This is a genomic window from Humibacter antri (assembly GCF_054777235.1).
The window spans coordinates 56,790-114,460 of record NZ_BAAHAW010000002.1; the positions used below are offsets into that span (position 1 = coordinate 56,790).

Below are 57,671 nucleotides of genomic sequence, written 5' to 3' on the forward strand. Positions count from 1 at the left end.
GTAGCCGACCACGACGTCAGTCAGTTCAAGCAGCGTCGTCATCGGGCTCTCCCAGGTAGGCGGAGATCACGCGAGGGTCGCTGCGCACCTCGGCAGGCGATCCGTCCGCGATCTTCTTTCCGAACTCCAGCACCACGATGCGGTCGCAGACGCCCATCACGAGCTTCATGTCGTGCTCGATGAGCAGCACCGTGTAGCCGTCGGCGCGAATGGTGCGGATCAGCTCCATCAGCTGTTCCTTCTCCGCCGGGTTGAAGCCGGCGGCCGGCTCATCCAGGCAGAGCACCTTCGGGTCCGTCGCCAGCGCCCGCGCAATCTCCAGTCTTCGCTGGCTGCCGTACGGCAGATGACGCGAGAGGGTGTCGGCGGCGTCCGCGATGCCGACGAACTCGAGCAGGGCGAGACCCCGCTCGACCGACGACTTCTCCTCGCGGTAGTGCCGCGGGCTCCGCACCAGGGCGCCGGGCACGCTCGTGCGGTGGCGGGCATCCAGTCCCACCACGACGTTCTCCAGCGCCGTCATCTCGCCGAACAGGCGGATGTTCTGGAATGTGCGCGCGAGGCCCGCCCTGGTGATCTTGTGCTGCTTCTTGCCCTTGATCGACACGCCCTCCATGAGAACGTCGCCGCTCGTGGGCCGGTAGACGCCCGTCATGGCGTTGAACGCCGTGGTCTTACCCGCCCCGTTAGGTCCGATCAGCCCGAGGATCTCGCCGCGGTTGATGTGAAATGTCACGTCGTCCAGGGCGGTCAGACCGCCGAACTTGACGGTGACGGCCTTCACTTCGACAAGCTTCTCGCCCACTTCGACGGCGATCTCGCGGTCGGGTGCCGCCGCCTCGGCGACCTCCGCATCCACACCGGCCTCGGCGAGCGTCGCCGCGTTCTCCCCCTCGTCGGGGACGTCGGCGTCGGCCTCCGGTGATGGATCGGGCCCGATGTCGCTCAGGTCGGCATCGTCGGGACCCGCGTTCGGCACCGGCTCGGGGAGTGCTCCGAGGTTCGGGTCGTGCTCGACGGGGACGCGTTCCGGTCGCTCGTTGCGCGACTGGTCGTTCTTCTCGTTCATTCGGCGCCTCCGTCCCTGGTGTCGGTGGGCACGACGCCCGTGGCCGGAGCGCGCTCTGGGCGGGAACGCCAGACGGCCGCCGCCTCCGATTCGTCGCCGGGCTTCGCGCCGTCTCCGGGTTTCGTGCGTGCCGCCTTGAGCTCTCTCACCCGGTCGGCAACCACGCGCGAGTACGTGAGCAGGTGGGACTTCGCCGCGATCAGACCCTGCGGGCGGAAGATCATCATGACGATCAGCAGTACGCCGAAGATGAGGTACTTCCAGTCGGCGATCGCGGTGAACCTCAGCGGGATGTACGCCACGATCGCCCCGCCCAGAATGGCACCGACCTTGTTGCCTGAGCCCCCGAGCACGACCGCTGCGACGAACAGGATCGACGTGGCCACATCGAACTTCTGGTTGTTGACGAAGCTCACCTGACCTGCGAAGAGCGCCCCGGAGAGGCCTCCGATGCCCGCGCCGATCGCGAACGCCCACAGCTTGAACTTGAACGTCGGAACGCCCATGATCTCGGCGGCGTCCTCGTCTTCGCGGATGGCGATCCAGGCGCGACCGACCCGGCTGCGCTCCAGATTGCCGACGAACATGAGGATGATCACGATCACCGTCACGGCCAGCCAGTACCACGGCGTACCGTTCGACGCCGAGAAGACCGCGTGACCCTGGGCATCCGTCCCCGGCGGGTGCCCGACCTCCTGGAAGCCCACCTGCCCGCGGGCAGCCGGGATGATCGTGGCGAGGATGCGGATGATCTCACCGAATCCGAGCGTCACGATCGCCAGATAGTCGCCGCGCAACCTCAGCGTGGGCAGGCCGAGCGCAACACCGAACACCATCGCGATGCCGATCGCGAGCGGCAGCGTCCACAGGTAGGGGATGTGGATGGCCGTGGAGTCCGGCGAGGTGAAGAACGCCGCCGTGTACGACCCGATCGCAAAGAACGCGATGTATCCGAGGTCGAGCAGGCCGGCGAATCCGATCACGACGTTCAGGCCGACCGCGACCAGCGCGTACACGGCCATCTGGAAGCACGAGATCGGGAAGTCGTTGCCCGGCTCCGTCGTGATCAGCCACGGGTTGGCGACCGGCAGGTAGTAGACAGCAGCGAGCACGATGGCGAGGAACAACCACTGTTGCCAGCGCGCCATGCGGTTCCATCGGCGGCGCCAGCCGCCCAGGAGCTGCCTGCGCGTGCCGAACGACTCGTCCGCGTCGAGCTTCTGCGTCGTGCGGGCGGAGGGCATGGGCGCACCGCCCCCGATGGCGCTCATGCGCGGCTCCTTCCGAGGGACTGTCCGAGCAGGCCGGACGGCCGCACCAGCAGCACGAGCACCAGCACGATGAACGCGACCACGTCGGTCCACTGCGAGTCACCGAGCAGCAGTTGGCCGTAGTTGCCGATCACGCCGATCAGCAGACCGCCGAGCAGCGCGCCCCGCACGTTGCCGATCCCGCCCAGCACCGCGGCGGCGAACGCCTTGATGCCGAGCACGAAACCGCCGTTGTAGATGACGCCGCTCGGCACCTTCATCACGTAGAACAGTGCGGCGGCACCGGCGAGGATGCCGCCGATCACGAACGTGGTGACGATGATGCGGTCCTTGTTGACGCCCATCAGCGTTGCCGTGTCGGGATCCTGTGCGACGGCACGGATTCCGCGACCCACCCGGGAGCGCCGGATGTACTGGTCGGTGGCCACCATCATGACCACGGCGGCGATGATGATCGTGAGCTGCTGACTGTCGATGATCGCGCCGAACACCTGGAACACGGGCGTCGGGATGAACATCGTCACAGCCGGCTCAGCGTTCGAACCGCGCACCAGGAAGATGATGTATTGGATCGAGAACGATGCACCGATCGCGGTGATCAGGAACGCCAGCCTCGACGCACCGCGCCGCCGCAACGGCCGGTAGGCGACACGCTCGATGATGAAGGCCGTCACGACCGAGAACACCATGCCGACGATCATCGCCAGCAGGAGGTTCGCGACGATCGCCCAGATCGAGAGGTTCGGCGGGTTCGGCCCGAAGCCGAGCGAGGTCAGCGTCGCGACGACGCCGTAACACCCCATGATGAACACCTCGGAGTGGGCGAAGTTGATGAGGTTCAGAACGCCGTAGACGAGTGTGTAGCCGAGAGCCACCAGCGCGTAGATGGCGCCGAAGGTGAGACCGTCGAATGTCGCGGGCCAGAAGTTCTGAACGAGTGAGTTGACGTCGAAGTTGATCCAGCTGTTGTCGGCGTGGATGGATGCCGGCAAAGCCGCCGGCAGGGCGAGGAGGGTGGCAAGCATGTGGTTCTTCCGGTGCCGTGTCGAATCCTGACAACGTCGTCGGGGTTCGACTGTTTCGGGTCAAGCACGGCCGCGCCGCGGGGCGGATTGGAAACACCCCACGACGCGGCCTTCACGTGAGCGGCTGGGCTAGCCGATCGCTCCGACCGACACGATCTTGCCGTTGTCGACCTTGTACCCGAACACCGCGGACTTCGCGAGCTCACCCGTGGAGTCCCACTTGAGGTGCTTGCTCAGGCCGTCGGCGTCGTAGCTGGTCACCCAGCTGAGCAGCTTCGAACGGTCGACGTTGCCCTTGTCGATTCCGGAGAGCAGAACCGTCGCCGAGTCATAACCCTCTACGGAGTAGGTACCCGGTGCCATGTTGAACGCCGACTGGTAGGCATCCGAGAAGCTCTTGATGAGCTCGCCGGGGATGCACGGGCACGTGAAGTAGGCGTTCTCGGACGCGTTGCCCGCGAGCTTGATGAACTGGTCGTCCTTCACGCCGTCCGGGCCGATGAAGACGCCCTTGAACCCCTTGTTCACCAGCTGCTGGTCGAACGGCGCACCTTCGGCGTAGTAGCCGGAGTAGAACACCGCGTCGGGCTTCGCGTTGATGATCTTGCTGACCGTGGCCGAGAAGTCCTTCTGGCCCGTTGTCACCTTGTCGGTGCCTGCGACAGAAGAGCCGAGCGCCTTCTGGATGGCCGTGGAGAGGCCGATGCCGTAGTCGGAGTCATCCTGAACGACGTAGACCTTCTTGGCCTTGAGCTTGTCGGTCGCGAACGTCGCCGCCGCGGGACCCTGCACGTTGTCGTTGCCCAGCGCCCGGAAGAACGTCTTCCAGCCGTTCTGCGTCAGCGTCGGGTTCGTGGCCGACGGTGTGATGTGCACGAGACCGGCCTGCTCGAAGATGCCGCCGGTCGCCTTCGACTCGCCCGAGAACGGAAGACCGACGACGCCGATGATGTCGGATTCATTGACAGCCTGAGTGACGACACCCGGTGCCTTGCCCGGGTCGCCCTCGGTGTCGAACTTCTTGAACTGCACCTGGCAGCCCGGGTTCGCCTTGTTGTGCTGGTCGATCGCCAGCTGAACACCGTTGAAGATGTTGATGCCGAGCTGAGCGTTCGGGCCCGTCTCCGCACCGATGTAGGCGAGCGTCAGGTTGCTGTCGCACTTCGCTTTGCCGTCGCCGGCGGGAAGCACAGCGTTCTTGGAGACGTCGATCGACGTCTGGATCGGCAGGTTGACCTTGCTGGTGGTGGAGGTGGATCCCCCGGTCGTCGACTGGTTCACACAGCCTGCGGTCAGGAGCGCGACCGCTGCTGCCGCGACCAGCGCTCCGATGATCCTCTTGGTTGCCATGGAAGTTGCCTTTCGGGTCCTGTGCCCGGGGTTGTCGGCCCCTTTGCACGGTTGCAATGTCCTGAACCGTAGACGAGTGTTCAGACCCCCCGCAACGGATTGGGCCAGTGTTGTGCCAAATCTTTACAAAGTGAACACATGATGTGGCGCAAGGGCACAGTTGCGCAGTCGTCGGCGCCGGCAGCACGTGCCCATCCGCCATGCAGCGACCGCGCAGCGCACACGCAGCGAAGCAGGGTCGGGGTTCGTGCTTCGGGCTCAAGCAGCCCCTCGGATCGGCCGGGTCCAGCCGTCAGTCGCGACTGCGGCGCTCGACGGACTCCAGCGATTCCGTCGGTCCAGCCGTCAGTCGTCGCGGGCCAAGCCAGCCGTCAGTAGTCGCGGCCGCACCGCTCGACCGGCTCCAGCGATTCCGTCGGTCCAGCCGTCGGTAGTCGCGGCTGCGCCGCTCGACCGACTCCTTCGGCTCGGCCGGGTCAGCCGTCAGTAGTCGCGGCTGCGCCGCTCGACCGACTCCCTCGGCTCGGCCAAGCGAGCAAGCTCGCTTGGCTCTCGCCTCAGTCGTCAGTGCACATACTCGAGGAGGTCCCGGCCGACCGCGCGCATGCCGTCCAGCACTCCGAGCCGCGCCGACAGTTCACTGTCGTCGAAGGATGTCGACACCACGTACGCCACGCCCGCACGCGGACCGCGCAGCACGCCGACCTCGCTGCGCACACCGGTATCAGTGCCCGTCTTGTTCATCAGCAGCAGGCCGTGGTCGGGGCCACGGTGTGCAAGCGGATCGAGCCCGAACGCGCTCGCCACCATCGAGAGGTCGTGATTGAGCGAGAGCCACCCGACGACGCGCTTGCTCGTGCCGGCATCCACGACCTCGCCCCTGGCGAGCGACGCGAACAGCCACGTGAGCTCCTTCGCGCTTCCCACCGAGAGCTGCGGGGCGTCATCCGGTCCCCGGTGATCGCGCACGAGATCGAGCATTGCGGTCTGGCGCAGCGCCAGCTGCTCGGTTCGCGCGCTCACCGACTCGAGCCCGACCCGGCGCAACAGCACGTTGGTGGCGAGGTTGTCACTGGCCGCACCGACGAGCGCGGCGAGGTCCGCCAGCGGGAGCGAGGGCGCGACCAGGTGCTGCCAGATGCCCGAGTCGCCTACGGCATCCGTCTGCAGCCGGTCCACGAGGCTGAGGGCGCTCGTGTCGCGAGCCTCGAGCCTCGCCGCCACCTCGATGAGCAGCAACACCTTGCCGATCGACGCGGTCGGCATGACCACGTGGTCGTCGACCGAGAACAGCACGGCGCCGGTCGTGAGATCGATGGCCCTCGCAGATACTTGCACACCGGCGAGCGCGAGCTCTCCGAGCGCCGCGAAGCCCTTGACGAAGCTGTCACCTGGCTCGCGTCCGCGGTGTTTGCCACGCCGCCAGCCCGCATGCCTGGATCGGCGTTCTGAGCCTTGGACGGGGGCGCTCACGGTCTTGTTCGGTCCTCGAAGCTTCGTGCTGCTGGGATGGATGCCGCGTCCCCCGTCGCGGCATTCGGGCGTGCTTACATCAAACCACGCCGCGGGCGCCTGAACCGCGCGTCACCAGATGCGCACGCGGTGCTCAGGGGCGAGCCACAGGGCGTCCGTCGGCTGCACGCCGAAGGCGTCGTAGAACGCGTCGATGTTGCGCACGATCTGGTTGCAGCGGAACTCGTTCGGCGAGTGCGGGTCGATCGCGAGCAGACGGATGACCTCCTCGTCGCGACCCTTCTGCTGCCACGCCTGCGCCCACGAGAGAAAGAACCGCTCGGCGCCGGTCAGGCCGTCGATCACGGGCGGTTCGGCACCGTTCAGCGACAGCAGGTACGACTTCCAGGCGATGCCGAGTCCGCCGAGGTCGCCGATGTTCTCGCCGATCGTGAGCGCGCCGTTCACGTGGTACTGCGGCACCTGGGCGGGAGCGAGCGCGTTGTACTGCGCGATCAAAGCCCTGGTGCGCTTCTCGAACGCGCGGCGGTCGTCGGTGGTCCACCAATCGGCGAGCTTGCCGTTTCCGTCGAACTTCGAACCCTGGTCGTCGAATCCGTGCCCGATCTCGTGGCCGATCACCGCGCCGATCGCACCGTAGTTGGAGGCGTCATCCCGGTTCGGATCGAAGAACGGGTACTGCAGCATGGCGGCCGGAAACACGATCTCGTTGAAGCCGGGGTTGTAATACGCGTTGATCGTCTGCGGCGTCATGAACCACTCGTCACGGTCGATCGGCTTGCCGATCTTGTCGAGCTCGCGCCGGAACTCGAACTCTGCAGCGCGCCGCACGTTGCCCATCAGATCGGTCGGATCGATCAGCAGGCTGGAGTAGTCCCGCCACTTGGCCGGATATCCGATCTTCGGCGTGAACTTCGAGAGCTTGTCGAGCGCCCGGTTGCGGGTCTTCTCGCCCATCCAGTCCAGCGTGCGGATCGACTGCCGGTAGGCGGCGACGAGATTGCCGACGAGGATGTCCATGCGCCGCTTCGACTCCGGCGGAAAGTTGCGCTCGACGTAGACGCGGCCGACGGCCTCGCCCATCGCACCCTCCACCAGCGACACGCCACGCTTCCACCGCTCGCGGATCTTCGGCGTGCCGGTGAGAGTGCGACCGTAGAAGTCGAAGTTCGCAGCGACGAAGTCGCCGCTCAGGTAGGAGGCGGCGTCGTGCAGCACCCGCCAGCGCAGCCAGTCGCGCCACTGAGACAGCCGCTGCTCACGCAGCAGCGATCCGAGTCCTGCGGTGAAGCTCGGCTGGCGCAACACCACCTCGTCGAAGGCGCGACTCGGGGCTCCGACCGCCTTCAGCCAGACGCCGAGGTCGACGCCGCTGGCCAGGGACGCCGCGTCCTTCCAGTTGTAGAGGTTGTACGTCTTCTCGCTGTCGCGACTGGCGACGTTGTCCCAGTGCGCCTTCGCGATGTCGGTCTCGAGGTCGAACACGTTCTGCGCACGGCGCGGCGCCTCGGAGACGCCCGCGAGTTCGAACATGCGCTGCACGTGCGCAAGGAACGCGGCGCGCACCGACGCGAACTTCGGTTCACGGTAGTAGCTCTCGTCGGGCAGTGAGATGCCGCTCTGCTCGACGAACACGAGGTAACGCTCGGGGTCACCGGGGTCGTTGTCGACGAACAGCTGGTAGAAGCCGCTCAGCCCGCTCTTCTCCAGTCGCCCGACGGCCTCGAGCAGACCGGGGATGGAGCGGATGTTGCCGGCCAGCGCCAGTCGCGACTCCACGGGCGAGACACCGAGCTTCTCGATGCGCTCGGTGTCCATGAAGCTGGTGAACAGGTCGCCGAACTTGCGCGCCTCCGTGCCCTCCTGGGCATGCTGCGACTCGTCGATGATCTCCCGTACGGCATTCTCCGACTCCTCGGCGAGGATCATGAAGGAGCCCCACCTGGCCTTGTCGGACGGAATGTCGGTGCGTGTCGTCCACTTGCCGTTCACGTGCCGGAACAGGTCGTCCTGGGGCCGGGTGCCAGCATCCAACTCGTCGGTCAGGATGCCGGAGGCGAGCACGGATGCCCCCTCGTCCGGCGTCTCGGCCGGCCTCTGCGCCGCGTCAGTCATGTCATCAAGACTAGGCGAGTGACGGAGGCTTGGCCGAACGTGCGGGGTCCTCCTATCGCCGCGACTGAGCCCACTCGTCGAGCAGCTCGGGCAGGCGCTTCCTGATGAACTTCAGAAAGTCCGTCATCTCGGCGATGCGCGCTCCGACGGCCGTATCGCGGCCGCCTGCCGCCTCGGGCATGCCCTCCGCGAGGTTGAACAGGGCGCTGTAGAAGCGCTCCTCCGACATGCCGGCCGAATACCACGGATTGTCGGGAAGCTCGTAGACATCGCGCCGGCTCCCCGGCTGGGAGACCCGGCGCACCATCGCAAGGCTCTGCAGGTAGCGAACGGCACCGGAGATCGCCGCGGCGCTCACGTCGAGTCGTTCGGAGAGCTCCGCAGCCGTCAACGCGGACTCCGCAACGGTCAGTGTGAAGAGCACTCGGCTCGGCATGCGCGGAAATCCTGCGGCTGTCAGGAGCGCGGCCCCGCGCTCCGCGTAGTCGGCCAGCTTCGCCTCGTCCCGTGCCACATGCACCTCCATCTCTCGATTGCGCTGGTTCGGGTCAGTTCGCGGACACGATGCCGCGACGGCGGAACGCCCAGGCTCCTGCGGCGACCAGGACGATGGCGATCACGGCCATGATCCACGTTCCGCTCCAGTCCGTGTTGCCGAGCGGGAGCGTTGGCGTGTGATCCGTCGGCGCGATCTGCCGAACCCAGTCCGGCATTCCGAGCAGGGCACCGAATTCGCCGAGCACCACGCCGATGCCGAACGCGGCCCAACCTACCGCGGCGGTCGCCCGTGGGAAGACGCCGAACACGAACGCGGTCACCCCCAGATACACGACGACGGCGGGCAACTGGGCGAGCGCCAGCACGATCGCGTCGCCGGCCAGCCGCTTGTCGATGCCGGAGAGCGCCCCGCCCATCACCGCACCCGCCAGGGCCAGGATGACCGCGGACGCCACCGCCGCGAGGATCACGAACGACAGGTACCAGCGCAACCTGCTCACGGGCGTCGCGAGCACGGTCTCGGCATTGGTGGCCGCCTCCTCCTGGCGCAGCCGGATGACCGTCTGCACGGCGGCACCCGCCACCAGAAGCCCGATCAACGCTGCCATCACGCCGAGGAACACCTCGAGCACCGATCCTGAGCCGCCTCCGATCTTCTTCAACGACGTCTCGATCTCGGGATTGGCGGCGACGGCATCGTTGAGCGTCTTGCCGAGCCCTGCGATCAGGAGCCCCCCGACGACTGCGGCGATCCCCCAGCCGATGATCGATCCGCGCTGGAGCCGCCACGCCAGTCCGAATGTTCCTCGAAGCGCGGCCGACGCCCACGCCCTGCCCCTCCGCGGCGCGACCAGACCAGAAGAGGTGTCGCGAATGGCCTGCAGCCAGAACGAGACCGCGATGAGAACAGCGGCGAGCGCGATGCTGAGCAATCCGATCCACCAGTAGTTCTGCGTGAACGGGCGGATGCGCAGCCCCCAGCCGACCGGTGTGAACCACACGGCGGGCGACGGCGTGACGTGCAGGTGGTCTGCGGATGCTTTGCCGCCGGCATCCGCCGCCGCATTCAGCACCCAGAACACCGCGATCGCAGCGATCGCCCAGCCGTTGGCCGCCCGCGACGTGGAGAAGATCTGTGCGGAGAGCAGGCCGATGCCGAAGAACGCGATGCCGGTGCTGGCCAGCGCCCAGCCGAAGACGAGCGACCCGTAACCGTCGAAGCCGGACAGCATCGCGACCAGGGCCGACAGCAGCCCCATCACGATGTTGAGCACGATCGCGTGCACGATCGTCGCCCAGGTGCTCGACACCCGCCCGGCGCGGGTGGCGACGATCAGGTCGCTCCGGCCCTGCTCCTCGTCGGCGCGGGTGTGCCGAACGGCCGTGAACGTGTTCATGAATGCGACCAGGAGCATCATGAACGCGCCGATCTCGGTCATGAAGAACGATCCGGCGGAGGCGCCGTCCGGTGCGCCGCGTACCGCCAGCAGCGTGGGATTCGCGGTGAGCACCGCGATCACACCGAGACGCAGCCGCAGCGTGCCGTAGGTGGACGCGAGCGCGGCCACGACGAACAGGATGCTGAGGGCTACCACGAGAACCCACGTCGTGCCGACGACGCGGTCCCGCCTGAGGCGGAACCGCACGAGAGTTCCGAGCGCGGTCATCGCACGGCCTCCAAAGAGCTGTCGGCCGCCGCGATCTCGTCACCGTAGTGCCTCAGGAACAGCTCCTCCAGCGACGGCGGTGTGACCGTCAGCGACTGCACGTCGAGCTGACCGAGCCTCGGAAGCACGGAGGCCACGGCCGCGCTGTCGGCCGTGAAGCGGATGCGACCGGACGCGACCCTCACGTCGTGCGCTGCCGGGATCGACTCGATCACGGCCGGGTCGATGCCGTCGGCGGCGAACGAGATCTCGGTGCGGGTGAGGTGACGCATGTCGGCGAGGGTGCCGGATTCGACCGCCTTGCCCGCGCGGATGATCGTCACGCCATCGCAGAGCGCCTCGACCTCGGAGAGGATGTGGCTGGAGAGCAGGATGCTCGCACCGTCGTCTTTCGCGATGCGCGCGACCTGCTCGGAGAACACCGCTTCCATCACCGGGTCGAGTCCACTGGTGGGCTCGTCGAGGATGTAGAGCTGCGCGGGGGTCGCGAACGCCGCGACGAGCGCCACCTTCTGCCGGTTGCCCTTCGAGTACGTGCGGGACTTCTTGCGCGGGTCTAGCTGGAACGCCTCGACCAGCCGGTCACGGCGCGCGAGGTAGTCGGTGGACTTCGTGTTCGTGCCCCGCAGGCGGGCGATGAGGTCGATGATCTCGCCGCCGCTCAGGTTGGGCCACAGGGCCACGTCGCCCGGCACGTACGCGATGCGCTCGTGCAGCCGGGCCGCCTTTCCCCACGGGTCTTCGCCGAACACCTGGACCGACCCGCCCGAGGCGTGGATCAGCCCGAGGAGCACGCGGATCGTCGTCGTCTTCCCCGCGCCGTTCGGCCCGAGGAATCCGTGCACCTCGCCTTCACCCACTGTGAGGTCGAGCCCGTCGAGAGCGTGGACCCGACCGAACCGCTTCTGCAGCCCGCGAGTCTCTATCACTGAGGTCATGAGCGTGACGCTACGCTAGTTTCACAAATTTGTGAAACTTCCTAACGGAATCCATACGGCCTCCAGTCGATCCGCCTCGTGCGCCTCACCACCACCTTCCACCCAAACCTCCGCCCCCGTACTCCACCCCCTCTTCCGCCCGTCCTCCACTCAAACCTCCACTCCGTCCTCCCCCGCCCGAAAACAGGCGGGAAAGCGGCTTCCGCGTGAAAACAGGCAGATCCTGCCTGTTCCCGACCGATTTGCCTGCGATCGACCGGCTCGCGGGCGCGGCCACAGGCGGGGCGCGGGCACGGCCGCCGAGCACGATCGCACGAACACCCGCGGCTACTGTCGAAGGATGCTCCAACGCGCCGCCGACCGCGAGATCCTGCGGCTCGCGGTGCCGGCGTTCGGCGCTCTCGTGGCCGAGCCGCTATTCCTTCTGGCGGACTCGGCACTCGTCGGGCACCTCGGCGCGACTCCGCTGGCCGCCCTCGGCATCGCCGGCGCCGTGCTGCAGACGATCGTCGGGCTCATGGTGTTCCTGGCCTACGGCACCACGCCCGCCGTCGCTCGTCGCCTCGGTGCGGGCCATGAGCGCGAGGCGCTCGAGGCCGGCATCGACGGCCTGTGGCTGGCCGCGGGCATCGGAGTCGTGCTCGCCGCTGCTGGAGCTCTCGCAACGCCCCAGCTCGTCGCGCTGTTCGGTGCGCAGCCGGATGTCGCTTGGCAGGCATCCGCATATCTCGCGGTGTCGATGGCGGGGCTTCCGGCCATGCTGATCGTCTACGCGGCGGCCGGGCTGCTGCGCGGACTGCAGGACACGCGCACGCCGCTCTCGGTGGCGTCTGGCGGGTTCGCGGCGAACATTGGCTTCAACGCCCTGTTCATCTACGGCGCCGGGCTCGGCGTGGTCGGGTCGGCCGTGGGAACGGTGATAGCGCAGTGGGGCATGGCTGTGCTCTACATCGCGGTGGCGGTGCGACACGGTCGCCGCGCCGGCGCGCGGCTCGGACCGCGAGTTGCAGGCATCCGCGGGCTCACCGGCCCGGGCTGGTGGCTGTTCTTGCGCACCGCGAGTCTGCGCGTGGCGATCATGCTGGCGGTGTTCCTGGCGACCGGCATCTCGTCGGATGCCCTCGCCGCCTGGCAGGTCACCATGGCGGTCTACAACGCGGTGGCCCTCGCGCTCGACGCGCTGGCCATCGCAGCGCAGGCACTGATCGGACGGTCGCTGGGCATGGGCGACGTGCAGGCGGTGCGTGCCGTGCTGCGCCGGTGTCTGTGGTGGGGCGTCGGCGGAGGGGCGGTGCTCGGTGCTCTGCTCGTCATCGCGAGCCCGGTGCTCGGCTGGGTGTTCACGAGCGACCCCGACGTGCTGCGGATGCTGCCGGTCCCGCTGGCGATTCTCGGTGCGACTACACCGCTGGGCGGCTACGTGTTCGTGCTCGACGGCGTGCTGATCGGCGCAGGGGATGCCCGTTACCTCGCGGCCACCGGCCTGGTCAACCTCCTGGTGTTCGTGCCGCTCGCGTGGGCGGCCGTCGCCCCTGGCGCCGGCGACGCGACCTCGTTGTCGTCGCTGACTCTCGCGTTCGTGCTCGGCTACCTCGGCGCCCGCGCCGTGACGCTCGGCGTGCGCGCCCACCGCGGCCGATGGATGGTGGTGGGTGCTGTGCGCGGTTGAGCGGGCGGGCGCTCGGGCAAGTATTGCCGGCACCAACCATGGGGCGCCACCGCTAGGGCACGCGCGCCGTCGTGTTCCCGACGCGCAGCACCGAGGTGAACGCGACGGGCTCCGCCTGCTCGCCCTCGAGCATCCGCACGATAGCGTGCCCCGCGGCGCGACCCTTCTCGTACGCGGGCTGCTCGAGCGTGGTCAGCTCGTAAGGCCACAACCCGTCGACGCGCACGCCGTCGAATCCGATCACGCTCAACTGATCGGGCACGACGATGCCGAACTCCTCGGCCGCACGGATCACGCCGACGGCGAGCAGGTCGCTCTGTGCGATGATCGCCGTCGGCCGTTCCCCATCGGGCAATGACAGCAGCTCGCGGGCGGCCCTGCGCCCCTCGTCGACATAACTGCCTGCCGCGGCGTAGGCGACGGCATCCGGAAATACCAGCCTGGCGCCCTCGAGCCTCTGCAGCGCCGTCGCGGACGAGCTGATGGCGAGCAGCTCGTCGGTGACGCGGCCTCGGTGATGCGTGACATCCAGCGGCAGCGTGATGATGGCGACGCGTTCGTGGCCGAGCTGCTGCAGATGGCGGGCACCGCGCTCAGTCGCATCTCGGTTGTCCTGCTCGATGACGAGGATGCCCTCAGCCGGGAACCCCTCGATCGCCACAACCGGCAGACCCCGGTTGCGCAGCGCCGAGATGCTGTCGGCGAGGCGCGGCGTGCATCCCATCAGCACGGCCGCGTCGATCGGAGCGTCTTCGACGGTGACCTGATGCGCGGGCTGCGTCGGCATGGACTTGACGCCGGCGAACTGCTGGGCCGGCCCTGCCGCGGCCAGGATGAGCAGCGCGGCGTCGATGTGCCCGATCTCCTCGGCGATGCCGTCGAACTGCGCGATCTGGATCGGATCGCGGAACGCCTCGCGCACCCGTTCCTCGATGACCACCCCGATGATGCCGGAGCGGCCGCGCCGCAGCGACCGCGCCCTCGGGTCGGGGCCCGCGTAGTGCATTTCGCGTGCGGCGGCGAGCACGCGATCCCTTGTGGCCTCGGCGACCGGGCCTGATCCGCTGAACGCGAGAGACGCCGTCGAGGCGGAGACGCCGGCCTTCGCAGCGACGTCGGCGAGGGTGGGCCGGGGCGAGTCGCGCACGGGACGCGCGGAGTCGCGCACGGGCTTCACGGAATCGTGGTCGGGCATCCCGCTCCCTTCTCCCGGCGGCTGCCGGCACGATACGCCATGGCCCCGCGCCGTGCGGTGCGCGGACCACGCGGATGCCGCCTCCTTGACGGGCCGGCATCCGATTCGCTAGCTTAGGCGAAGGACGGACTCGAATCGATTCGACCCGCCTGGGGCCCAGTCCTCGGCCAGACCTTCGTCTCGACCCTCTCCGTCGTCTTCATCTCCTCTCTTTCGCCGCGCGACCCTCACGCGGCGCCTCCCAGATCGAATCCCATGGCAACGCGCACCGACATCACCAGCTCCCGTCCCCGTGTCGCACCCGAGTTGCGGGCGTGGCGCAACGCGCTCTTCGTCATCTTCATCGTCAGCGGGCTCTTCCTCTCCAGCTGGGTGTCGCGGGTGCCTGGCGTGCGGGACTCGCTGCATCTGCAGACGGATGTCGTCGGCCTGATCCTGCTCGGCGTCTCGATCGGCGCGATCGTGGGTCTCGTCGTCGCCCCCCCTCTGCAGGCGCGCGTGGGCACCCGGCGGGGCATCGCCATCGTCGTCGTCGCCGCGTCGTTCGGCCTCGCCGTCGTCGGCCTCGGCGCCGCAGTGCTGAACTCGTTCCCGGTCGTCGTGCTCGGACTCGCGCTGCTCGGTCTGGGCAACGGGGCGGTCGACGTGATGATGAACGTCTCCGCCGCGGCCGTCGAAAAGCGCATCGGCCGCACGATCATGCCGTTCATGCACGCATGTTTCAGCATCGGCACCGTCGCTGGGGCAGGCATCGGCGCCGCATGCGCCGCGCTCGGCATCTCCGTCTTCTGGCACTTCGCCGTGATGGCCGTCATCTGCATCGCGGCAGGCGTCATCGCGGTGCGCTACATCCCGAACACGCAGGATGTCGTGGATCGGGATGCCGCAGCGCAGGCATCCCTCGACTCCTTCGACGATCCGGCGATCGCCGCCGCACCGCGCCGACGCACCTTCCGTGAGACCGTGAAGTCGCAGCTCACGGTGTGGGCTGACTGGCGGCTCGTGCTGATCGGGGTGGTCATGCTCGGCATGGCGTTCACCGAAGGATCGGCGAACGACTGGATCGCGCTCGCCTCCGTCGACGGCCACGGACTCGACAACGCAGGCGGCGCGCTCGTGCTCGACGTGTTCGTCGCGGCCATGACGGTCGGCCGCGTCGTCGGCGGGCCGGTCGTCGACCGCATCGGACGCGTGTGGGCGATCCGCGTCACGGCGGCGCTCGGCGTGGCCGGCCTGTTGCTGTTCATCCTCGCGCCCTCGCCATTGGCATACGTCGCCGGCGTCGTGCTGTGGGGCATGGGCGCCTCCCTCGGCTTCCCGCTGGGCATGTCCGCCGCCGCGGACGACGAACGGAACGCCACGGCGCGGGTCTCGGCCGTCGCGATGATCGGCTACCTCGCGTTCCTCGCGGGCCCGCCGGTGATCGGATTCCTCGGCCAGCAGTTCGGCATCCTGAACGCCTTGTACGTCGTGCTCGTGCTGCTCGTCGCCGCGTTCGTGTGCGCGCCCGCCCTGCGGCACCGCGAGCCTTCGATGCCATAGCCTCGACTGGTGCGGTTGGTTGTTGCCCGGTGCTCGGTGGACTATGCAGGGCGCCTCAGCGCACATCTTCCGCTGGCGACGCGGTTGCTCGTGCTCAAGGCCGACGGGAGCGTGCTGGTCCATTCCGACGGCGGGTCGTACAAGCCGCTCAACTGGATGAGCCCGCCGTGCACGCTCAGGGTTTCGGAGCCCGACGAAAGCCAAGCGGATGCCGGTGCCACCGAGATCTGGACGGTCACGCACTCCAAGACCTCCGACCGTCTCATCGTGAGCGTGCACGAGCTGCTGCACGACTCCGCTCATGAGCTCGGGATCGACCCGGGGCTGCAGAAGGACGGAGTCGAGGCGCATCTGCAGAAGCTGCTGGCCGAGCAGATCGATCGACTCGGCGACGGCCACACGCTCGTTCGCCGGGAGTACATGACGGCGATCGGGCCGGTGGACATCCTCGCGCGCGACGCCGAAGGACGCGCCGTCGCGGTCGAATTGAAGCGCCGCGGAGACATCGACGGCGTCGAACAGCTGACGCGTTACCTCGAGCTGATGAACCGGGATCCACTTCTCGCGCCCGTATCGGGTGTATTCGCCGCGCAGGAGATCAAACCGCAGGCGCGCACGCTCGCGGAGGATCGCGGCATCCGTTGCGTCGTTCTCGACTACGACGAGATGCGCGGCATCGACGACTCGCTCAGTCGACTGTTCTGAGACCAGACGGCTGTTCTGCGACCGACTCGGTCCGGCCGAGTCAGCTTTTCGCGCGGAGCGACGATTGCTGCAGCGGATATCGCCACAGCAATCGTCACCTTCGAGTCACGAATTCGCGCGGTATTCCTCGAGCAGTGCGGCCGGAATGCGACCGCGGTCGGAGACCTTATGCCCGTGTGAGCGCAGCCATTCACGGGCCGCGCCGAGATCTTCCTTCGAGTTGCGGGAGGAGCGACTGGAAGCGGAGGCCGAGCGACCGCCGTGGAACGACCGGCGGCCTGCGTCTTGGAAGCGTCGGAATGCGTCGCGAAGCTCACGCGCATTGGCATCATTGAGGTCGATCTCATAGGAGACGCCGTCGAGAGCGAAAAAGATGGTCTCTCCCTTTCCGTTTTCGATTTCCACGCCGTCGATGTCGTCTACCAGGACCACTGTGGTTTTCTTCGCCATGCGATAAACATACGCAATTGCATTGCCCGAGCGAAAGTCCGACACGTGAATAGCCGGTTGGCGAATGCGGTGTCGTGCATTATCGCCGACGGGGAAGGGCGCATTATCCGGGCCGTCGCGAATCGCTCGATGCGCGATTCCACTCGCGAACTCAGGCGAATTCGAATGTCAGGCCCCGGCCGGAGCACCGCAGCGGGCGTGCAGGCGGCGCTCGAGAAAAGGTCGTAGCATGGCCGGGCCATGAGTATCCCGACTTCGATCATGAGCGAACACACCCCCGAGATCACGCGAACGTGGTCTGCTGTGCTGTTCGACCTCGACGGCACCCTGACCGACTCCGCCCCCGGCATCACCCAGTCCCTGGCTGGGGCCCTCGAGGAGATCGGCCATCCGGTCGCCGACCCCGACTCCCTCACCGTGCATGTGGGTCCCCCGCTGCACGAGACGATGCGCGCCCTCGGTCTCGACGAACGCGAGGCGGAAGCCGCCACCGCGGCCTACCGCGCCCGCGCCGACTTCACGGACTTGCACGGCAACGCCGTCTTCCCCGGCATGCTCGGCCTGTTGCGCGCACTTCGTGACGCCGGCATCCCGATCGCCCTTGCGACGAGCAAGCCCGTTGGCCGCGCCACGCGCATACTCGAGCACTTCGGTCTGCTGGAGTACTTCGACGTGGTGGGTGGCTCTCCCGACACTGCACACAACAGCACGAAGGCGGACGTCATCCGCTGGGTTCGCGAGCAGCTCGCGGCCAACGGCCGCGACACGAGCAACCTCGTGATGGTCGGCGACCGCGGACACGACGTGCTCGGGGCCGAGGCGAACGACATCCCTTCGGTCATCGTGGAGTGGGGCTACGGCTCCCCGGTCGAGGCCGTCGGCGCGATGTCCGTCGTGCATTCGGCCGACCAGCTGCGCGAACTACTGCTGCGCTGATCGCGCCTCCGCGCGAACCATCGACTCGGCCGTCCGGTGTCCGGTCACTGGCCATTCGAACCCGTGGGCCGCTGTGGAATACAGGCATGTCGACGCAGAACAGGCACATCCTGCCTGTTTTCGCGTGGCAAGCGCCTTCCTGCCTGTTCTCGGGATGGGGGCACTGGGGCACTGGGGCACCTAGCGCGCGAGGCGTTCGACGATGCCGCCGTACAGGCGCGGCATCCGCACGGCGGCAGGCACGATGGCACGACGAAGCGGTGATCGCCCCGCCGCAACCAGGCCACGGGTGAGCACCCGGAAGTCTCGCGTGATCGCGCTCCAGCTGCGCTCGTAAGGCATCGGATCGTCGGCAGCGATCGCCGCCACCGCCGCCTTAGCCTGCGCGATGCCGAGGCGCAGACCCTCTCCGGTCAGCGCGTCGACGTACCCGGAAGCATCCCCGACCAGCAGGATGCGTCCCGCCGTTCGCGCACGGGTGCGCTGCAGCAGCGGCCCGGCGCCGCGCACCTGCCCGAGCTGCGCTCGCGAGTCGCCGCAGACATCCGCATGCAGCAGCTCGGCGAGTTCCGGCTCGTCGGCGAGCGCCGCCGCGAAGTCGGCACCCCGGCGGCCGAGAAGGGCGACGCCCACCAGCTCGGGACCGAGCGGCGTCACGTAGAACTCGCCGTTCGGTGTCCAGCGCACCTCGATGAGGTCGTTCCACGGCGCGATCGCGAAGTGCCTGCGCAGCCCGAATCGCCGAGCGGATGCCCGTTGCGGCCGCGACGCCAGCCCCGCCAGCTCGCGCACGCGGGAGTGCAGGCCATCCGCACCGACGAGGTGACCGGCCGTGAACGGGCCGAGGCCGGGTCCGGAGATCGTGACGTGCATGTCGTGCAGACCGACGGCATCCACTCGCGCTCGGATCACGCGGATGCCCCGCTCCGCGACTCGCGCGGCGATCGCCGCGTGCAGCGTCGTTCGCGCCACACCCCGGCCGGGCCCGCTCTGAAAGCGGTGCTCCGCGCGGGCGCGCCCCTGGATGTACGCCACCCCGCGCAGTTCGGCGCCCGGCGGCTCAACCCCGAGCTCGCTGAGCAGGCGCCAGGCGCCAGGCATGAGCCCCTCGCCGCACGCCTTGTCGATCGGCGTCTCCCGTGGCTCGATCACGATCGGCTCGAGGCCCGCCTCGGCGGCGAACAGCGCGGTAGCGAGCCCCACCGGGCCTCCGCCGACGATCGCCAGCTGCGCGTCGGGCGTCACCGGAGCACACTCCTCGATGGGAACGACCCGTCGCGACGCACGCTAGACGCCGTCCGGCATGACGTGCGCGTGCAGCTGCGCCAGCGCGCGCTCCTCCGCCGGAATGCGAAAGCCCCAGAGCAGCACCCCGTTCAGCACCGCGAACGCGATCGCCGTGATCCAGCCGGCGTAGACCAAGGGCAGCGCAATGCCGTCGAGGACGACGGCCAGGTAGTTCGGATGCCGCAGCCACCGGTAAGGCCCTTCCCGCACGGCTCCCGCTCCAGGTATCACGATGACGCGCACGCTCCACTGCCTGCCGAGCGTGGCGATGCACCACCAGCGCAGCGCGTTCGCGACCACGAGCAGTACGAGCATCGGATACCCCAGCCAGGGCAGGAATGCTCCCGCGAGCCACGCCTCGAGCAGACATCCGATCAGCAGTGCGATGTGCAGTGCGATCATCGGCGGCAGCTGTGCACGGGCGACCTCGCGGCCGCCATGGGCGAGCGACCAGCGGGCGTTGCGTGCAGAGACGACAAGCTCGGCGAGCCGCTCCAGTCCGACCAGGAGCACGAGCGCCAAGTACCAGCTCACGCGCCGATCCCGGTGTACGACGCGGACACCGTGCTCGGTTCGTCCACCGCCCAGTGCAGCAGCACCAGTTCCGCGGTGACCCCGGGGCCGAGCGCGAAGAGCAAGCCTGTCTCACCCGGAACCGGGTTCCGCAACGTCTCGGCCAGAATGCCCAGCACGGCGGCCGATGACTGATTGCCGGCCGCCGCGAGCGCCCGCCAACTCGGCTCGAGCGCGGCATCCGCGAGCCCCAGCGCCTGTGCGAACGCCTCCAGCACCTTCGGTCCGCCCGGATGCGCCAGCCACGTCGTCACATCGGCGACCGTCAACCCGTGCCCACCGAGCAGCGCGTGCACGTCGTTCGCGAAGTGGCGGCCGATCACCTCAGGCACGCCGGCGCTGAGGACGATGCGGAATCCCGTGCCGCCTATGTCCCACCCGATCACGTCTTCGGTCTGCGGATACAGGCTGCTGCGCGTGCCCACGACGTCGGGGCCGGGCAGCCCGCGGTCGCGAGCGAAGTCGTCCCCCACCACGACGACGGCAGCGGCACCGTCGCCGAACAGTCCGCTGGCCACGATGTTCGCCATAGAGTCGTCGCCGTGCTGCACTGTCAACGAGCACAACTCGACCGAGACGAGCACGGCGACGTCGTGCGGATGCCCGACCAGGTAGTCGTGCACCCTCGCGAGGCCTGCGGCCCCAGCGACACACCCGAGCCCGAACGACGGCAACCGCTTCACATCGGGGCGCATCCCCACCCTGGTCGCGAGTTGCGCGTCGATGGACGGCGCGGCGACTCCCGTCACCGACGTGAACAGCACGAAGTCCACCTCGTCGGCGCGGATGCCCGCAGCGGCGAGGGCATCCGTCGTCGCCCGCTCCGCCAGATCGGTGCCCGCCGCGATGAAGAGGTCGTTCGCCTCGTGGAACGAGTCGAGAGTCGCGTACTGATCGAGCTCCATCACGAGGTTGCGAGTCTGCACCCCCGCCGAAGCATGGATGCGGCGCAGCAGCGCTGCGCGCGAGGGATCGTGGGTGAGCAGAGGTTCGAGTACCCGGGTGATCTCCGCCTGAGAGTAGCGGTGGGCGGGCACGGCAGGCGCTGCCGCCACGATACGGGACACAGGGGCAAGCTACCACCGGGGTCCGGCACGGTCGGGGGCTTGCGGCAGACCCCCAGCGACCATCCGCTGGTAGAGCCCGCCGAAACCTGCGTCGCCGTGCGGCGGTTTCGACGAGCTCGACCGGCGGGAGAACGCCCTCAGTCGCGCTTCGGAAGCTGCTGCAGGGTCCAGCGGTTGCCGTCAGGGTCGCTGAACGTGACGAAGCGGCCCCAGGACTGCTCGTCGACCTCCCCGGCGTCGACGCCGTTCTTCAGCAGGTGTTCGCGCGCGGCGTCCGCGTCGGCGATCACGATCTGCACACTGCGCTGGCTGCCGACCGGCATGTCGGTGAGGCCCTTGCCGAATGCGATCGAACAGGCCGAGCCCTGCGGCGTGATCTGCACGAACCGGATCTCGTCGCTGACCGTCACGTCATAGTCGACCTGCCAGCCGAGCTGGTCGCCGTAGAAGTGCTTGGCACGGTCGACGTCGGAGACGGGCACGAAGACGAGCTCGATCTTCCAGTCCATGGTCGGTTCCCTTCTGTTGCGGCCGGAGCATCCGGCCTTCCGTGATGGTGATGGATGCAACGCTATTCGCCGATCAGGTCAATTTCTGTCCTGAATGCGAGAAGAATGCCGATATGGCCGCCACCGCATCCCGCGTGCTCGAACTGCTCTCTCTGCTGCAGACGCATCGGCAGTGGCAGGGGCCCGAGCTCGCGGATCGACTGGCCGTCACCGAGCGCACGCTGCGACGCGACATCGAGCGACTGCGCGACCTGGGTTATCGCGTCGACGCCGTGCGCGGCGCCGCAGGCGGATACCGCCTGGAGGCCGGGACCCGACTTCCGCCGCTGCTGCTCACCGAAGACGAGGCGGTCACCATCGCCGTCGGCCTGCGCTCGGCCGCCGCTCAGGGACTCGTCGACGGCGAGCACACGACCCTGAGCGCCATGGCCAAGTTCGAGCAACTGCTGCCACCCGCACTGCGCACCAGAACGGATGCCCTCGCGGCCGCCCTGCGCACCTCATCGTCGGGAGGCGTACCGGTCTCGGCCGGCCGGATCGGCACCCTCGCGCTCGCCTGCCGCGACGCCGAACGCATCCGATTCGCCTACCAGGCGGGCGACGGCAGCGAGTCCATCCGTAGCGTTGAGCCGCATGCCGTCGTGTCGCAGGGCCGCAGCTGGTTCCTGTTGGCATGGGACCGCGACCGCGAAGACTGGCGCACCTTTCGCCTCGACCGCATCGAGAACATCTTCGGCACGCGGGTGCGCTTCGAACCGCGCCCCGTTCCCGGCGGCGACGCGGCCGAGTACGTGCGCGCCGGCATCCGTTCTGTGCGGGCTCCGCTGCGGCTCGACGTCGTGCTGCACGCACGCATCGAGGATGTCCGGGCCCGGCTCGGCGGCTGGGGAGCCGGCCTCCTCGACGAGGGTGCCGACCGCTGCGTCTGGCCGCTGTCGGGCGAGTCCATCGCGCACCTCGTCGCCACGCTCGCCTGGGTGCCCTCCGATCTCGAGTTCGAGCTGCGGGGCGACCGCGCACTGCTGATGCGCGTCATGACAGCGGCGACGCGCCCAGCGACGGCGGCGCGCGCGGAGCTCGAAGCGGGGCCCTCGGTATAGTGCCAGCATGACCGACGCAGCAGGTTCGCAGGCCGAAGGCGCGGCATCCTCCCTTCCGCTGGTCGTCGGCGTCGTGGCCGATGTACCCGATGTCGTCATCACCGAGGCGGCGGCGCTGGCCGCTCAACTCGGCACTCCCATCGTGTTCGCCACGGTCGAGCCGCTGCGCTACTCGATCAGTACGCTGCCCGACGGTTCCGTGCTCTCGATGCCGCTGGATCCCGACGTGGCCGACACGCAGGAGGAGACGTTCGATCCCGACCTCGTCGCCCGCATCCATTCGCTGGTTCCGGATGCACACCTCGAGTTCGTCGCCCGCGCGGGTGACCCGGCGATCGAGCTCGCCCGACTGGCCGAGGAGCGAGAAGCGCGCGCGATCGCCGTCGGCACCCGCAAGCCCGGATTCCGTGCCAGCCTCGAGGAGTTCCTGGCCGGATCGATCGCCGTGAGCCTTGCGCACAACCAGGCCCGCCCGGTGATCGTGATCCCCGTGGCGCACACCGTCGAGGGCCACGACCCGGCTCGGCACGCGCCGTCGTCCGACGCTTCGTGACCACCGGACTTCGCCGACCGCACGTGCTGATCGCCGTGGCATCGTGACCTCCGGGCAGGAGGGCGCGAACGCGCGGAGGCCCCGCCCGCTGCACCTGAATCCGCTGGCGATGCTCGTCGTCTTCGTCGGCGGAGGCCTCGGCACGCTCGCCCGCTATCTGCTCTCACTCGTGATTCCGCCGCTTCCGATTCCGGCGCTCCGCGGGCTGCTCTACGGCGGCATTCCGCTCTCGACGCTTCTGGTGAACGTCGTCGGCGCGTTCCTGCTCGGTCTGCTGCTCAGCGGTCTCGCCCGTCGCGGAGCCGAGTCGAGACGCGGACGCTTGCTGAGGCTGCTCATCGGCACCGGTTTCATGGGCGGCTTCACCACCTACAGCTCACTCGCGGTCGAGACGGTCGGACTTGGAACTGCAGCGAATCCGTGGTTCTCCGTGTCGTACTCTCTGGTGACGCTCGTGGTCGGGCTGGGCGCCTCGCTCGCCGGCATCGCGCTCGGCACGTATGTGAGCCGGCCACGGGCGTCCGGTTCGCCCGAGGACGCGTCGTGACCCCGTCGTGGCTCGTTCACTCGCCCCAGCTCGCCGCGCTCCTCGCGGTGAGCGGAGGCGTCGGTGCCGTCGCCCGCTTCGTTCTCGACGGCGTGCTGCGCACCCGGCTGCGCTGGGTCGTTCCGGCCGGAACGCTGATCATCAACGTGAGCGGTTCGCTGCTGCTCGGATTCCTCACCGGGCTCATGGCGTTCCACGCGATGCCGAGCTATCTGAGCATCATTCTGGGCACCGGATTCCTGGGCGGCTACACGACGTTCTCCACCGCCAGTTTCGAGACCGCGCGGCTGCTCATCGAGCGCAAGGGCGTGGCATCCGTCGTCAACAGCCTCGGGATGCTCGTGCTCACCGTGCTCGCCGCCGCGGCCGGCCTCGCGCTCGCGTCGCTATAGCGGCAAGGTGTACCGTTTTGCGGTCGGCGACCCTGCACGCGATCGACGACCCTGCACGCGACCGACGAGAGAGCACGGCGCCCATGAACCACCACGCAAGCGACGCCCGCTTCGTGGTCACTCGTCAACACAGTGCTCGTTCGCACTCTCCGTGGTCACTCGTCAACACAATGCTCGCTCGCACCCGCCGTGGTGGCTCGTCGATACAGTGCCCCCGCCCGCACCGTGGTCTGCCAGCCTTTACCGCTCGTGCACGTCGTGGTTGTAGGCCGCTACGCGGTCGCCGTCGGCGTGCGGGCTCAAGGCCGGTCGCGGGCGACCTTGTCGGTTCGCACGCTCCAGCGGCCCTCGACGCGCGTGATCGTCAGCGGGTAGTCGAGTGCGTCGCTGACGAGTGAGCCGGTGAGCACGGCATCCGCGTCGCCCTGAGCGAGCACTCGGCCGTCGCGCAGCAGCATGGCGTGCGTGGTCGACGCCGGCAGCTCCTCGAGGTGGTGGGTGACGAGCACGCTGGCGAGATCCGGATGCCTGGCCCTCAGCTCGTCGACCCGGTCGAGCAAGTGCTCACGGGCCGCGATGTCGAGCCCGGTCGTCGGCTCATCGAGCAGCAGCAGATGCGGGTCGGGCATGAGCGCGCGGGCGATCAGCGTGCGGCCCCGCTCGCCCTGCGACAGGTTCGGCCATCGCGCATCCCGCCTCGCCGTCATGCCCATCAACTCGATGAGCCCGTCGATGCGGATGCGCTCGGCCTGCGTCGGCTGCCACCGAATCATGAGCTCTTGCGTGCCCGTGGCGCCGGTGGCGACGACCTCGCGCACGGTCAGCGGTGAGCGCACCTCGTGCCGAGGGTTGACGTGCCCGATCAGCGACCGCAGCTCGCGCAGATCGACGCGGCCGAGCCGGCGGCCGAGTACCTCGACGCTTCCCGCGGTCGGATGCTGCACGGCGCCCAGCAGGCTGAGCAGCGTCGACTTGCCTGCCCCGTTCGCGCCGATCAGAGCCCAGTGCTGCCCCCGATCGACGTCGAGCGAGATTCCGGAGAGGATGTCGCGCCCTTGCCGCACGAACGCGACGTCGGACACTGTGAGAATACGCTCCGGCGGCATGGGTTCGGACGGCATTCGTTCGGGCACCCGACTATTCTGGCGCCTCACCGCGCCCGGGCCGCTGCTCACCGGCGCGCGGCGCGCTCACCGGCGGGCGGCGTGCTCACCGGCGTGCCGCGGCAGCAACGCGGCCTCCACTATGGGAAAGACCAGCAGCAGCGCAACGACGGCAAGCGCCCAGCGGTAGCCGAGCCAGGCATCCGAGGGTCCCCATGCCGAGGCGGCCGCCGTCGTGAGCCGCACGATGAGCGCGGCCACCGCGATGCCGACGCCGACCGCGACCTGCTGCATCGTCGAGGCCAGCGTGTTCGCCGAGCTCATGATCTCACTGGGCACATCGGCGAACTGCAGCGAGTTGTAGCCGCTGAAGCCGATCGAGCGGAACACCCCGCTCAGGAAGAGCAGCACAGCGATCGCCCACAGCGGCGTCGTCGGGTCGATGAACACGCACGCCACGTAGACGAGGGCGCCGAGCAGGTTGCTGCCGACGATGACGCGCTTGAACCCGAACCGCCGGATCAGCGGCGTCGTCACCGGTTTGATGGCGATGTTGCCGACGAAGACGGCACCGACCAGCAGGCCGGCCTGCGCCGCGCTCCATCCGAATCCCACCTGGAACAACAGCGTGAACAGGAACGGCGCCGCGCTGATGATCAGCCGGTACACGCCTCCTCCTACATTCCCCACACGGAACGTACCGATGCGAAGCGCAGAGAAGTCGAGCAGCGGATGCCTGCCACGTCGCATCCACGTCACTCCGGCAGCACCCGCTCCGGCGGCGATCACCAGGTAGGCCACCGCCCACACCCAGTCGGTCGAGCCCGATCCGACCTCTTCCATGCCGAGCACGAGCGCGGCCAGCGCGACGCCGGCGAATCCGAATCCGGCCCAGTCGAGTCGGCGCGCCTCGGGTGCCGGCGTGTTCGGCACGATCTTCAGCGCGACGACGAACGCGGCGAGACCGAACGGGATGTTGATGAGGAAGATCCACGGCCATCCGACCGTGTCGGTCAGCACGCCGCCCAATGCGGGGGCGACCACGGGCGCGACGAGCCCCGGCCAGGTGAGGTAGGCCATGGCATCCAGCAGGTCGCGCCGGTCGAGTCCACGCAACACCGCGAGGCGCCCGACGGGAACCATCATGGCGCCGCCGACACCCTGCAGCACACGCGCCGCCGTGAGCTCCGGGAGGTTGCCGGAGAGCGCGCAGAGCGCGGATGCCACTGTGAAGACCGCGAGCGCGGTCGCGAAGATCTTGCGCTCCCCGAACCGGTCGGCCAGCCATCCGCTCATCGGAACACACACCGCGACCGTGAGCAGGTACGCGGTCATCGCGATGTTGAGGTCGACCGCGTGCACGCCGAAGTCGTGCGCCATGGAGGGCGCGGCGGTCTGGATGATCGTGCCGTCGAGGTTCTCCATCGAGAGCCCGACGGCGGCGAGCAGCGCCAGCGGCCGGTTCAAGGTCGCTGATCGGGGCACCGTGCAAGTCTGCCGGAGGTTCACCGACTCGGCACGAGGTTGCATCTGGATGCACGACGGTGCTCACGGGTTGAGTTGCAGCGCCGAGGGCGCGGCGAAGAGAAGCCCAGCGACCTCGTCGGCGGGGTTTCGCTACGCCACCTTCGTCGGCTGCTCAACCCGCCGAGGGCCGACCCATGTAGTGGTCGACCAACGGAACGAAGATGCCATCGACCGTGTTGTCGATGAACTCGTCGGTCAACTGAGCGTGCGTCATGAGCAGTTCGTGCCGCATCAAGTCGAACGGGAGATTCTGCACCCGCTCGGGAACGGCATCCAGATCGATCTCGCCACGGTCCTGGGCGCGGGCGAGGATCACGCTGCTCCACACCGTCCTCTGGCCGACGAGCCGCTCCCGCACTTCCGAGAGCGACATTCCCGACTCGCCGAACAGACCGGCGAGCTGCGCACTCAGCATCACGACCATCTCCACCCGTCGCTCGCTCGCGACACGCAGCAGCCCGCGCAGGTCCCCTGCGAGCGTCCCGGTGTCGGGGATCTCGATGACGTCCTTGTCGTAGTGGTGGCGGATGGCCGCGAGAACGAGCGATTCCCGGTCGGGCCAGCGACGGTAGATCACCGGTCGGCTGGTACGTGCTCGCTCGGCGACCGCGTCGAACGTCAGCCCGTTGTAGCCCTTCTCGGTCAGCTCGTCCCACGCCGCGTCGAGTAGCGCGCCCTCCAGCTCGGCGCCTCGCCGGCGGATGCTGGGGGCCTCCGACTCAAGATTCACTTGTGTATCTTATCGCAGGCGTGTATTCTCCCTCTTTAGATACAGTTGTGTATCTAAATTAAGGAGCCGTTGTGAGCAAGACCCGCACCGCGCCCGCGGTGGATCCATCCGTCAAGCGCACCACGACGACGCTGGTCGTCGGCGTCCTGGCCGTCGTGTTCGACACGACGATCATGAGCGTCGCGCTGCACTCGCTCTCGAAAGATCTGCACGTTCCGGTCTCGACGATCCAGTGGGTGACCACGGGGTACGTGCTCGCTCTCGCGGCCACGGTTCCGCTGAGCGCGTGGGTGCAGAAGCTGCTCGGCGGCAAGCGGGCCTGGATGTTCGCCCTCACCCTCTTCCTGCTCGGCTCCGTGCTCTGCAGCCTGTCGTGGAACGCAGAGAGCCTCATCGCTTTCCGCATCGTGCAGGGCGTCGGCGGCGGCCTCATGCTGCCCTTGATGCAGACGATCGTGATGCAGTCGGCGGCCGGCAAGAACCTAGGACGCGTCGCCGCTGCAGTCGGACTCCCTGCCATGCTCGGCCCGATTCTCGGGCCGGCCGTCGGCGGCATCATCCTGAACTGGCTCGACTGGCGCTGGATCTTCTGGGTCAACGTTCCGTTCTGCGTCGTCGGCCTGTTCCTGGCCTGGCGAATGCTCCCCCGCGACGTGCGCGCGACATCCCGTCCAAAGCTCGATGTCATCGGCATGGTGCTGCTGCTCCCCGCTCTGGTCGCCCTCCTGCTCGGGCTCTCCAACTCGGCGGGCAGCGACGGATTCGGGGCGACGGATGCCTGGCTTCCGCTCGCGATCGGCGCCGTGCTGCTGGTGACGTTCGTGGTGTACGCACTCAAGCGTGGCGACCGCGCACTGGTCGACATCCGTCTGCTCCGTCACAGGTCGGTGTGGTCGGCATCGGCGCTGCTGTTCCTCTCCGGAATCGCGGCATACGGGATCATGCTGCTGCTTCCTCTCTACCTGCAGCAGTTGCGCGGACTCGACGTTCTCGCCGCCGGGCTGTTCCTCGTGCCGCAGGGACTCGGCACGCTGGCGAGCCGCTCTCTCGCCGGGCGCCTCAGCGACACGATCGGCGCCCGGGGAGTGGCGGTCGCCGGCTTCGCCATCGTCGGTGCCGCGACCGTGCCGTTCGCGTTCAGCACATCGACGACGAACGAGTGGCTGCTGATGGCCGTGTTGTTCGTTCGCGGATTCGGCCTCGGTGCCATCGTGATGCCGCTCATGGTGGCGTCGTTCCAGGGCCTGGCGTCTGCGGACATCCCGCATTCGAGCATCATCACGCGCACGGCACAGCAGCTCGGCGGTTCGTTCGGCACAGCAGTGCTGGCCGCGATCCTGCAGTCCGGCCTGACCGTGCACGCGGCGCAGGGCACGTCGGGCGTCGCGACCGCGTACGACCAGGCGTTCTGGTGGTCGATCGGTTTCACGGCCCTCGCCGTGGTGCTCGCACTCGCCCTGCCCGGGCGTCAGGCACCGGTGCCGGAAGTCCCAGCTCCCGAGCCCGAGGCCACCGCCGCATCCGCCGGTTGAGCCGACCATCCGCCGGTTGAGCCGACCATCCGCCGGTTGAGCTGAGCATCCGCTGGTTGAGCTTGTCGAAACCGGGCCCAGAACGTTATGGGTTTCGACGAGCTCAACCGACGGTTCCAGACTCAACCCACGGTGCGCGCTCAACCGACGGGCGGCGGCCCGCGCCTCACTCGGCGAGCAGGCGCTCCGTCTCGGCGAGCAGGATCGCCGTGCACAGGCCCTCGAGCGCGGCGACGAGTTCCGACAGCGGAGGCATCGTGGGTGCGATGCGGATGTTCGCGTCCCTCAGGTCCTTCTTATACGGATACGTCGAACCGGCCGGCGTCACCGCGATACCCGCCTGCGCGGCGAGCGCGATTGCTCGCTCGGCGCATCCGTCGCGCACGTCCAGACTCACAAAGTAGCCGCCGGTCGGCGTGGTCCAGATGCCGGCGTCGTACGGTGCGAGCCGTCGTTCGAAGACCTCGTAGACCGCCTCGAACTTCGGCGCGACGAGTTCGCGGTGCCGGCGCATGTGCGCTTCGAGGCCTGCGGCGTCTTTCAAGAAGCGCACGTGGCGCAGCTGGTTGATCTTGTCCGGCCCGATCGACTGGGCGGCCGCGTGGCTCAGATACCACGACACGTTCTGCGGCGATGAGCCGAAGAACGCGACCCCGGCGCCGGCGAACGTGACCTTCGAGGTGGACGCGAACACGAACACGCGGTCGGGATTGCCCGCCTCCGCCGCGAGCGACAGGATGTCGATCGGCTCGGGCACGTCGTCGGTGAGGTGGTGAACGGCGTACGCGTTGTCCCAGAAGATGCGGAAGTCCGGCGCCGCCGACAACGACATGAGGGCGCGGGCGACGTCTTCGCTGTAGATCGCGCCCGACGGGTTCGAGTGCACGGGCACACACCACATGCCGCGGATCGTCGGGTCCTCCGCCAGCAACCGCTCGACCTCGGCGACATCGGGTCCGTCATCCGTCATCGCAACAGGGATCATCCGGATGCCCAGGTGCTCGGTGATCGTGAAGTGGCGGTCGTAGCCGGGCACCGGGCACAGGAAGCTGATGGTGTCTTCGCGCGACCACGGTCGCGAACTCTGCGGCAGCCCGTGCAGCATGGCGTGCACGACGACGTCGTGCATCACGGTCAGGCTGGAGTTGCCCAGAGCCAGAAGCTGCGGAACCGGCACCTTCAGCACATCGGAGAAGAGGGACCGGAGTTCGGGAAGCCCCTTCGGGTTGGCGTAGTTGCGCAGGTCTGCGCCCGACTCGTCACGGAAATCGTCGGCACCCGGAAGCGAGAGCAGCTCGTTGGAGAGGTCGAGCTGCTCCGGCGACGGCTTGCCACGCGTGATGTCGAGTGAGAGCCCGCGCTTCACAAGCGCGTCGTACTCGGCGGCGAGCTGCGAGTGCAGTTCGCGCAGTTCAGTGGAGGACAGTTCGGCGAGCGCGGTCACCCTTGAATCGTAGCTTTCGCGGTATGCCACGGCGGTGCCGCCCTCAGCCCGCCCATCCCCCCAGTCTGCCCGTTCCCCCGCGGCGTTCGCCCGCGCGCCCAATTGCGCCAGTCTGTAGTGACCGCGCCAGGTCTTCTGGCGCAATCGCTGCAGAGTGGCGCGGACGCCCGAACCGTCGTCGGTGCGGTCCCCGCGCCTGACCAGGCGGCGGATCAAGCGGCCGCGGCGGCCCCATAGTCGGCGGAGACCACGATCGGCAGGTGGTCGGAGTCGCCGCGCGGCAACGTCTCCACGGTGCGCACCTCGAGTCCGGCCGACGTCACGAAATCGAAGTGACCCTTGAAGAACTTGTAGCGGGTGTACGTCTTTCGGTCGCTGAGCGCCATGTCGTAGCCGGATGCCTTGACCCGCTCCCCCAGCGACTGCGTGAAGAACGGGTAGTTGTAGTCGCCGACCATGAGCGTCGGGGCGCCGTGTCCGAGACGGAGCAACTCGGCGTGCGCCGCGCGGATCTGCGTGCGGCGCAATGAGTTCAGCGCGGTCAGCGGAGCCGCGTGGAACGACGCGACGACCACCTCGTTGCGAGTGACGGCATCCTCGAGCAGGGTGCCGACGAGGCGCTCGTGCGCCGGGGCGAGCACTCGGTCGTGCAGTGACTTCTTCAACTCGTAGGTGTCCGTCCCGCGAAGCCGGAAGCGGTCCTGGCGGTAGTAGACCGCCAGGCCCAGCCGATTGCGCTTCGTGGAGTCCGCGAGCATCAGCGTGCCGACCTCGTTCGGCAGCACCGTGGTGTCGGCCTCCTGCAGACACATCACATCGACCGCGGTGGATTCCGCAAGATCGATCAGCTCGCCCGTCGCGCGATTCTTACGGAGGTTGTAGCTGAGTACTCGTATCAGGGCGATCACTTCTTTTGTCACTGCTGCCGGTGACGCGATGATACCCGGGCAGCGTGAGCACCGTGTGAACGGATGCCATCATCCGGCTCCCACGTGCCGCCCCGACCGCCCTATTCGGGGCGCGCGGGCTTCGGCAGATTCTTCTCGTCGGCGCGGCTGAGCGGCGCCGCTCCGGGCAGACCCTTCGGCGGTCGCGCCGAGTACCACAGGCCGGTCTGCTCGTACCATTGCACCTTGCGGTAGTGGTCATCCATGGCGCTGCGCACGGCCGCGCGGATCACCAGGAACGCGACCCAGACGCCGAGAGCGATGAACAGGGCGTAAAGCAGCAACACCCACGAGATCGCGAATCCCTGAAACCAAGCCACAGTGCCTCCTGCCCGGGGCATCCAGCCCGCGTCATCCGGTCACCCTATCGGCGCGCCAGGCTCGGGCGCGGGGCTCACGCGTCGTCGACCCAGTCGAACGTCTTCGTGACGGCCTTCTTCCAGGTGCGGTAGAGCCGCTCGACGTCGGCACGATCGGATGTCGGTTCCCACCTGGCGCCCTCCTGCCAGTTCGCGCGCAGCTCGTCGCGGTCCTTCCAGAAGCCGACAGCGAGACCGGCGGCATACGCGGCGCCCAGAGCCGTGGTCTCCGCGACCGTCGGGCGCACGACCGGGATGCCCAGAACATCCGCCTGGAACTGCATCAGCAGGTCGTTCGAGGTCATTCCGCCGTCCACCTTGAGCTCGGCAAGCCGCGTGCCGGTGTCCTGCTCCACCGCCTCGAGCACGTCGCGGGTCTGGTAGGCGGTCGACTCAAGGGCCGCCCTGGCCAGGTGGGCCTTGTTCACGAAGCGGGTGAGTCCGACGATCGCGCCGCGGGCATCCGACCGCCAGTATGGGGCGAAGAGTCCGGAGAACGCCGGCACGATGTAGGCGCCGCCGTTGTCGTCGACGGATGCCGCCAGCTTCTCCACCTGCTTCGCGTCGCTGATGAGCCCCAAGTTGTCGCGCAGCCACTGAACGAGCGAGCCGGTGACGGCGATGGATCCCTCCAGCGCGTACCGCGGAGCCTCGTCGCCGAGCCGGTAGGCGAGTGTCGTGATCAGCCCGTTGCGGCTGTGCACGATCTCTTCGCCCGTGTTCACGATGACGAAGTTGCCCGTGCCATACGTGTTCTTGGACTCGCCGGCCCCGAACGCGGCCTGGCCGAACGTCGCAGCCTGCTGATCGCCGAGAATGCCCGCGATCGGCGCCTCGCGCAGCAGGCTGTGCGACTCTGCCTCGCCATACACCTCGCTGGACGACCGGATCTGCGGAAGCATCGACCGCGGAACACCGAACGCGTCGAGGATGTCGTCACGCCAGTCGAGCGTCTTCAGGTCCATGAAGAGGGTGCGGGAGGCGTTCGTGACATCCGTCGCGTGCACGCCGCCATGCTTGCCGCCGGTGAGGTTCCACAGCACCCAGGTATCGGTGGTGCCGAACAGCAGGTCACCCCGCTCCGCCCTCTCCCGTGCGCCGTCTATGTTCTCCAGGATCCAGGCGATCTTCGTGCCGGCGAAGTAGGTGGCCAGAGGTAGGCCGACGGCATCCGAGAACCGATCCGTGCCGCCATCGGCGGCCAGGCGGTCGACGATCGGCTGGGTGCGGGTGTCTTGCCAGACGATGGCGTTGTACACCGGCTTGCCCGTGTGCTTGTCCCACACGACCGCGGTCTCGCGCTGGTTCGTGATGCCCACAGCGGCCAGCTCGTGCCGCGTGATATTCGCCTTGCCGAGCGCCACGCCGACGACCTCGCGGGTGTTGCGCCAGATCTCCATCGGGTCGTGCTCGACCCAGCCTGCGTGCGGAAAGATCTGCCGGTGCTCGAGCTGCCCGACCGCGACCACACTCCCCGCATGATCGAACACGATGGCCCGAGTGCTCGTCGTTCCCTGGTCGATGGCGAGGATGTGCGTCGGCATGCTCGCAGACTAACGGCCTTCCCGCCGGTTTCGCCCCCTCCCGTGGGTTGAGCCAGTCGAAACCCGGCACAAACATTGCTTCTTTACGAGGAACCCTCAGCGGCGTAGCGTGGAGCGCACGTTTTTCCGGCTGGACTACGGATGCCTGGCTCGGGTGAAGACGCCGGCGCCGTGCGGATGGCGCGCACAGCCCCGCCGGCGCCGTGCTCTGTCCGCGGCGTGCGCTACGGTCGGGTGATCCGCCACGCCGATCCTGACGAAAGACCCGCATGTCTGTCGACGCCCACTCGCGGTCACGCCTCGTACGTCGAGTACTTGCGGCGCTGTGCATCGCAGCTTCGGGCATCCTGCTCGCTGGATGCGGAGCGGATGCGTCGCCATTCTCCGGCGCGGACGCCGGCTCCACCACAACGACTGCCCTCCCCACCAGCCCGGGCGCCGGAACTGCCCTCGCCGTGTTGGCGACCATCCCCGTGAAAGGCAGGGCGCCGCGCACTGGGTACGACCGCGTCGGCGACTTCGGTGCGGCGTGGAAAGACATGGATCACAACCGCTGCGACACCCGCGACGACGTGCTCGCGCGCGACCTCACGGATGTCACCAAACGCGGCGCCTGCACCGTCGAGACGGGCGTGCTGAGCGATCCGTACACCGGCAAGACGATCCACTTCGTGCGGGGTGTGCAGACATCCGTTCTGGTGCAGATCGACCACGTCGTGCCACTGTCGAACGCGTGGCAGACCGGTGCCCAGCAGCTCAGCCAGCAGCAGCGCGAGACGCTCGCGAACGATCCGCTCAACCTGCTCGCTGTCGACGGTCCGACCAACGAGAGCAAGGGCGACGGGGATGCCGCCACCTGGCTGCCGCCGAACCGCGGATTCTGGTGCGACTACGCCGCCCGCCAGGTCTCGGTGAAGGCGGCGTACCACCTCTGGGTGGCACCGGCGGAGCACGACGCGCTCGCGCGCATCCTCGGCGGATGCCCCGCGCAGGCCGCGATGACATCGACGCTGGCGCCCGCGGTCGGGCTGGGCTGACCTGGGCCGACCTGTGCCGACCTCAGCCCTCACGCAGCTCGGTCACGACCCGCTCGACGTGGCGCGCCCGCGTCTCGGCTCGCTTCGCCAGCGCGAGCTTCGTGAGAGCGGCGCGGCGCACGCTGGGAGTGAGAGCATCCCAGGCGGCGCGCACCTGGCGCTCATCCAGGGCGGCGGCGAGGTCGTCGGGCACGATGAGAGCTTCTGGGCCGTCGAGGATCGTCCAGGTTCCGTCGGACTTGGCGATCTCGACCTGGCGGCGGCCGGCATCCGTCATGCGTCCCTCGGCCTCGAGCCGGGCTACCCGCAGCTTGTTGCTGCCCGACCACGGCGATCCGGGCCGCCTGGGCGAGTACCACATGGCCGAGCGCTCCTCGTCGAGCGTCTTCGCCTGGCTGTCGATCCAACCGAAGGCGAGCGCCTCGACGACGGCGTCTTGATAGCTCATCGCGGGCCGGCCGGTGACCGATCGCCAGAAGACCAGCCAGACGCCGCTCGAATCGTCGTGGTGTCGCAGCAGCCACTCGCGCCACTCGGCGGCCGTCTCGGGGTGCACCAACTCGGCATCGTCGCGGGACATCCCACCACCCTATGTGCCGGGTGAGTTGGAGCCAATCATCCTGGTTCGCTCCCGCACGCTGCCCTGACGGGCGCCCGCCTGGGTGGCCGGACGTCAGCCGCCAGACCTCGTGCAGCACCGCGAGCGCGTCGTACGAGTACTTCCATGGCCGCGGCTTGCGTTGTTGCTGCTGCGTGGCACCTTTCCGCGCGTTCGCGGCTCGGATCGCCCTGCTGGCATGATCCCGAGTCCAGCCCGTCGCACGCGTTAGATCATCCAGCAACCGACCCTTCTCGACCTTGCCTGCTCTCAGATACTCGCGGGCCAGCTTCTTCGTGATCTCCCGGCGCGACGCCTCGATGGCTCCCGCTCACAGTGTCAGGGAAGCTCATCGGCTACGCGGACATCCACATCTGAGGCACGCGCAGCACTTCCCGGACCTTCCAGATAAGTCAAGTCGCTGTCTTGCGCCCGGCATGGCTTGTCAATAATCTTCACAAGTGCGCGTTCCAGTGGCAATGACTTTCATAGCCACTGTTGCGGGTGCCCGCGCGTCACGTGCGGGTCGGGTGTCGCCGAGCCCGCGTTACTGAGATACGCCAGGCCCTTCTGGGTGCGGTGCAACCGAGGTCTGCTCTCGAACGGCCACCGATTCAGGTGCCACGGCGAACCTGATTCAGCCCTTACCGATTCAAGACATCGAAAGGCAACAAAAGCGCATGACTACTGACAACAGAGTGTTCGACCGGCGCATGTTTCTACGCGGCGCCGCGGCAGCGGCCGTCGCCGTGCCGATAGCCGTGACGCTGTCGTCTTGTTCCAGTAGCGGAAGCGGCGCGCCCAGCGAGGCGAAGTCGGCCACAGACCCGTTCGGCATCAAGAAGGGCTCGGTCGTCGAGGCTGTGATCTTCAACGGGGGCTATGGCTACGACTACGTCACGTTCGCCTCGAACGAGGTCGACAAAAAGTGGGCGACCAAGAGCACCATCACTCCTGAAACGAACATTGCCCAGGCGCTCCAGCCGCGTTTCGTCGGCGGGAACCCGCCCGATCTGGTGCAGAACGACGGGGCGAACCAAATCGCGTTCAACACGATCTTGACGAGTCTTGAGACCCTCGACGACGTGTTCGAGGCGGAGAACTACGAAGGCGAGAAGATCGCCGACACGCTTTACCCGCATGTGAAGACGCCAGGCACCTTCGGCGGCAAGTTCGTCGCGATCAACTACGTCATGGCCATGTTCGGGATCTGGTACTCGGCAAGCCTGTTCGAAGAGAACGGTTGGACCCCGCCGAAGACCTGGGATGAAGCGCTAGACCTGGGTGCGAAAGCCAAGGCGAAGAACAAGTACCTCTTCGTGTGGGGCAAGGAAGCAGCCACCTACTACTTGACACTCGCACTCGACTCCGCCATCAAGGAAGGCGGATTGGACGTGTTGAACGCGGTCAACACGCTCCAGCCCAAGGCCTGGTCGCAGAAGCCGATCCAGGACGTGTTCACGAAGCTTGAGCAGATTGTGCAAGCTGGGTACTTCGTGCCCGGAGGTGCCGGAACGCAGTTCACGGCCGCGCAGGCGAAGTGGAGCGACGACCAGCAGGCGATCTTGTACGCGTCGGGCAACTGGATCGAGAACGAGATGAAAAAGGCGACGAAGCCGGGATTCAAGATGACCGGAGCCCCGACCCCCACCGTGACCGAGCACTCGAAGCTACCCCACTCGGCATTGCACGCCACGGCTGCCGCGCCCTTCATCGTGCCATCAAAGGGGAAGAACGTCGCTGCGGGTAAGGAAATCCTGCGAGCACTTCTTTCGAAGAAGGCCGCTACCAATTTCGCAAAGACGAAGTTGTCGCCGACGATCGTCAAGGGCACGGTGCCCGCCGACGGATTCGGGTCGACCGCCTTGCAGTCCGTCACGAAGATGATGGACGCCGCGGGCGAGAACACGTTCGACTGGGAATTCGGCTCACTCTATGGGCTGAACACCGATCAGCTCGTGGTCTGGAACGCCTTCCTCTCAGGGCAAGCAGACGTGGCACAGTTGACATCGCAGATGCAGAAGATATCGGACGACGCAGCCGCATCCAAGCAATGACGTAGGGATTCCACATCACGCTCGTCTCGGTCGGCTGTGCCTCGTGTTCTGCGTGTGCACCCCGCCACACCCCCGCAACTGCAGCACACGATCGCGCCCGGCCCTAGTGTTCTGCGCCTGAAATTCTCTGGTTAAGTTGTAGAATGGGGTATGCCGAGAACGGGACGCCCGAAGACCGCTCTGATTCTGAGTGACGAGGAGCGGGAACAGTTGCTGCGTTGGTCCCGGCGGGCGAAGTCCTCGCAGGCGTTGGCGTTACGATCTCGGATCGTGCTGGGCTGCGGCGAGGGCCTGGACAACAAGTCTGTGGCCGCGCGGGTGGGCTGTTCGACGAACACGGTCAGCAAGTGGCGTGCCCGGTTCCTGGAGGCGCGTCTTGATGGGCTGGTCGATGAGCCGCGCCCGGGACGCCCGGCGACGATCACCGCCGAGCAAGTCGAAGACGTGGTGGTGGCGACGCTGGAATCGACACCGGCGAATGCGACGCACTGGTCGCGGGCGAAGATGGCCGAGCGCTCCGGCCTGTCGAAGTCCACGATCGGACGGATCTGGAAGGCGTTCGAACTGAAACCGCACCGGGAGGACGGGTTCAAGCTCTCCAACGACCCGCAGTTCGTGGACAAGGTCTACGACGTGGTCGGCCTCTACCTGGACCCGCCCGAAGCGGCCGTCGTCTACTGTGTCGACGAGAAATCGCAGGTGCAGGCGCTGGCACGATCACAGCCGGCGTTCCCGATGATGCCGGGCATGCCGGAGAAACGCACCCACGACTACGTCCGGCACGGCACCACCAGCCTGTTCGCCGCGTTCAACACCGCCGACGGGACCGTGATCTCCAGCATCCACCGTCGACACCGGGCGATCGAGTTCCGCAAATTCCTGGCCAAGATCGACGCCGAAGTCCCCGAACACCTCGAGGTGCATCTGGTCTGCGACAACTACAGCACCCACAAGAGCCCGAGCATCGTCACCTGGCTCAAAGCGCATCCCCGGTTCCACATGCATTTCACCCCGACGTACTCGTCCTGGATCAACCAGGTCGAACGCTTCTTCGCGTACGTCACCGCCGACCTCCTGCAACGCTCAGATCACCGCAGCATCCGAGCGCTCGAGAACGACATCCGCGCCTGGGTCAAGGCATGGAACCAGAACCCGAAGCCCTTCATCTGGACCAAGCCCGCCGACCAGATCCTCGACTCCCTCAAACGACTACTCCAACGAACTACCGGCGCAGGACACTAGCTCACCGGGAGAATGCCCGCCCGACGTTTCGACACGCTCAACCGGCGGGAGGGGGCTATCGAGCTGGTTTCGACAGGCTCAACCAGCGGGAAGGGGGCAATCGTCTTGGTTTCGACAAGCTCAACCGACGGTAAGGGCGACGATCGCGGCGTCCACGGTCTCGTCGCGGAACCGGAAGCCGTCGTTCAGGAGCGCGGTCGGGAGCATCCGCTGGCTGCTGAGCATCAGCTCCTGGGCGGCATCCTGCAGCGCCAGGCGGAGCGCGAACGCGGGAGCGGGCATCCCATACGGACGATGCATCCGTCGCGCCAGCGTGCGCATGAACTCCGCCTCGGTGGCTGGGGTCGGACCGGCGAGGTTCACCGGGCCGCTGAGCCCGCCACCGCCCAGGCCGGAACCGATGATGTGATCGATCGCTGCCACCTCGTCGTGCAGGCTGATCCACGGCCACCACTGCCGTCCACTGCCGATCGGACCGGCAAGGCCGGCGCGCGCGAGCAGGCGCAGCGGCGGCATGGCGCCCGACGGGCCGACGACGAGCCCGGTGCGCACGAAGGCGACACGCGTGACATCGGATGCCCGCGACGCCTCCGCCTCCCACGCATCCACCACGGCGGAGAGGAAGCCGTCGCCGCGCGGCGAGCTCTCGGTCAGGTCCTCGTCGCCGCGGTCTCCGTAGAACCCCACGGCCGACGCGCTCACGAAAACGGACGGCGCCCGCTCCGCCCCATGGATCGCGTCGACGATCGTGCGCGTGACATCCAGCCGCGACTCGAGGATGACCTTCTTATATGCAGGTGTCCACGGCAACCGGCTCGTCGGCGCTCCCGACAGGCTCACGACCGCGTCGGCGCCACTCAGCACAGAAGCGTCCAGGATGCCCGCGGCCGGATCCCACCGCACCTCGCCGTCGCCGCGCGGCGGCCTGCGCACCAGCCGCACGACGTCGTCACCGGATGCCTGCAACCACGTCGCCAGCGCGCCCCCGATCATCCCGGAGGCGCCGGCGATCACGATGCGGCGACTCCCCTCGCTGTCACGCCTGGCCCGGCCGGCTCGGCTGTCCCGGCTGTCCGGGCTGTCAATGGTCACAGCGCACGCACAGCAGCAGGTTTGCCGGTGGCGATCGATTCGTATGCGGCCAGCACCACTTCCACCGCCCGCATCCCGTCCCAGCCGCTCGGCACGGGCGGCCGGCCTTCGGCGACGGCGCTGAGGAACTCGTCGAGCATCGAGGCATCGAGGTCGGCGCCGTGGGGGAGCCAGATCGGCGCGCGGTCCGACTCGCCGAACCCGTCGACGCGTTCGGCGAACGGCGCAAGTTCCGCCGTACCGCGTTCCGCGACGATCCGCATCGTCAAACCGCCCCAGGTCGGGTAGTGCTCCGGCACCGACCAGCTGCAGTCGATCACGGCCGTGACACCGTTGGAGTACCTGATGGATACGAGGCCCGCGGTCTCGACATCGCGCTCGGGGTGCAGCAGCCGGTTCTCAACGGCGAAAACCTCCTCGGCGCGCGCCTCGGGGAAAAGCCCGAAGATCAGGTCGGCGATGTGCACCGTGTGGTCGGCGATCGCGCCGCCGCCTGCGAGAACGGGGTCGGTGAACCATGCCCTCTCCACGGGCAGCCGGCCGTTGTTCGCGCCGCTGATCGTCAAGACCTCACCTAACGCAGCACGGCCCAGAAGACGCCGCAGTTCGGCGAACTGCGGCGTGAAGCGCACGGGAAAGGCCGTCATCAGAAGCACACCTGCTCGCTCGCACGCGTCGACGATGCGCCGTGCATCCTCTCCCGTGGTGGCAAGGGGCTTCTCGCAGAGGATGTGTGCGCCCGCCGCCGCGGCTCGTTCCACGTCGCCGACATGCCTCGCATTCTCCGAACACACGATGACGGCATCCGGCCGCCAGGCCAGCAACTCGTCGATCGTGTCGAGGTAACCGACGCCGATCGCTTCGGCGAGTTCCCGGCCACCCGACTCCCCTTCGGGCCGAGAGACATGACCGGGATCCGTCACCCGGCACTCGACGTCGCTGCGGTCACGGAGGATGGCCGCATACGAGGCCGCGTGCGTGTGGGCGAACGAGATGATTCCGACTCTCACCGCACATCCTCCATCGCGATCTCGGCGTTCTCATCGATCGAAAGGTTCACGGCAGTGGCTATGCGCACCGCTTCCAGCCCGTCCGCCGCCGTCACTCGTGCTTCGTCTCCGTCGCGAATGGCGCGGGCGAAGTCCGCGAGCTCGGCCGTGTAAGGGCTCGCTGCAGCGTCGAAGGGCGGCAGATAGCCGGCGCCTTCGGCAAGAAGCGGACCGTTCACACGCAGAACGGGATGCTGGAGCGAGTCGTGCTCGAGCATCCCGCCCGAACCGGCGACGGAGAAGCCGGTGTGGAAGGCGAGTGCGGTGCCACCCCACACGCCGTTGACGTGAGAGAGCGCGCCCGAGCGATGTCGCAGTATCGCCTGCACCGTCAGCGTGCCGTGCGATTCATCGCCACGCTGCGTCGCATGCACCGTCTCCACCTCGCCCGCCGACCATCGCGCCTGGTCGAAGTCATGGATCATCTGGTCCATGGCGATGCCACCCGACCTGGACCGATCCCGATACCACGCACTCGTCGGTGCCGCCCCGATACGAAAGAACCGCTGCACCGCGGGAGTGCCGATCCGGCCGTTCGCCACGGACTCGCGCGTGGCGGCGTAGGCGGGGAAGTAGCGCACGACGTGGGCGGGGAACAGGCGCACCCCGGCGCGCTCGCATGCCGCGATCATCGCCGCGCAATCCGGGATGGTGAGCGCCAACGGCTTCTCACACACCACATGCTTACCCGCCGACGCGGCTTGCTCGACAAGCTCGCGATGCGTGGACGTCGGCGTGGCGATATCGACGATCTCAACGGCTTCCAGCAGTTCGCTCATGGAGGTCACCGCGCGTCCGCCGTAAAGGTCGGTCAGGGCGCCCGCCTTGCCGTCCGTGGAGAAGACGACAACAGAGAAGCCGAGTCTGAGCCATCCCTGCAGATGAACCTGCGAGATGCCGCCCGCCCCGACCAGCCCCACCGTGGATGCTGCCACCGTCGCCTCTTCTCTACCCGCGCCCCGATCAGCGGAATGCGCCCTGCTCCAGGATGCCGTGTAATGACCTCCAGTGTCCGCCGACGTCGAGCTTGTCCTGAATGGCTCGCTGCAAGCTCGTGTCGCGGGGCAGGCCCGAGCGATCCACATCACCGCGCCCACGGGCGCCCGTAAACTGGATGTCCTCCCCGCTCCGCCAGCCGTGAAAGGCACATCCATGCCCGATCAGAACGCGCTCGATGCCGTCATCGCCCTCGCCCGCCACCGCGGGTTCGTCTTCCAGTCGGGTGAGATCTACGGCGGATCGCGTTCGGCGTGGGACTACGGCCCCCTCGGCGTCGAGCTGAAGGAGAACATCAAGCGGCAGTGGTGGCAGACCATGGTCACCGGTCGCGACGATGTGGTCGGCCTGGACTCCAGCGTGATCCTGCCCAGGCAGGTGTGGGTGGCATCCGGTCACGTCGGCGTCTTCAACGACCCGCTCGTGGAGTGCCTGCACTGCCACAAGCGCTTTCGCGAAGACCACCTGATCGAGGCGTTCGAGGCGAAGAAGGGCCGCGCACCCGAGAACGGAATGGGCGACATCGTCTGCCCGAACTGCGGCACCCGTGGCCAGTGGACCCCGCCGCGCGACTTCAACATGATGCTCGAGACGTACCTGGGCCCCGTGAAGGATGAATCGGGTCTGCAGTACCTGCGCCCCGAGACCGCGCAGGGCATCTTCGTGAACTTCGCGAACGTGGTGCAGTCATCGCGCATGAAGCCGCCGTTCGGCATCGGCCAGATCGGCAAGAGCTTCCGCAACGAGATCACCCCGGGCAACTTCATCTTCCGCACGCGCGAGTTCGAGCAGATGGAGCTCGAGTTCTTCGTGGAGGCGGGCGACGACGAGAAGTGGTTCGACTACTGGATCGACAACGCCTGGGACTGGTACACCGACCTCGGAGTCGACCCGATGAACCTGCGGCGGTTCGAGCATCCGAAAGACAAGCTGTCGCACTACTCGAAGCGCACGATCGACATCGAGTACCGGTTCGGCTTCACCGGCGGCGACTGGGGCGAGCTGATGGGTGTGGCCAACCGCACCGACTTCGATCTCTCCACGCACGCGGAGCACTCCGGCAAAGACCTGTCGTTCTTCGATCAGGGCCGCAATGAGCGGTTCGTGCCCTACGTGATCGAGCCGGCGTTCGGCCTGACCCGGTCGCTGATGGCGTTCCTGGTGGATGCCTACCACCAGGAGGAGGCGCCGAATGCGAAGGGCGGCACCGACATCCGTACCGTGCTCAAGCTCGACCCGCGCCTGGCGCCCGTGAAGGCGGCCGTGCTGCCTCTGTCGCGCAACGAGAGGCTTTCGCCACTGGCGCGGGGGCTCGCCTCCGACCTGCGCCGGCACCGCAACGTCGAGTTCGACGACTCCGGCGCCATCGGCCGCCGCTACCGACGGCAAGACGAGATCGGCACGCCGTACTGCGTGACGGTCGACTTCGACTCGCTCGACGACAACGCGGTCACGGTGCGCGACCGCGACAGCATGGGCCAGGAGCGCATCCCGATCGAGGGACTGGATGCCTACCTCACGGAGCACCTGAAGGAGCGCTGACGCCGGCGAGTTCCCGCACCCCGCGTCCCACTTCCCGCACCCCGCGTCCCGCACCCCGCGTCTCGCTTCTCGCTTCTCGCTTCTCGCTTCTCGCTTGTCGCTGGTTGAGCTTGTCGCTGGTTGAGCTTGTCGAAACCACCGCACAAGCGGACCGGCTCCGCTCCCCTAACGCCCCTCCACCCGTCGCTGCGCGGCGCGCGGAGCCTCCGGCGTTGGGGGCCCAAGCTGAACCGGCGGGGCGCATCCAGCAACGCCTTACCGAATCCTGACATTCGCGGGGGGTGCAGCGAACGTGCGCGGTGTTGCCTGGCAGCGTGACGAACACACCAGGTGACATCCCACCGACCGGTCCGCAGCAGCGCTCGCCGTCCGACCCGCAGCAGGGCTCGCCGTCCGGACGGCAGCGCCGGAACTGGCGCATCCCGCTGATCGTCGCGGTCGCCGTGGTCGGCAGCCTGGCCATCGCGGGAGCATCGTCGGCGACGACACTGGCGATCAGCTCGGCATCCGCGTCGCATCCGCTGACGACGCAGGGTGCGGCATCCGTGAACACAGCGGGCTTTCCGACCGGCGGCAGGAACCCCGGTATCTTCACCGACCGCTGCCCGATGACGAAGGAGGCGCCCGACGACCCGATCATGATGCCCGGCATGACCGGGGCATCCATGCAGCACGACTTCTTCGGCTTCACCCAGCCGACCGCTTCGACCGTGACGTCCGACCTCGTCGGCAAGTCGACATCGTGCACCACCACGGCCGACTCCTCCGCCTATTGGCTTCCGGTGCTGTACCAGAACGGCACGGCACTGAAGCCCTCGAGCGCGCTGATTTACTGGCGGGCTCCTGCGGCTTCCGCGAAGCACGTGCAGGCCATGCCGCAGGGCATGACGATGATCGCCGGCGACGAGAAGGCCACGACGCCGCAGAGCGACAAGATCATCGACTGGACGTGCACGCAAGGAAAGAACGAGAAGGCGATGCCTGCTTCTAATGCACCGCACGACTGCACAGCCGGACACTACGTGCGCCTGGTGGTCACGTTCCCGAACTGCTGGGATGGCCACAGCCTGAACGGCAAGGGCCAGCAGAACGTGGTGTACGCGGCCTCGAACGGCGCGTGCCCTTCGTCGCATCCGGTTCAGATTCCGCAGATCGTGTTCCACGTGTACTACCCGACGCACAGCGGCAGCGGCATCACACTCTCGATCGGCCCGAACAACCGGGGACCGGCCACGACCGGCCACGCCGACTTCATGAACGGATGGACGCAGCAGCGCATGAACGCCGACACCGCAGCCTGCATCGACACGCAGACCCGGTGCGGGCCCGTCACCGGGCCGGATGCCACACCGCAGGGCGGCAAGGCGGAGCCGACGAAGGCGCGGCAGCACAAGAACCACATGATGCACATGGGCACGTCGACGCCCACCCCGACTACCGCCGGTTGAGCCCGTCGAAACCCGCCGGTTGAGCCCGACGAAACCGCCCTCACGGCACGGGCGGGTTCCGACAAGCTCAACCGGCGGGAATCACAGCCGCGGGTCGACGTGCACCTTCGGGCCGGGCCCGGCGTCTGCGGGATGCCGGCCGGCCAGCACCGCCTCCACGTGGTCGAGACTCACCGTGGCGGCGACCAGCGGGCGGCCATCGACGGCACCCGAGGCGAATGCGGCGATCGCGGCATCCAGCCCCGGTGACGCGCTGAGGACGCCGGTGGCCGTGACATCCTTCAGCAGCAGCGTTCGCGTGTCGACCGTGCTCGGGCTCGACGCGATTCCGATGTACACCACGTGACCGCCCGGCTGCACGAGGTCGACGGCACGGGATGCGGTGGAGGCATCCGTCGCCGCGTCGATCACGGCGTCGAAAGGAGTGTCGGGCATGGAATCCCAGCCGAGCCATGCCGTGAAGCCCAAGGAGTGGGCGAAGTCGACGGATGCCTGCGACACCCCGACGAGGTGAACGTCTCGTTCCGCCGCGCGCACGAACATCGCGGCGAGCAGCCCGATGGTTCCCGGTCCGGCGACGAGCACGCGTTCGGCCTTACCGCCGGAGGCGAGTGCGAGCGCAGCCTGCGTGGCGCGCAGCGCGTTGCCGGCAGGCTCGACGAGGGCGCCGAGCACGTCGTCGACCGAGTCGGGCAGTGCGTGCAGCGAGGTCGCCGGCACCGCGATCCGCTCGGCCAGCGCACCCGCACGTCCGCGCCGGATGCCCACCTCCTCGCGCTCGGCGCACACGTGCTGCCGGCCGCTGCGGCACAAGCGGCAGTGCCCGCAGCCGAGCATGGTGTCTCCGATAACGCGGCGGCCCAGCCACGAGGCATCCGCTCCTGGCCCGAGCCCGGTGACCACGCCCACCCACTCGTGCCCGATCCGCACCGGATACCTCGCGTTGCCGTCGTGCAGGTACGCCATGTTGCCGGTGTAGAACTCGACGTCGGTGCCGCAGACGCCCGCCCGCCGCACGTCGACGACCACCTCGCCGGGCGCCGCGACCGGCTCCGGCACGTCGGCCACCTCGGCCTTGCCGGGCCCCGTGATCACGAACGCACGCACTGCTGCCTCCCAACTTCAGCGTTGCTTGATTGCGCCACATTGTCGTGACTGCGCCACGATTTCGGGCGCAATCACTGCAAAGTGGCGCAATCGCCGGGATACTTCCCCGTGCCCGCCCGGCGACGACCGCTCACTGCGCCAAGCCGATTCCGAGCCCGACCGCACTGGCCGTGCTGAGCACGGCGCGCGCCACGTTCCACGCGGCCCACCGTGCCTCACCGAACCGACGGCGTACCGACGCGGCGTCCACTGCAGATGCCGCCGCGGCGGACTTGAGCGCGTTGTTCACCGGCAGGTGCACCGCGACCGTGATGATCACGGATGCCGCGGTGCCGGCAAGCGCGCCGGTCGCCCAGACGCCGCCCGCCTCGCCCCACGCGGCGACGGCGGCGAGCGCGCACAGCACCGGCGCCCCGAAGAAGATCACCAGCAGGAACCACGGATTCACGATCGCCCGGTCGAGCGCCGCGAACGCCGTGACGAACGTGCGATCGTCCACGCGGCGGAGACCGGGCATCACGGCGAAGGCGTAGAGCTGGAACACGCCGGCGAGCAGCCCGGTCGAGACCGTCGCTGCGACGAAGGCGGTCGTGGTGAGGATGTCCTGCATGCGTCGACGGTAGTGGAGGCCGGCGACGGCGGGCGAACCGATCGAAAGGGTGCGGCGACGAGCGCGCGAACCACGCGACGAGAATGAGCGGGTGACGGAGACGATGCGCGCGGTCGTGTACGACGAGGTGGGCGGGCGGCCGGGCATCCGCGAGGTGGCGGTTCCCGAATGCCCACTCGACGGTGCGCTCGTGCAGGTCGAAGCGACCGGCGTCTGCCGCTCCGACTGGCACGCCTGGCGCGGGCATGACCCGGTGCCGTTGCCGATGATCCCGGGCCACGAGTTCGCTGGGGTCGTCGCGCGCGTCGGCTCGGATGTCACCGGCTTCGCGCCCGGCCATCGCGTGACCGCGCCCTTCGTCAACGGCTGCGGCCATTGCGAATGGTGCCTGCATGGCGACGCCCAGGTGTGCCCGAACCAGACGCAGCCCGGCTTCACCCGCGCCGGATCGTTCGCCGAGTACGTGGTCGTCACCGCCGCAGACACCAACCTGGTCGCGTTGCCGAACGCCGTCACCACGGATGCCGCCGCTTCCCTCGGCTGCCGCTTCGCGACCGCCTTCCGCGCGCTGACCGCCGTCGCCCGGGTGCGTACCGGCGACGAGGTGGCCGTCGTCGGCTGCGGCGGCGTCGGACTCTCGGCCGTGATGATCGCTGCCGCGCTCGGCGCCACAGTCACGGCGGTCGACGTGTCGGATGCCGCACTCAGCCGGGCGCGCGAGCTCGGCGCGACTCACGGCATCCGCTCTGCCGGCGGCCCACTCGAGCAAGCGGTCATCGAGGCGACGAACGGCGGCGCCCACGTGACCGTCGACGCGCTGGGCTCGGCCGGCACCGCGGCATCCGCTGTGCGAAGCCTGCGCCGCCGTGGCACGCACGTGCAGATCGGCCTGATGCTCGGCGACGATGCCGCCGCGCCTCTGCCGTGGGATCGGGTGATCGCGTGGGAGCTCACCGTCGCCGGATCGCACGGCATGAGTGCCCGCGATTACCCGGAGATGCTCAGGATGATCGCCGACGGGCGCTTCGACCCCGCCCGGCTCATCGGTTCGACCACCGACCTCGAGGGTGCCATCGACGCGCTCGTCGCGATGGATGCTGCGCAGACGGCGAGCGCGGGCATCACGATCGCGCGGGTGTGACGGCGCTGACCCCCTATTGCGGTCGTCACGCGACCCCTCCTTTGGGGAGCGGAGCGCGGAACGTGGCCGCCGTATGGTCGTGACGATCCGGCGCAAAGGGCTCCGCGAAACCACCGATAGGAAGGACTTCGAATGTCCCAGCAAAAACGATTCACATTCGACGGAGGCGCCGCGACGTACGTGGGCACGATCATCCTCGGCTTCTTCCTCACGGTGATCACGCTAGGCATCTGCTATCCGTTCGCTCTTGTGCTCAAGGAGCGGTGGCGGGCGAAGCACACCTACATCGACGGGCAACAGCTCGTCTTCACCGGCTCCGCGGTCGGGCTCTTCGGCCATTGGATCAAGTGGCTGCTGCTATCGATTGTGACGTTCGGAATCTACCTGTTCTGGGTTGGTCCGCGTCTGCAGCGCTGGGTCACCGTCAACACCGAGTTCGCTGCGCCAGTCGCCCCGCTCCAGTCCCTCCTGCCCGGATCCACCGTGACTGTGCCGCACGGCGTCGGTGCATAGCGAAGCCCACCCCAGGGTCTGGCACGTTCTCGTGGTCCCTTCGGTTCGATACAAGGAATGACCCCCGGATTCCCGGGGTCATTCCTTGTATCGTGCGCGAGAGGGGAGTTGTCCCTATCGCCCCTCCACAGGCCGCTGCGCGGCGCGCGGAGCCGCCGGCGATGGGGGCCCACCCCCAAGTGCGGCTTCGCGTCCGCCCTCGCGTGCGAAACGAGAAAGACCCCGGTTTCCCGGGGTCTTTCTCGTTTCGTGCGCGAGGGGGGAGTTGAACCCCCACGCCCTCTCGGGCACACGGACCTGAACCGTGCGCGTCTGCCTATTCCGCCACTCGCGCCGATCGTCGGCACTTCCGTACCAACCCAGCGAGATTAGCATGCGCTGTCTGGTCGCGCCATTTCGCGTCCCGCGTGACAGATCGCAGACACTCGGCATGACATCCTGCCGAAAGCATGCCGGTCTGGCATGTTCTCGGCAGGAGAGCGCGATCAGTCATGTTGACGCCGGATGCAACGCGCTCAGCGCCAACCGCCGCACCCGATCCCACCGCGACCAACACCGATCCCCACCGCGACACGAGACCAACCCCCGCCGCACCGCAGCCGTGCCCGGGGCCCTTCACACGGTCTGCGGCTAACATGCACATAGTCGTCGGGCAGATCGGGAGACCTGTGGGCATTCTGGACAGTTTCGAGAAGGGCCTCGAACGCGCCGTCAATGGTGCGTTCGCGAAGACCTTCCGATCCGGGCTGCAGCCTGTCGAACTCACCAGTGCTCTTCGCCACGAACTCGACACGAAGGCGGCCGTGGTCACGCGCGACCGCATCCTGGCCCCGAACGACTTCGTCCTGAGCCTCGCACCAGGCGACTACAAGCGCATGAGAGCCATGGGCCCAGCGCTCACCGATGAGCTCACCGATTTCGTGCAGCAGCACGCGCGCAAGCAGCACTACCAGTTCGCCGGTGGCATCTCGGTCACCATGCAGCCAGACGACTCGCTGTCCACGGGCATCCTGCGCGTCGAGTCGCAGAACGTGAAGGGCGACGTCGCCTGGGTGCCGGTGCTCGACATCGCGGGCAAACGCTACCCACTGACGAAGGGCCGCACCGTCGTCGGCCGCGGACGCGAGGCCGACATCACGGTGGATGACAGCGGCACCTCCCGCAAGCACATCGAGATCGCGTGGGACGGCTCGCACGCCCAGGTGCGCGACCTGGGCTCCACGAATGGATCGCAGCTCAACGGCGAGCCGGTCAAGAAGGCCGTGCTCGAGCCCGACTCCGTCATCACCATCGGACGCACACGCATCGTCTTCCGAGTGCTGCCGCAGGCGTCCGCTCGCCGCCCCTCAGCGCGCGAGCCCGACGACGTCACCCGCCGAAACGACATCGACGGGTTCTGGCAGCGATGACCGTCAGCACGCTCACCCTTTTGGTGCTGCGCATCGGATTCCTCCTGCTGCTGTGGCTCTTCGTGTTCGCCATCGTCTACGCCCTGCGCAGCGACCTGTTCGGTCAGCGAGTGCGCAAATTGCAGGCGGATGCCCAGCCCAGCCCGTTCGCGAACGTCGCCTCCGCGCGCCCCGCCCCGGCATCCATCCCGACGCCGGCAGCAGGCATCGTCGGTGCCGGTTCGATCGCCACTCCGGATCATCCTTTGGCCGGCCTCGCCCGCCCGAACACGGGGTCGGTCGAGCAGCAACGGCCCCCGTCCAACCGGCGGGACGAACCGACCGGCGCATTCACCGGTCGCACAAGTTTCCCCAACCGCCCGATGGCCACCGTGCTCACCGCCAACAAGCTCGTCATCACGTCCGGGCCGCGACGCGGCACCGAGGTGGCGCTCGGCACCGAGCCGATCACCATCGGCCGCTCCGGCGAGTCGGGGTTGGTCATCCGCGACGACTACACATCCACCCATCACGCACGTCTGATGCTGTGGAACAACGAGTGGATGATTCAAGACCTCGACTCCACGAACGGCACGTTCCTCGATGGACAGCGCGTGACCGTTCCCACCCAGGTTCCCCTCGACGCTCCCGTCAAGATCGGCACGACGACGTTCGAGCTGCGGCGGTAGCGGGTGGTGTCCTCGATCAGGGCCGCTGCGGCGTCGCACGTGGGCAAGGTGCGCTCGAACAACCAGGACTCCGGCTATGTCGGAGCCTCTCTCTTCCTGGTGGCGGACGGCATGGGCGGTCATGCCGGCGGCGATGTGGCGTCGGCGATCGCGACCAATCGCATCAAGGAGATCGACCACGACTACCCGACAGCGGAGGACGCCCAGGTAGCGCTGCAGTCCGCACTGCTGGCGGCCAACGGGCTGCTCGCCGAGACCGTGTTCGAGCATCCGGAGCTCACCGGAATGGGCACAACGGTCAGCGCGCTCATCCGCGTCGACGGCAAGGTCGCCCTCGCCCACATCGGCGATTCACGCATCTACCTCATGCGTGACGGCGAGCTGAAGCAGGTCACCGTCGACCACACGTTCGTGCAGCGACTCGTCGACACCGGGCGCATCACCGAAGAGGAGGCACTCACCCACCCCCGGCGCTCCGTGCTCATGCGCGTGCTCGGCGACGTCGATTCCTCTCCAGAGATCGATACCTGGACGGTCGAGACGCTGCCGGGCGACCGATGGCTGATCTGCTCGGACGGGCTGAGCGGCGTTGTCAAGCAGGAGGTCATCCAGGCCGTGCTCGCGCACGTCGACTCCCCGAAGGCGGCCGCCGATCGCCTGGTTCGGGCGAGCCTGGATGCCGGCGCCCCCGACAACGTCACCGTCGTCATCGTCGACATCGACCGCGCGGTCGACGGTGTGCGGGAACCGGTCACAGTGGGCTCGGCATCCGCCCCCGTGCACTTCGAGCAGGAGCCCTCCGCGCACACCCGCGCGCTTCGCCTGCCCGCACTGCGCTTGCATCCGCCCCGGCAGGCGACGGGCCCCACGCACTTCGAAGCGCAGACCGATGACTACCTCGACGAGCTCATCGAGGAGGATCAGCGCAGGGTGCGGCGGCGCAGGCTCACCTGGATGCTCAGCGGCATCCTCCTGCTGGTCGCCATCGTTCTCGCCGGAATCCTCGGCTACGAGTGGACCCAGTCCCGCTACTTCGTGGGCGAGTCGCAGGGCAAGGTCGCCATCTTCCAGGGTGTGCAGCAGAACCTCGGACCCATCGCGCTCTCACACGTGCACACCAAGACCGACATCCTGGTCGACGGCCTGAGCGCCTACGAGAAGCAACAGGTCGAAGACACCATCAACGCGTCGTCCTTGGCCGACGCCACGCGCATCGTGAGGCAGCTTTCCAGTGACAGCTCCGGCTAGCGCGACGGCTCGCACCGCCCGCTCCGGCGCTACCACCGCGCGGGTGCGGCGCATCCGCCTGCCCAAGAAGCTGCGCAACGTCGAACTCGGCCTGCTGATCTTCGCGTGCGCGATCAACGCCGTGGCGATCGCTCTCGTCGAGCTGGGCGCGCTCGGGCACCTCGACTTCACGCTCATCTACCTGGGCGCCGGGCTCTCGGCGCTCGTGGTGGGGATGCACGTCGTCATGCGGTACCTGGCGCAAGATGCCGACCCCTTCATTCTTCCGATCGCGACCCTTCTCAACGGGGTCGGCATCGCCGAGATCTACCGCATCGACATCGCAAGGGGTGCTTCCGGCTGGGAGTCTGCTGCCGTGCGCCAGATCGTGTGGACCGCCATCGCCGTCATCTGCGCCATGGGTGTCATCGTCGTCATCCGCAACCATCGCGTGCTGCAGCGCTACATCTACGTCTTCGGCGTCAGTTCGCTCGTGCTGCTCATCCTGCCCATGCTGCCGCTGATCGGACGCGATGTGAACGGCGCCCGGGTATGGATCGGCATCGGGCCGTTCAGCTTTCAGCCGGGCGAGATCGCCAAGATCACGTTGGCGATCTTTTTCGCCGGCTATCTCGTGCAGGCGCGCGACTCTCTGTCGATGGTGGGCAAGAAGGTGTTCGGCATCCGGTTTCCCCGGCTGCGCGACCTCGGTCCGATCCTCGTGCTCTGGGCCATCTCGATGGCCGTGATCGTGTTCCAGCACGACCTCGGCACCGGCCTGCTCTACTTCGGCTTGTTCCTCGTGATGCTGTACGTCGCGACCGCGCGAATCGGCTGGGTCGTCATGGGTCTCGTACTCTTCGTCGGCGGCGCGTTCGTCGCCAGCCGCATCCTCGACTACGTTCAGGGTCGGTTCCAGAACTGGCTGAACCCGTTCAACGATCATGTCTACAACGCCACCGGGGGCAGCTACCAGCTGGTGCAGGGCATCTTCGGGCTCGCCCACGGCGGACTGCTCGGCACGGGACTCGGCCAGGGACAGCCCAACATCACGCCGCTGGCCGAGAGCGACTACATCATCGCCAGCCTGGGCGAGGAGCTCGGCCTCATCGGGCTGTTCGCCATCCTCTGTCTCTACCTGCTGTTCGTCTCGCGCGGGTTCCGCATCGGTTTCGGCAGCCAGGATGACTTCGGCAAGCTTCTCAGCGTCGGCCTCGCCTTCACGTTGGCCCTTCAGGTCTTCATCGTGATCGGCGGCATCACCAGGGTCATCCCCGAAACAGGACTCACCACGCCGTTCCTCGCTGCGGGAGGTTCTTCACTGGTCGCCAACTGGATCATCGCCGCCCTGCTGCTGCGCCTCTCCGACACCGTCCGCAATCAACCCAGGCTGGTGGTGTGAGGTCATGGCGCACACATCGAGACGGAGCGAGGACGCGCTCAGCGCGTTCGATCGGAAGGACGAGGAGGAAGGGCCCACGGGTCGTGAGTTCGACGACGAGGACGCCGCGATCGGGCGCGCTGGGAACACCGCAGCCCGCCTCGATGTGGGGGGCATGACCTCATGAACAAGGAGATCAAGCGGGTCAGCATCGTGGTGCTGTGCATGTTCCTGGCGTTGTTCGTCTCGACATCGATCATCCAGGTCGGGGCGGCCGACAGTCTCAACGCGGATGCCCGCAACACGCGAACCCTCGACGACAGTTACAAAGTGCAGCGGGGTTCGATCCTCGTGGCGGGTCAGCCTGTGGCGCAGTCGATGCCGAGCAACGACTCCTACAACTACCAGCGTCAGTACCCCCAGGGACCCCTGTACTCCTCGGTCACCGGCTTCTTCCCGATCAGCGGTGCGCCGACCGGTGTCGAGGGTGCGATGAACAGCGAGCTGAGCGGAACGTCGAACGACGACTTCTTCAGCCAGCTGCAGAATCTCGTGACCGGCAAGCATCCGCAGGGCAACTCGGTGGAATTGACGATCGACCCGGTCGCCCAGAAGGCAGCGTTCGATGCACTCGGCTCGCAACAGGGTGCCGTCGTGCTGCTGCAACCGAAGACCGGCCGCATCCTCGCCATGGTCTCCAAGCCCGACTTCGATCCCAACACGCTGGCGGTGCACGACGTCAAGCAAGTGGATGCCACCTACCAGCAGCTGCTCAGCGCACCAGGCAATCCGCTCGTGAACAAGTCGATCAACGAGCTGAACCCGCCAGGGTCCACCTTCAAACCGGTCGTGCTGTCGGCCGCGATCGAAAGCGGCAACTTCACGCTCGACTCGCAGATGCCCAACCCCTCGAGCCTGACGCTTCCCGGCACCGACACCAAGATCTACAACGACACGTTCAGCTCCTGCGGCCCCGGCGACACCGTCTCGCTCGAGACCGCTCTGATCCTCTCCTGCAACATCCCGTACGCGGAGCTCGCGATGAAGCTGGGATCGGATGCCATCAAGGCGCAGGCGGAGAAGTACGGCTTCAATCAGAGCTTCATGGTGCCGATGCGCACCTCGCCCAGCGAATACCCCGGCTATGACAACCTCGCGTACACCGCGATGAGTGGATTCGGACAGAAAGACGACAAGGCGACTGCGCTGCAGCTGGCGATGAACTCCGCGGCGATCTCCAACGGCGGTGTGGTGATGAAGCCGAGCCTCATCGAGTCGGTGCTCACCCCCGACCTGCAGGCCCGGGAGTCGTTCAAGGCCACCCAGTTCGGGCGCGCGACCAGTAAAGACACGGCCGACGACATCGCTCAGACCATGGTCAAGGACGTCTCGGAAGGGGTCGCGAGCAATGCAAGAATAGACGGGGTCAAAGTCGGCGGTAAGACCGGTACCGCGCAGAACGGCAGTAAAGACCCCTACACGCTGTGGTTCACCGGGTTCGCCCCTGCGAATGATCCTCAGTTCGCCGTGGCGGTCGTGGTCGACAATGGTGGCGGACTAGGTCAGAACGGCGACGGAAACTCCGTCGCGGCTCCGATCGCGAAGAAGGTACTTGAGGCGGTGCTTGGCAAATGAGACCCACGGCAGGGCTCACGTTCGGCGGACGATATGAACTCCAGTCGCGGATCGCAGTCGGCGGCATGGGCGAGGTGTGGCAGGCCACCGACCTCGTCATCGGTCGCCAGGTCGCCATCAAGATCCTCAAGGATGAATACCTCGGCGACCCGACGTTCCTCGAGCGCTTCCGATCGGAAGCAAGGCACGCGGCGCTCGTCAACCACGAGGGCATTGCAAACGTCTTCGACTACGGCGAGGAGGACGGCAGCGCCTATCTCGTGATGGAGCTCGTGCCGGGCGAGGCGCTGTCGACCATCCTGGAGCGCGAGCACACACTGTCCACCGACAAGGTGCTCGACATCGTGGCGCAGACCGCTGCGGCGCTTCACGCCGCGCACGCGGCCGGTCTGGTGCACCGCGACATCAAACCGGGCAATCTGCTCATCACGCCGGATGGCCGGGTCAAGATCACCGACTTCGGCATCGCCCGCATCGCCGACCAGGTTCCACTCACCGCGACCGGTCAGGTGATGGGCACGGTGCAGTACCTGTCGCCGGAGCAGGCCTCCGGACATCCTGCGTCGCCGACCACCGATATCTACTCGCTCGGCATCGTCGCCTACGAATGCCTTGCCGGTCGTCGTCCGTTCACCGGCGAATCGCAGGTGGCGATCGCGATGGCGCAGATCAACGAGCAGCCGCCACCGCTGCCTGTAACGGTCAGCGAGCCGGTGCGCAACCTGGTTTACGCATGCATCGCTAAGAACCCCGCGGAGCGCCCGTCGTCCGCCGCCCACCTCGCACGCGCGGCGACCGCGCTGCGTCGGGGCGACCTCCAGGCTGCTGCTGCTGCCGTGCCGGCGGTGCTCGGCGAAGGAACGGAAACGACCCGGTTCAACACGCTTCTCCTTCCGGGCGGAGCTGCCGCCGCAGCCGGCGACACGCAGGCGACCACGCTTCTCTCGGCGACGGAGACCGAAGAAGAGCCGGAACAGACCAAGAAGAAGCGCAGCCCGTGGACGTGGCCGCTGATCGCGCTCATCGCTCTCTTGGCCATCATCCTCATCGCCACGCTGATCGCGCTGCTCACGCAGCACCACGGCAACCCCGCGGCCACGACCACGAGCACGCACACCTCGGCTCCGCCGACGTCGAGCACACCCAAGACGACGCCGACGAAGTCGCAGCCCACCAGTGCGCAGATCAATGCAGCCGACTACAAGGGCAAGTCGTACGACGATGCAGTGAACGCTCTCAAGGCGCTGGGATACTCGCAGTTCCAGCAGAACATCACGGGAGCGGCACCGTCGAGCGACAAGGTCAATGTGGTGAACGGGGTCAACCCGACCGGGAATGTGCCGTTCACCCAGACGATCACTCTGAGCATCTACGGCCCGGTGACACCGCCGTCGGCACCGACGGACAAGGTCACCCTCGTCGGTGGATCGGCCACCAAGGGAACCCCGGCCACCTTCAACTTCGGCTCCGCGCAGTGCCCAGCGGGACAGACGCTGACCGGCCGCCAACTCTACGTCGACGGCGCCGGCGTCGGGCCGACCACGAGCACGCAGCAGCAGTACACGTTCGGGGATACGAAGCCGCACAACGTCACGTACACGATCTTCTGCGGTCAGTCGGTCGAATCCGCGCAGTCGCCGCCTCTGCAGGTCACCGCAACCGACACCAGCACGCCGGCCCCGTAGAGGCGATTGAGGTGAGAGCACCGCGAGCTCGCTCGTGGTGCCGAACCGATTGAGCCTTTGAGCGGCGCGGCCGCGATCGATGCCCGTGTCGTTCCCCGGCTCCTCGACGCGGTGTAAGGAAGACCCAACCTGCCCCCATTACACTGTTCGCAGTGTTGCCTGACGTCGAAACCCCCGCCACGGATGAACCCCGCATGCTTGCGGGGCGATACCGTGTGGCCGAACTCATCGGGCGCGGCGGCATGGCCGATGTGCACAAGGGTGTCGACATCCGTTTGGGGCGCACGGTCGCCATCAAGCTGTTGAAGCCGTCGCTGGCGACCGACCCGGCGTTCCGCACTCGTTTCCGGCAGGAGGCTCAGGCCGCGGCACGCATGGCGCATCCCACGATCGTGCGCGTGTTCGATGCGGGTGAAGAGACCGTGCGCGATGCGATGGGCAACGAGGTGCAGGCCCCGTTCATCGTAATGGAGTACGTCGACGGCGTGCTGCTGCGCGACATCCTGCGCAACGGGCCGCTCGACCCGGCTGAGGCGGCGCGCATCTCTTCCGGCCTCCTCACCGCGCTCGAGTACTCGCACCGTGCCGGTGTCGTGCACCGTGACATCAAGCCCGGCAACATCATGGTCACACGCGCCGGCCAGGTGAAGGTGATGGACTTCGGCATCGCCAGGGCCATCAGCGACTCGTCGGCGACGGTCGCCCAGACCACGGCCATCCTCGGCACCGCCAGCTACTTCTCTCCGGAGCAGGCGAAGGGCGAGACGGTGGATGCCCGCACCGATCTCTACTCCACCGGCGTCGTGCTCTTCGAGATGCTGGCCGGTCGTCCGCCGTTCCGCGGCGACACCGCCGTCGCGGTCGCTTACCAACACGTGAGCGAGCAGCCGGTGAAGCCGAGCAGCATCAACCCTAAGGTGTCGCCCGCCTACGACATGGTCGTGATGCGTGCGCTGGCGAAGGACCGGTTCCAGCGTTACCAGAGCGCCGCCGAGTTCCGGGACGACCTCGAGCTCGCTGCGTCGGGCAAGGTACCGGTACACAAGAAGCGCGGCGATGCGTTCGACGCGGCGCTCTTCGGTGAGTCGGTGACGAGCCCGACCCCAACCGAGGCGGCGCTGCGCCAGCTCGCCGACGACGACCAGGTGGTGCGCACGCAGAGCCGGCCGCCGGTGTTGTGGATCTGGGCCGGCGTGCTCAGCGTCGCGGTCATCATCGCCGCTCTTCTGCTGTGGGTCTTCAACCAGACCCCGACTCAGCAACTCGCCGACAACGCAGCCAAGGTCCCCGTTGTGGCCGGCATGACGGTCAAGGAGGCGACGGATGCCCTCCACAAGGTCCGGCTCGACCCCACTTTCACCGACGAGTCGAGCAGCACTGTCGCAAAGGGCAAGGTGATCGGCACCAACCCGGGCTCCGGGGTGATCGCCAGCAAGGGCGACAGTGTGACGGTCTACGTCTCCAGCGGTGCCAAGCCCGTGCCCGTCCCGACGGATGTCGCCGGCAAGTCCGTCGCGGACGCCCAGAAGGAACTCCAAGGCCTCGGCTTCAAGATGGGGCAGATCACCCAACAGGACTCCGCCACAGTGCCGGCGAACGTGGTCATCAGCACCGATCCTGCAGTGGGCTCCACTGCTCACGACGGCGACACGGTCAACTTCGTGGTCTCGAACGGACAGGTGACCCTTCCCGACCTCACCGGCAAGAGCGTTCAGCAGGCCACGGCCATCCTGCAAGATCCCAAGCTCGGACTCGTGCCCGACGCCGAGGCCGACGCGTCGTGCAAGACGCAGACCGGCGCTCCGGTGAACCACCAGGACCAGGCGCCCGGGCCCGTCCCGCAAGGCTCGACGATCAAGTTCACCTACTGCACCGGTTAGTTTTGTGCGCCTTCGGCACACCGCGGTTGGCTGGCCGCATGGTTGCGCACGGCGGCGGCGCACGAGCCGCCGCCTCGAAGAGCGTCTTCCGTTGGCTACCGTGCGGCTTGTCCCAGGCCCGACCGTCTTCGACACGACCCGGCCCTGCGCCACATGGCCACGCGGGGGCGGGTGCGGGATTCCGCCGCAGAAGGCCGGCGGAGCCGCCGAGACTACGATCTCCGAGCCGACACTAGG

At 67.6% G+C, this 57,671-nt stretch carries 52 protein-coding genes and 1 tRNA gene (1 of these 53 only partly in view); 23 read left to right on the forward strand and 30 right to left on the reverse strand.

Annotated elements, in window-relative coordinates:
- The 10 genes from ACYVDK_RS00960 to ACYVDK_RS01005 all read right to left on the reverse strand — a co-directional run.
- Window positions 1-42, reverse strand: partial view of an ABC transporter ATP-binding protein gene (locus tag ACYVDK_RS00960; RefSeq protein WP_460516618.1) — the 5' portion only. It extends 675 nt beyond the left edge of the window; only the first 42 of its 717 coding nucleotides appear in the window; it begins with the start codon at window positions 40-42; its stop codon lies off the left edge, out of view.
- On the reverse strand, window positions 26-1,069 hold the full coding sequence (locus ACYVDK_RS00965) for an ABC transporter ATP-binding protein (protein ID WP_460516621.1): 1,044 nt from the start codon (window positions 1,067-1,069) through the stop codon (window positions 26-28). Before ACYVDK_RS00965 ends, ACYVDK_RS00960 begins: the two co-directional genes overlap by 17 nt.
- Complete coding sequence (locus tag ACYVDK_RS00970; RefSeq protein WP_460516623.1) at window positions 1,066-2,340, reverse strand: branched-chain amino acid ABC transporter permease; 1,275 nt, start codon at window positions 2,338-2,340, stop codon at window positions 1,066-1,068. The genes ACYVDK_RS00965 and ACYVDK_RS00970 overlap by 4 nt, the downstream gene beginning before the upstream one ends.
- Entirely contained in the window at window positions 2,337-3,365 is a 1,029-nt protein-coding gene (locus tag ACYVDK_RS00975; RefSeq protein ID WP_460516626.1) for a branched-chain amino acid ABC transporter permease, read from the reverse strand. Before ACYVDK_RS00975 ends, ACYVDK_RS00970 begins: the two co-directional genes overlap by 4 nt.
- Before the next feature lie 129 nt (window positions 3,366-3,494).
- Window positions 3,495-4,715, reverse strand: coding sequence for a branched-chain amino acid ABC transporter substrate-binding protein (locus tag ACYVDK_RS00980; RefSeq protein ID WP_460516629.1), 1,221 nt, complete (start codon window positions 4,713-4,715; stop codon window positions 3,495-3,497).
- Between the two features lie 564 nt (window positions 4,716-5,279).
- Window positions 5,280-6,188: a serine hydrolase gene (locus tag ACYVDK_RS00985; protein ID WP_460516632.1), complete on the reverse strand. Its 909-nt coding sequence runs from the start codon at window positions 6,186-6,188 to the stop codon at window positions 5,280-5,282.
- A gap of 111 nt (window positions 6,189-6,299) precedes the next feature.
- Window positions 6,300-8,303 (reverse strand): M13 family metallopeptidase, encoded by a 2,004-nt coding sequence (locus ACYVDK_RS00990; RefSeq protein ID WP_460516634.1) that lies wholly within the window; start codon window positions 8,301-8,303, stop codon window positions 6,300-6,302.
- 52 nt (window positions 8,304-8,355) lie between these two features.
- Window positions 8,356-8,817 (reverse strand): GbsR/MarR family transcriptional regulator, encoded by a 462-nt coding sequence (locus ACYVDK_RS00995; RefSeq protein WP_460516637.1) that lies wholly within the window; start codon window positions 8,815-8,817, stop codon window positions 8,356-8,358.
- A 34-nt stretch (window positions 8,818-8,851) separates the two neighbouring features.
- Complete coding sequence (locus ACYVDK_RS01000; RefSeq protein ID WP_460516639.1) at window positions 8,852-10,468, reverse strand: ABC transporter permease; 1,617 nt, start codon at window positions 10,466-10,468, stop codon at window positions 8,852-8,854.
- Window positions 10,465-11,406 (reverse strand): ABC transporter ATP-binding protein, encoded by a 942-nt coding sequence (locus tag ACYVDK_RS01005; protein ID WP_460516642.1) that lies wholly within the window; start codon window positions 11,404-11,406, stop codon window positions 10,465-10,467. Before ACYVDK_RS01005 ends, ACYVDK_RS01000 begins: the two co-directional genes overlap by 4 nt.
- Before the next feature lie 340 nt (window positions 11,407-11,746).
- Between ACYVDK_RS01005 and ACYVDK_RS01010 the strand changes: the two genes are divergently transcribed.
- Window positions 11,747-13,075, forward strand: a complete 1,329-nt coding sequence (locus ACYVDK_RS01010; protein WP_460516645.1) for an MATE family efflux transporter — start codon at window positions 11,747-11,749, stop codon at window positions 13,073-13,075.
- A 52-nt stretch (window positions 13,076-13,127) separates the two neighbouring features.
- On the opposite strand, the gene ACYVDK_RS01015 is transcribed toward ACYVDK_RS01010, so the two are convergent.
- Window positions 13,128-14,270: a LacI family DNA-binding transcriptional regulator gene (locus ACYVDK_RS01015; RefSeq protein WP_460516648.1), complete on the reverse strand. Its 1,143-nt coding sequence runs from the start codon at window positions 14,268-14,270 to the stop codon at window positions 13,128-13,130.
- Window positions 14,271-14,408: 138 nt separating this feature from the next.
- Between ACYVDK_RS01015 and ACYVDK_RS01020 the strand changes: the two genes are divergently transcribed.
- Complete coding sequence (locus tag ACYVDK_RS01020) at window positions 14,409-15,812, forward strand: MFS transporter (RefSeq protein WP_460517355.1); 1,404 nt, start codon at window positions 14,409-14,411, stop codon at window positions 15,810-15,812.
- Between the two features lie 9 nt (window positions 15,813-15,821).
- On the forward strand, window positions 15,822-16,517 hold the full coding sequence (nucS, locus tag ACYVDK_RS01025) for an endonuclease (protein WP_460516651.1): 696 nt from the start codon (window positions 15,822-15,824) through the stop codon (window positions 16,515-16,517).
- A gap of 105 nt (window positions 16,518-16,622) precedes the next feature.
- Here nucS and ACYVDK_RS01030 read toward each other — a convergent pair whose 3' ends face one another.
- A complete protein-coding gene (locus tag ACYVDK_RS01030; protein WP_460516654.1) occupies window positions 16,623-16,967 on the reverse strand; it encodes a histone-like nucleoid-structuring protein Lsr2 in 345 nt (114 codons plus the stop codon).
- Window positions 16,968-17,207: 240 nt separating this feature from the next.
- Between ACYVDK_RS01030 and ACYVDK_RS01035 the strand changes: the two genes are divergently transcribed.
- Complete coding sequence (locus ACYVDK_RS01035) at window positions 17,208-17,903, forward strand: HAD hydrolase-like protein (protein WP_460516656.1); 696 nt, start codon at window positions 17,208-17,210, stop codon at window positions 17,901-17,903.
- A 180-nt stretch (window positions 17,904-18,083) separates the two neighbouring features.
- Here the strand turns inward: ACYVDK_RS01035 and ACYVDK_RS01040 are convergent, their stop codons facing one another.
- The 4 genes from ACYVDK_RS01040 to ACYVDK_RS01055 form a co-directional block, all read right to left on the reverse strand.
- Complete coding sequence (locus ACYVDK_RS01040; RefSeq protein ID WP_460516659.1) at window positions 18,084-19,148, reverse strand: NAD(P)/FAD-dependent oxidoreductase; 1,065 nt, start codon at window positions 19,146-19,148, stop codon at window positions 18,084-18,086.
- A 42-nt stretch (window positions 19,149-19,190) separates the two neighbouring features.
- Window positions 19,191-19,724 carry an isoprenylcysteine carboxyl methyltransferase family protein gene (locus tag ACYVDK_RS01045; protein WP_460516662.1) on the reverse strand — a complete coding sequence of 178 codons (534 nt, stop codon included), beginning with the start codon at window positions 19,722-19,724 and terminating at the stop codon, window positions 19,191-19,193.
- The gene (locus tag ACYVDK_RS01050) at window positions 19,721-20,830 is read right to left on the reverse strand and encodes a type III polyketide synthase (protein ID WP_460516665.1); all 1,110 of its coding nucleotides are present in this window, start codon (window positions 20,828-20,830) and stop codon (window positions 19,721-19,723) included. Before ACYVDK_RS01050 ends, ACYVDK_RS01045 begins: the two co-directional genes overlap by 4 nt.
- A 137-nt stretch (window positions 20,831-20,967) precedes the next feature.
- On the reverse strand, window positions 20,968-21,339 hold the full coding sequence (locus ACYVDK_RS01055) for a VOC family protein (protein WP_460516667.1): 372 nt from the start codon (window positions 21,337-21,339) through the stop codon (window positions 20,968-20,970).
- 113 nt (window positions 21,340-21,452) lie between these two features.
- Here ACYVDK_RS01055 and ACYVDK_RS01060 point away from each other — a divergent pair, with 113 nt between their 5' ends.
- The 4 genes from ACYVDK_RS01060 to crcB are packed head-to-tail and all read left to right on the forward strand — an operon-like array spanning window position 21,453 to window position 23,931.
- The gene (locus ACYVDK_RS01060; protein ID WP_460516670.1) at window positions 21,453-22,439 is read left to right on the forward strand and encodes a helix-turn-helix transcriptional regulator; all 987 of its coding nucleotides are present in this window, start codon (window positions 21,453-21,455) and stop codon (window positions 22,437-22,439) included.
- Window positions 22,440-22,446: 7 nt separating this feature from the next.
- Complete coding sequence (locus tag ACYVDK_RS01065; RefSeq protein ID WP_460516672.1) at window positions 22,447-22,992, forward strand: universal stress protein; 546 nt, start codon at window positions 22,447-22,449, stop codon at window positions 22,990-22,992.
- Window positions 22,993-23,035: 43 nt separating this feature from the next.
- Window positions 23,036-23,539, forward strand: coding sequence for a fluoride efflux transporter FluC (locus tag ACYVDK_RS01070; protein WP_460516675.1), 504 nt, complete (start codon window positions 23,036-23,038; stop codon window positions 23,537-23,539).
- Window positions 23,536-23,931: a fluoride efflux transporter FluC gene (gene crcB, locus ACYVDK_RS01075; protein ID WP_460516678.1), complete on the forward strand. Its 396-nt coding sequence runs from the start codon at window positions 23,536-23,538 to the stop codon at window positions 23,929-23,931. Before ACYVDK_RS01070 ends, crcB begins: the two co-directional genes overlap by 4 nt.
- A gap of 299 nt (window positions 23,932-24,230) precedes the next feature.
- Here crcB and ACYVDK_RS01080 read toward each other — a convergent pair whose 3' ends face one another.
- From ACYVDK_RS01080 to ACYVDK_RS01090, 3 genes are all read right to left on the reverse strand, one after another.
- Complete coding sequence (locus ACYVDK_RS01080; protein ID WP_460516681.1) at window positions 24,231-25,064, reverse strand: ABC transporter ATP-binding protein; 834 nt, start codon at window positions 25,062-25,064, stop codon at window positions 24,231-24,233.
- 57 nt (window positions 25,065-25,121) lie between these two features.
- A complete protein-coding gene (locus tag ACYVDK_RS01085) occupies window positions 25,122-26,519 on the reverse strand; it encodes an MFS transporter (protein WP_460516684.1) in 1,398 nt (465 codons plus the stop codon).
- Window positions 26,520-26,673: 154 nt separating this feature from the next.
- Window positions 26,674-27,291 carry a TetR/AcrR family transcriptional regulator gene (locus ACYVDK_RS01090; RefSeq protein WP_460516687.1) on the reverse strand — a complete coding sequence of 206 codons (618 nt, stop codon included), beginning with the start codon at window positions 27,289-27,291 and terminating at the stop codon, window positions 26,674-26,676.
- Window positions 27,292-27,362: 71 nt separating this feature from the next.
- On the opposite strand from ACYVDK_RS01090, the gene ACYVDK_RS01095 reads away from it, so the two are divergent.
- Window positions 27,363-28,823: an MDR family MFS transporter gene (locus ACYVDK_RS01095; RefSeq protein WP_460516690.1), complete on the forward strand. Its 1,461-nt coding sequence runs from the start codon at window positions 27,363-27,365 to the stop codon at window positions 28,821-28,823.
- 166 nt (window positions 28,824-28,989) lie between these two features.
- Here the strand turns inward: ACYVDK_RS01095 and ACYVDK_RS01100 are convergent, their stop codons facing one another.
- The 4 genes from ACYVDK_RS01100 to glpK all read right to left on the reverse strand — a co-directional run bounded on the left by ACYVDK_RS01100 (window position 28,990) and on the right by glpK (window position 33,117).
- On the reverse strand, window positions 28,990-30,267 hold the full coding sequence (locus tag ACYVDK_RS01100; protein ID WP_460516694.1) for an aminotransferase class I/II-fold pyridoxal phosphate-dependent enzyme: 1,278 nt from the start codon (window positions 30,265-30,267) through the stop codon (window positions 28,990-28,992).
- A 212-nt stretch (window positions 30,268-30,479) separates the two neighbouring features.
- A complete protein-coding gene (locus ACYVDK_RS01105; RefSeq protein ID WP_460517358.1) occupies window positions 30,480-31,163 on the reverse strand; it encodes an endonuclease/exonuclease/phosphatase family protein in 684 nt (227 codons plus the stop codon).
- A gap of 113 nt (window positions 31,164-31,276) precedes the next feature.
- The gene (locus ACYVDK_RS01110; protein ID WP_460516697.1) at window positions 31,277-31,534 is read right to left on the reverse strand and encodes a hypothetical protein; all 258 of its coding nucleotides are present in this window, start codon (window positions 31,532-31,534) and stop codon (window positions 31,277-31,279) included.
- A gap of 74 nt (window positions 31,535-31,608) precedes the next feature.
- Entirely contained in the window at window positions 31,609-33,117 is a 1,509-nt protein-coding gene (gene glpK / locus ACYVDK_RS01115) for an FGGY family carbohydrate kinase (RefSeq protein WP_460516700.1), read from the reverse strand.
- A 269-nt stretch (window positions 33,118-33,386) separates the two neighbouring features.
- Here glpK and ACYVDK_RS01120 point away from each other — a divergent pair, with 269 nt between their 5' ends.
- Window positions 33,387-34,154 carry an HNH endonuclease family protein gene (locus ACYVDK_RS01120; RefSeq protein WP_460516703.1) on the forward strand — a complete coding sequence of 256 codons (768 nt, stop codon included), beginning with the start codon at window positions 33,387-33,389 and terminating at the stop codon, window positions 34,152-34,154.
- Window positions 34,155-34,176: 22 nt separating this feature from the next.
- On the opposite strand, the gene ACYVDK_RS01125 is transcribed toward ACYVDK_RS01120, so the two are convergent.
- Window positions 34,177-34,734, reverse strand: coding sequence for a YdeI/OmpD-associated family protein (locus ACYVDK_RS01125; RefSeq protein ID WP_460516706.1), 558 nt, complete (start codon window positions 34,732-34,734; stop codon window positions 34,177-34,179).
- A gap of 698 nt (window positions 34,735-35,432) precedes the next feature.
- On the opposite strand from ACYVDK_RS01125, the gene ngcE reads away from it, so the two are divergent.
- Both ngcE and ACYVDK_RS01135 read left to right on the forward strand, forming a co-directional pair.
- Window positions 35,433-36,809: a type 2 periplasmic-binding domain-containing protein gene (gene ngcE / locus ACYVDK_RS01130; RefSeq protein ID WP_460516710.1), complete on the forward strand. Its 1,377-nt coding sequence runs from the start codon at window positions 35,433-35,435 to the stop codon at window positions 36,807-36,809.
- 150 nt (window positions 36,810-36,959) lie between these two features.
- Window positions 36,960-38,051 (forward strand): IS630 family transposase, encoded by a 1,092-nt coding sequence (locus tag ACYVDK_RS01135; protein ID WP_460516713.1) that lies wholly within the window; start codon window positions 36,960-36,962, stop codon window positions 38,049-38,051.
- A gap of 120 nt (window positions 38,052-38,171) precedes the next feature.
- Here the strand turns inward: ACYVDK_RS01135 and ACYVDK_RS01140 are convergent, their stop codons facing one another.
- The 3 genes from ACYVDK_RS01140 to ACYVDK_RS01150 all read right to left on the reverse strand — a co-directional run bounded on the left by ACYVDK_RS01140 (window position 38,172) and on the right by ACYVDK_RS01150 (window position 41,127).
- A complete protein-coding gene (locus ACYVDK_RS01140; RefSeq protein WP_460516716.1) occupies window positions 38,172-39,065 on the reverse strand; it encodes a TIGR01777 family oxidoreductase in 894 nt (297 codons plus the stop codon).
- A 74-nt stretch (window positions 39,066-39,139) separates the two neighbouring features.
- A complete protein-coding gene (locus ACYVDK_RS01145; protein ID WP_460516719.1) occupies window positions 39,140-40,153 on the reverse strand; it encodes a Gfo/Idh/MocA family protein in 1,014 nt (337 codons plus the stop codon).
- Window positions 40,150-41,127, reverse strand: a complete 978-nt coding sequence (locus ACYVDK_RS01150) for a Gfo/Idh/MocA family protein (protein ID WP_460516722.1) — start codon at window positions 41,125-41,127, stop codon at window positions 40,150-40,152. Before ACYVDK_RS01150 ends, ACYVDK_RS01145 begins: the two co-directional genes overlap by 4 nt.
- 217 nt (window positions 41,128-41,344) lie before the next feature.
- On the opposite strand from ACYVDK_RS01150, the gene ACYVDK_RS01155 reads away from it, so the two are divergent.
- Both ACYVDK_RS01155 and ACYVDK_RS01160 read left to right on the forward strand, forming a co-directional pair.
- A complete protein-coding gene (locus tag ACYVDK_RS01155; protein ID WP_460516724.1) occupies window positions 41,345-42,730 on the forward strand; it encodes a glycine--tRNA ligase in 1,386 nt (461 codons plus the stop codon).
- A gap of 314 nt (window positions 42,731-43,044) precedes the next feature.
- Window positions 43,045-44,178 (forward strand): DUF1996 domain-containing protein, encoded by a 1,134-nt coding sequence (locus ACYVDK_RS01160; protein WP_460516727.1) that lies wholly within the window; start codon window positions 43,045-43,047, stop codon window positions 44,176-44,178.
- Between the two features lie 81 nt (window positions 44,179-44,259).
- Here ACYVDK_RS01160 and ACYVDK_RS01165 read toward each other — a convergent pair whose 3' ends face one another.
- Both ACYVDK_RS01165 and ACYVDK_RS01170 read right to left on the reverse strand, forming a co-directional pair.
- On the reverse strand, window positions 44,260-45,285 hold the full coding sequence (locus tag ACYVDK_RS01165; RefSeq protein ID WP_460516730.1) for a zinc-dependent alcohol dehydrogenase: 1,026 nt from the start codon (window positions 45,283-45,285) through the stop codon (window positions 44,260-44,262).
- A gap of 130 nt (window positions 45,286-45,415) precedes the next feature.
- Entirely contained in the window at window positions 45,416-45,895 is a 480-nt protein-coding gene (locus tag ACYVDK_RS01170) for an anthrone oxygenase family protein (RefSeq protein ID WP_460516733.1), read from the reverse strand.
- A 103-nt stretch (window positions 45,896-45,998) separates the two neighbouring features.
- Between ACYVDK_RS01170 and ACYVDK_RS01175 the strand changes: the two genes are divergently transcribed.
- Window positions 45,999-47,036, forward strand: a complete 1,038-nt coding sequence (locus ACYVDK_RS01175) for an alcohol dehydrogenase catalytic domain-containing protein (RefSeq protein WP_460517361.1) — start codon at window positions 45,999-46,001, stop codon at window positions 47,034-47,036.
- A 132-nt stretch (window positions 47,037-47,168) separates the two neighbouring features.
- The gene (locus tag ACYVDK_RS01180; RefSeq protein WP_460516736.1) at window positions 47,169-47,549 is read left to right on the forward strand and encodes a YjgN family protein; all 381 of its coding nucleotides are present in this window, start codon (window positions 47,169-47,171) and stop codon (window positions 47,547-47,549) included.
- A 250-nt stretch (window positions 47,550-47,799) separates the two neighbouring features.
- Here the strand turns inward: ACYVDK_RS01180 and ACYVDK_RS01185 are convergent.
- Window positions 47,800-47,883 (reverse strand) — tRNA-Leu (locus tag ACYVDK_RS01185).
- 334 nt (window positions 47,884-48,217) lie between these two features.
- Here ACYVDK_RS01185 and ACYVDK_RS01190 point away from each other — a divergent pair.
- The 7 genes from ACYVDK_RS01190 to pknB all read left to right on the forward strand — a co-directional run bounded on the left by ACYVDK_RS01190 (window position 48,218) and on the right by pknB (window position 57,434).
- Window positions 48,218-48,958: an FhaA domain-containing protein gene (locus ACYVDK_RS01190; RefSeq protein WP_460516739.1), complete on the forward strand. Its 741-nt coding sequence runs from the start codon at window positions 48,218-48,220 to the stop codon at window positions 48,956-48,958.
- The gene (locus ACYVDK_RS01195; RefSeq protein ID WP_460516742.1) at window positions 48,955-49,626 is read left to right on the forward strand and encodes an FHA domain-containing protein; all 672 of its coding nucleotides are present in this window, start codon (window positions 48,955-48,957) and stop codon (window positions 49,624-49,626) included. The genes ACYVDK_RS01190 and ACYVDK_RS01195 overlap by 4 nt, the downstream gene beginning before the upstream one ends.
- 3 nt (window positions 49,627-49,629) lie before the next feature.
- The gene (locus ACYVDK_RS01200) at window positions 49,630-50,874 is read left to right on the forward strand and encodes a PP2C family protein-serine/threonine phosphatase (RefSeq protein ID WP_460516744.1); all 1,245 of its coding nucleotides are present in this window, start codon (window positions 49,630-49,632) and stop codon (window positions 50,872-50,874) included.
- Window positions 50,858-52,255: an FtsW/RodA/SpoVE family cell cycle protein gene (locus ACYVDK_RS01205; RefSeq protein WP_460516747.1), complete on the forward strand. Its 1,398-nt coding sequence runs from the start codon at window positions 50,858-50,860 to the stop codon at window positions 52,253-52,255. The genes ACYVDK_RS01200 and ACYVDK_RS01205 overlap by 17 nt, the downstream gene beginning before the upstream one ends.
- A 162-nt stretch (window positions 52,256-52,417) precedes the next feature.
- Window positions 52,418-53,869 (forward strand): peptidoglycan D,D-transpeptidase FtsI family protein, encoded by a 1,452-nt coding sequence (locus ACYVDK_RS01210; protein ID WP_460516751.1) that lies wholly within the window; start codon window positions 52,418-52,420, stop codon window positions 53,867-53,869.
- Window positions 53,866-55,554, forward strand: coding sequence for a serine/threonine-protein kinase (locus ACYVDK_RS01215; protein ID WP_460516753.1), 1,689 nt, complete (start codon window positions 53,866-53,868; stop codon window positions 55,552-55,554). Before ACYVDK_RS01210 ends, ACYVDK_RS01215 begins: the two co-directional genes overlap by 4 nt.
- Before the next feature lie 152 nt (window positions 55,555-55,706).
- A complete protein-coding gene (pknB, locus tag ACYVDK_RS01220; protein ID WP_460516756.1) occupies window positions 55,707-57,434 on the forward strand; it encodes a Stk1 family PASTA domain-containing Ser/Thr kinase in 1,728 nt (575 codons plus the stop codon).
- The last annotated feature ends 237 nt before the right edge of the window (window positions 57,435-57,671 follow it).

What these genes read in the sequence shown, in the direction of transcription:
- ACYVDK_RS00975 (WP_460516626.1), bottom strand. Translation starts at nt 3,365, where the DNA reads ATGCTTGCCACCCTCCTCGCCCTGCCGGCGGCTTTGCCGGCATCCATC.
- ACYVDK_RS01010 (WP_460516645.1), top strand. Translation starts at nt 11,747, where the DNA reads ATGCTCCAACGCGCCGCCGACCGCGAGATCCTGCGGCTCGCGGTGCCG.
- ACYVDK_RS01195 (WP_460516742.1), top strand. Translation starts at nt 48,955, where the DNA reads ATGACCGTCAGCACGCTCACCCTTTTGGTGCTGCGCATCGGATTCCTC.
- ACYVDK_RS01120 (WP_460516703.1), top strand. Translation starts at nt 33,387, where the DNA reads ATGTCTGTCGACGCCCACTCGCGGTCACGCCTCGTACGTCGAGTACTT.
- ACYVDK_RS01215 (WP_460516753.1), top strand. Translation starts at nt 53,866, where the DNA reads ATGAGACCCACGGCAGGGCTCACGTTCGGCGGACGATATGAACTCCAG.
- ACYVDK_RS01125 (WP_460516706.1), bottom strand. Translation starts at nt 34,734, where the DNA reads ATGTCCCGCGACGATGCCGAGTTGGTGCACCCCGAGACGGCCGCCGAG.
- ACYVDK_RS01060 (WP_460516670.1), top strand. Translation starts at nt 21,453, where the DNA reads ATGGCCGCCACCGCATCCCGCGTGCTCGAACTGCTCTCTCTGCTGCAG.
- ACYVDK_RS01175 (WP_460517361.1), top strand. Translation starts at nt 45,999, where the DNA reads ATGCGCGCGGTCGTGTACGACGAGGTGGGCGGGCGGCCGGGCATCCGC.
- ACYVDK_RS01155 (WP_460516724.1), top strand. Translation starts at nt 41,345, where the DNA reads ATGCCCGATCAGAACGCGCTCGATGCCGTCATCGCCCTCGCCCGCCAC.
- ngcE (WP_460516710.1), top strand. Translation starts at nt 35,433, where the DNA reads ATGACTACTGACAACAGAGTGTTCGACCGGCGCATGTTTCTACGCGGC.
- ACYVDK_RS01015 (WP_460516648.1), bottom strand. Translation starts at nt 14,270, where the DNA reads ATGCCCGACCACGATTCCGTGAAGCCCGTGCGCGACTCCGCGCGTCCC.
- ACYVDK_RS00965 (WP_460516621.1), bottom strand. Translation starts at nt 1,069, where the DNA reads ATGAACGAGAAGAACGACCAGTCGCGCAACGAGCGACCGGAACGCGTC.
- ACYVDK_RS00990 (WP_460516634.1), bottom strand. Translation starts at nt 8,303, where the DNA reads ATGACTGACGCGGCGCAGAGGCCGGCCGAGACGCCGGACGAGGGGGCA.
- ACYVDK_RS01210 (WP_460516751.1), top strand. Translation starts at nt 52,418, where the DNA reads ATGAACAAGGAGATCAAGCGGGTCAGCATCGTGGTGCTGTGCATGTTC.
- ACYVDK_RS00980 (WP_460516629.1), bottom strand. Translation starts at nt 4,715, where the DNA reads ATGGCAACCAAGAGGATCATCGGAGCGCTGGTCGCGGCAGCAGCGGTC.
- ACYVDK_RS00970 (WP_460516623.1), bottom strand. Translation starts at nt 2,340, where the DNA reads ATGAGCGCCATCGGGGGCGGTGCGCCCATGCCCTCCGCCCGCACGACG.
- ACYVDK_RS01135 (WP_460516713.1), top strand. Translation starts at nt 36,960, where the DNA reads ATGCCGAGAACGGGACGCCCGAAGACCGCTCTGATTCTGAGTGACGAG.
- ACYVDK_RS01030 (WP_460516654.1), bottom strand. Translation starts at nt 16,967, where the DNA reads ATGGCGAAGAAAACCACAGTGGTCCTGGTAGACGACATCGACGGCGTG.
- ACYVDK_RS01005 (WP_460516642.1), bottom strand. Translation starts at nt 11,406, where the DNA reads ATGACCTCAGTGATAGAGACTCGCGGGCTGCAGAAGCGGTTCGGTCGG.
- glpK (WP_460516700.1), bottom strand. Translation starts at nt 33,117, where the DNA reads ATGCCGACGCACATCCTCGCCATCGACCAGGGAACGACGAGCACTCGG.
- ACYVDK_RS01065 (WP_460516672.1), top strand. Translation starts at nt 22,447, where the DNA reads ATGACCGACGCAGCAGGTTCGCAGGCCGAAGGCGCGGCATCCTCCCTT.
- ACYVDK_RS01055 (WP_460516667.1), bottom strand. Translation starts at nt 21,339, where the DNA reads ATGGACTGGAAGATCGAGCTCGTCTTCGTGCCCGTCTCCGACGTCGAC.
- ACYVDK_RS01000 (WP_460516639.1), bottom strand. Translation starts at nt 10,468, where the DNA reads ATGACCGCGCTCGGAACTCTCGTGCGGTTCCGCCTCAGGCGGGACCGC.
- ACYVDK_RS01180 (WP_460516736.1), top strand. Translation starts at nt 47,169, where the DNA reads ATGTCCCAGCAAAAACGATTCACATTCGACGGAGGCGCCGCGACGTAC.
- ACYVDK_RS01170 (WP_460516733.1), bottom strand. Translation starts at nt 45,895, where the DNA reads ATGCAGGACATCCTCACCACGACCGCCTTCGTCGCAGCGACGGTCTCG.
- ACYVDK_RS01035 (WP_460516656.1), top strand. Translation starts at nt 17,208, where the DNA reads ATGAGTATCCCGACTTCGATCATGAGCGAACACACCCCCGAGATCACG.